Below are 57,671 nucleotides of genomic sequence, written 5' to 3' on the forward strand. Positions count from 1 at the left end.
GGTGAAGTAGGTCATTCAAGCTCTCCTTCGTAGTGGATTTACGAGTCTAGGAAGAGAACTCCGCAGGTCAATCAACCCGCCCGATCACCGATGCTGTTGGCCGGACTCGGAAGTCTAGCCTTGAGCAGCGACAGTCCGCTTCCGCCCTGCAAAGCGGATGCTCGCATTGTCTGTAGACGATCAGCATGGAGCGCATGGCTGATACCGAGGCCTATCCACAAGCAGCCTCAACCAAACCGAATTCCCTCCATCACGAAGGCTTCAGCCGTCGTACCCCAAAGAACCCGTTCGCCAGGCGGGCCGCGAAACACGCAGCCCGCAGACCAGCCGCTAACCGCCGGTCTCAGGCGCCCCACGTCGCGCCTTCTCGCTCAGCTGAAACAGCTCCCCCGCCTTGCGAGCAAGTTCGGCCGCAAGCCAAAGCAGGTTGTCCAGTCGTCGAAGCCCATCCCCGCTGCACCAGTCGATGTCTTCCCCGTGGCAAACCCACAGGAGAGCTTCAAGCTGAGAGAGGGTGTTTTCGAGAAGATCCGCCGGGTCTTGGGCGTTGTCTTCGGAAGCTACCGGCGTGCGGGGCCGGGCTATAGTCTTGGTAGCCATTTTTGTGCGTTCCTTCCAAGGTGTTGCACGAACTTGGTTAGACGGCTGGGGTGCTCGTAACACCTCGGCCGTCGCCTTTTGATACCTCGCATCTGCATCGCTGCTTTCGCACCGATAACCTGCCGCGAGGCAAGCAGCCTTCAAACATCTCGGTGGCTGTGTGTGTTGCGCCTTTCTTCTTCCCTTGGTGGGGTATCGAGTGACAGGGGCATCCACTCTAGAGAAGAACCCTGCGAAATAGCCGTTCCATGCGGCACGAAGTCTCGGCGACCGCCAACAAATGCAGCTTCCGCAGCGGCTCTGAACGATCACGCCGATGGGGTGCCTTGCGCAGCGAAATAAAGGAGGAGGCCGCAGGCCGGGGGACATTCGCGGAGCAAGGTACCCCGTCGGCGTGAGCGTCGCCCCGAATGACCCCGAGCCCGAGCCCTACGGCATCCCGCGCGCCAACAGATGGTCGACCAACCGGCGCTGCGGAAAGCTCAACGCCTCCTGCCGCGTGCACAGATACATCCGTCGTGAAGCCCAAGCGTCGGTGAGGTTGATAAAGCGCAGCTTCATCTCCTTGCGATAGGTCACCGCAGCCCCCTCGGGCAGGATGCCCACGCCCATTCCCGCTTCGATCATCCGGCACACGGCCTCGAAGCTCTTCACCCGCACACGCAGCTTCAACACCTTGCGCGCACTCATGGCGGCGTCTTCCATCGTGCGGGAAATGGCCGAGTCGTCTTCCAGCCCCACGAAATCGAAGTCGAGCAGTTCCTCGAACGACACCTCGCGCCCGCGCCACGGATGCTTCTGCCGCACGATGGCCACCAGCCGGTCGGTGCGATAGGGAATGAAGTTGAGCGCGGGGTCTGCCGCCTCGCTGGTGATGACGCCCACATCGGCCTGCCGGTCTCGAATGGCCTGCACGATGTAGACGCTGCGGTGCTCTTCCACACTCACGCGGATCTCGGGGTAGCGCTGGCGAAAGCTCGCCACGTCGTCGGGCAAGAACTGGCCCATGGCCGAGGCATTGGCATGCAGCCGCACACGGCCGGTGGCGCCCTGTGCGTAGTCGGACAGGTCGGCGCGCATGCGGTCTACGTCGCGCAGGATCTGGCGTGCATGCATGGCGAGCGACTCGCCGGCGCCGGTGGGCGTCACGCCCTTCGAGGTGCGGTTCAGCAGCGCAACGCCCAGGTGGCCTTCGAGAATGGACAGGCGGCGGCTCGCGGCCGACAGCACCATGTGGCTCTCGGCGGCGGCCTTCGACAGGCTGCCGTGCTCAATGGCGCGCAGGAAAAGCGCCAGCGAATCGAGGTCGGGTCTCATCGGGTTCTCGTCGTGCTGCGGGGGCCGCCATTGTCGGGCCAGCGGGCCGGCTCAAGACGGCCGAAATCCTTTCGGTCGATCGCACTCGCAAAAGACAGATCTTCCGTAAAGCGCCGCGCTTTGCCAAAACGAAGAAGCACTTTCAGAAGACAAGGCGGAAGAATCGTTGCTGCCTCGCCGTCTACCCCGGCGAGGCATCTCGCGAGCCGGCCCTCTACCGGGGCCACGCCCGCATTTCAACGAGTCCTACCCGGAGTCTTTTTCAGTCATGGCATCCCACGAACTGGCCAGCGTTGCGCTGGACGACAAATACACGGCCACAGAAGGCCGGATCTACCTCAGCGGCATCCAGGCGCTGGTGCGCCTCATGCTCGTGCAGAAATGGCGCGACCAGAAGACGGGGCTGAACACCGCGGGCTTCGTTTCGGGCTACCGAGGCTCGCCGCTCGGCGGCCTGGACGAAGCGCTATGGAAGGCGCAGCCGCAGCTCGAAGCCAACGCAGTCAAGTTCTTGCCCGGCGTAAACGAGGAGCTGGCCGCCACCGCCGTCTGGGGCACGCAGCAGGTGCACCTCACCGGCGAGAGCGCGGTCGATGGCGTCTTTGCCATGTGGTATGGCAAGGCACCCGGCGTGGACCGCTGCGGCGACGTGTTCAAGCACATGAGCCATGCGGGCACCTCACCCAACGGCGGTGTCCTGCTGGTGGCGGGCGACGACCACGGCGCGTCTTCTTCCACGCTGCCCAACCAGAGCGACCACCTGTTCGCCGCCTCGATGATCCCGATGCTCTATCCGCAGAGCGTGGAGGAATACATCGAGCTGGGCCTGCACGGCTTCGCGATGTCGCGCTTCGCAGGGCTGCCGGTGGGTTTCAAGGCGCTGGCCGACACGGTCGAATCTTCCGGCTCCATACCGGCCGGCGCGCTCGACGTGCACACGCGACTGCCTTCGGACTTCGTGTTCCCGCCCGGCGGCGTGCACGCGCGCCTGTCGACCGACACGCTCGGCGTGCAGGCGCGCAAGCAGGAAGCGCTGATGCAGGACTACAAGATCTACGCCGCCATCGCCTATGCGCGCGCCAACCGGCTGAACCGCGTGACCATCGACTCGCCCAAGGCACGGCTGGGCATCGTGGCCTCGGGCAAGTCGTACCGCGATGTGCTCGAAGCGCTGGAAGAACTCGGCATCGATGCAGACGAGGCCGCGCGCATCGGCATTCGCCTCTTCAAGGTATCGATGCCGTGGCCGCTGGAGCCCGACTCGATCCGCGAGTTTGCCGACGGGCTCGAAGAAATCCTGGTGGTGGAAGAAAAGCGCCAGATCGTCGAGTACCAGCTCAAGGAGCATCTCTACAACTGGCGCGAAGACGTGCGCCCGCGCGTGATCGGCAAGTTCGACGAACAAGGCGAGTGGGTGCATCCGCGTGGCCGCTGGCTGTTGCCGGCAACGGCCGACTTCTCGGTGGCGCAGATCGCGCGCGTGATCGCAGGGCGCGTGGCGCGCTTTCACACCAGCGACCGCATCCGCATGCGGCTCGCCATTCTTGACGCGAAGGACGTGGTGCTGGGCAAGGCCGTGGCCACGCCCTCGCGGCCAGCCTGGTACTGCTCGGGCTGCCCGCACAACACCTCGACCAAGGTGCCCGAAGGCAGCCTCGCGCTCGCGGGCATCGGCTGCCACGTGATGGCAACGGCCATCTACCCCGAGCACAACAAGACGACGACGCACATGGGCGGCGAAGGTGCGCCATGGCTGGGGCAGGCGTGGTTCTCCAAGCGCAAGCACGTGTTCGCGAACCTCGGCGACGGCACGTACTACCACTCGGGCTCGCTCGCCATCCGCGCGGCGGTGGCTGCTGGCGTGAGCATCACCTACAAGATCCTCTACAACGACGCGGTCGCGATGACGGGCGGGCAGCCGGTCGACGGGCCCATCACTGTGCCGCGCATCGCGCACCAGATGGCGGCCGAGGGCGTGAAGCGCCTCGCGCTGGTGGCCGAAGACCCGACGCGCTGGGCCGACCGCAGCGTGCTACTGCCGGAGCGTGACGGCTTCATGCTCACCGTGCACCACCGCGACGACATGGACGCGGTGCAGCGCGAGCTGCGCGAGTTCGAGGGCGTGTCGGTGCTCATCTACGACCAGGTGTGCGCAGCCGAGAAGCGCCGCCGCCGCAAGAAGGGCGAATTTCCACAGGCCGCGCGGCGCGTGTTCATCAACGATGCTGTGTGCGAAGGCTGCGGCGATTGTGGCGAGCAGTCGAACTGCACCGCGCTGCTGCCCAAGCAGACCGACCTGGGCCTGAAGCGCAGCGTGGACCAGAGCGCGTGCAATGCGGACGAGTCGTGCATCAAGGGTTTCTGCCCGAGCTTCGTGACGGTGGAAGGCGTGAAGCCGCGCAAGCAGGCGCCGGTGGCGGCAAAGGCTCCGGCGGAAGAAGCCGCCCTGCCCGATCCGGCACCGCTCGCGCTCGAAGGCATGCACAACATCCTGATCACCGGCATCGGCGGTACGGGCGTCATCACCATCGGCGCGCTGATCGGCATGGCGGCGCACCTCGAGGGCAAGGGCGTGAGCGTGCTCGACATGACGGGCATGTCGCAGAAGAACGGCTCGGTAACGTCGCACGTGCGCATCGCGCGCGACGCGGCGCAGCTGAAGGCGCAGCGCATTCCTACCGGCGAGGCCGATCTGATCCTGGGCTGCGACATGCTCACGGCCGGCGCGCCCGATGCCATCGCGCGCATGCGGCCGGGGCGCACCTATGCGCTGGTCAACACCTTCGAGCAGCCGACGGGGCATTTCGCGCAGCAACCCGACTGGGAGTTTCCGGCCGCGCAGGTGCGCGCTCTGATCGAGGAATCGGTCGAAGGCCGCGCGGACTTCATCGATGCGACGCAGCTTGCAACGCGGCTCATGGGCGATGCGATTGCGGCGAACCTGTTCCTGCTGGGCTTTGCGTTCCAGAAGGGCTTTGTGCCGCTGTCCGCCGAGGCATTGAACAAGGCCATCGAGATCAACGGCGTAGCCGTGAAGGCGAACCAGGCTGCGTTCCGCTGGGGCCGCAAGGCGGCGCTGGATCTTGCCGCAGTAACGCGTGAAGCCGCGCCTTCGAAGGTGGTGGCGCTGCAGCGGCCGCAGAGCTTCGAGGCGCTGGTGGCGGACCGCACCGCATTCCTCACGGCGTACCAGAACGCGGCGTATGCGCAGCGCTATGCCGAACTGGTGGAGCGCGTGCGCGCGGTCGAACAGCGCGAGCGCGGCAGCACGCAGCTGGCGAAGGCCGTCGCATCGGGTCTCTTCAAGCTGATGGCCTACAAGGACGAATACGAGGTTGCGCGGCTCTACACCGACAAGCGCTTCATGGAAAAGCTGGGCGAGCAGTTCGAAGGCAAGCCGGTGCTGCGCTTTCACCTGGCGCCGCCGGTGCTCGGCCGCCGCGATGCCGAGGGCCGCGCAGTGAAGACGAGCTTCGGGCCGTGGATGATGGGCGCGTTCCGCCTGCTCGCGAAGTTGCGCGGCCTGCGCGGCACGGCGCTCGACCCGTTTGGCCGTACCGCCGAACGGCGCATGGAGCGGCAGCTGATCGAGGACTACCGCGCGATGGTCGAAGACCTGCTTGCGCGTTTCGATTGCATCGACTTCGACACCGCGCTGTCGCTGGCACGGCTACCCGAGCAGATCCGCGGCTTCGGGCATGTGAAGGAAGAGAGCGTGGTGTCGGCGCGTGTGCGGTGGGGTGTGCTGGTGAAGCAACTGGACACGGCGCCTGCTTCCCGTGCACGCGCCCCGCAGCAGGCGCAGCCCGTGGCGGCCTGAGCCCCGAGCCAGCGGCATTCGAGGGGGCCTGCCGGCGATCAGGGCAAAATTCTGATCGCCGCGCCGGTCGGCCCCTGTCTCCCATGCCGCCAATCACGCCCGCTCCTCTGCCACCCCCAACCCGCCCGCGCCGCCGCTACCGCGCGGCAGCCGCATGGGCGGCCGCACTCGCGCTGGCGCTGCTGCTGATCGGCCTCGCAGCCCAATGGGCCGCGAGCCGCGAAGCTAACTTCCAGGCCGACTCGATCCGCCGCGCCATGGAAGTCCACGTACTGGGCCTGCGCGATGCCGCCGGCAAGTACAGCTACCTCCCGTTCACGGCAAGCCTGCATCCGGACGTGCTGGCCGCGCTGGCCCATCCGCAAGACGCGGCGGTGAAGCAGCGCGCCAACCGCTACATTGAGGAAGTGAACCGCCAGGCGGGCTCTGATGCGCTCTACCTGATCGACCTGCAGGGCATGACGCTGGCGGCCAGCAACTGGGCAACGCCGCAGACCTTCGTCGGCGAGTCGTATGCCAACCGGCCCTACTTCATCGACGCCCGCGCGGGACGCAACGGCTTGTTCTACGGTGTGGGCCAGACGACCGGCGAGCCGGGGCTCTTCATTTCGGCACCGGTGCGGCCGGACGGCGGCGCGGTGCTGGGCGTGGTGACGGTCAAGGTCAGCCTGCGCCAGTTGCAGGATGCCTGGACCTTCGCGCGCGACCCCATCTTGCTGACCGACGCGCGCGGCATCGTGTTCCTGAGTTCGGTGCAGTCATGGATGTACCAGGCCACGCGAGCCCTGGGCGCCGCCGAGATCGAAGGCATGCGGCGCGACCAGCAGTACGGCGCGCGCACGAACTTTCCGGCGCTGCCGTGGAAGGTCGATCGCGACGAAGGCGGGCCCGGCTACCTCGTGCGCACCGACCTCGGCGGCCAGCCGCGCCGCTTCCTGGCGGTGGACGAGCCGCTGCCCGATCTCGGCTGGACGCTGACGGTGATGGCCGACCATGCCGAAGTCACTCGCGCGCGCGAACGCGCCTGGATGCTGGGCCTGCTGTGTGCCAGCCTGCTGCTGCTGGGCGGCCTGTACTGGCAGCTGCGCGAACGCCGCTTCGCCGAGCAGCGCGATGCGCGGCGCGACCTGGAGCTGCGCGTGCGCGAGCGCACCCACGAACTCGACGAGGCCCACGCCTTCCGCAAGGCGATGGAAGACTCGCTGCTGGTGGGCATGCGCGCACGCGACCTGAACGGCCGCATCATCTACGTCAACCTGGCCTTCTGCGAAATGACCGGCTACGGTGCCGACGAACTGCTCGGCCGGCTGCCGCCCTACCCCTACTGGCACCCTGACGACGTGACGCTGCACTGGCGCCACTACGACGCCATGATGAGCGGCGAGCCCGCGCACGCGGGCTTCGAGTCGCGCCTGCGGCACCGCGACGGGCACGAGGTGATCACCATGGTCTACACCGCTGCGCTGATCGACGCCGACGGCAAGCACAGCGGCTGGATGAGCTCGGTGGTGGACATCACCGAGCAGAAGCGCGCCGAACTGCGCCAGCGCCAGAACGACGAACAGCTGCAGCACGCCCAGCGCCTGGCCAGCCTCGGCGAGATGGCCTCCACGCTGGCCCACGAGCTGAACCAGCCGCTGATGGCGCTGAGCAACTTCGCGAGCGCCGCCAAGGCTTTTGCAGAGCAGGGCAACCAGTCGCTGCTGGTCAGCAGCCTCGACGAGACCATGGCCCAGGCCCAGCGCAGCGCCGAGATCGTGCGGCGCATCCGCGGCTTCGTGCGCCAGCGCACCGCAGGCACCGAAGACTGCGCGGTGGCGGCGCTGGTCAGCAACGCGCTGGCGCTGCTGCAGGGCGAGATGCGCATGCGCCAGGCGCGCGCCGAGGTTCGCATACCGGCAGGGCTGCCCGAGGTGCGCGGCGACCGCGTGCTGCTCGAGCAGGTGCTGCTCAACCTGCTGTCCAACAGCCTGCACGCCATGCAGGCCACCCCGCCGGAACAGCGGCTCGTGGAGATCGAGGCCGAGGTGCAGGAAGGGCGCATGCACATCCGCGTGGCCGACCGCGGGCCGGGCATCGACGCCGCGCTGGCCGAGCAGGTGTTCGCGCCCTTCTTCACCACCAAGACCGGCGGCCTGGGGCTGGGGCTGAACATCTGCCGCACCATCGTCGAGGCCCATCGCGGCCGGCTGTCCTTTGCCAACCGGGCCGGCGGTGGCACAGTTTTCACCCTCGAACTGGAAATCACACCCCCATGAACGCCATGAGCGCTCTTGCCAACAACCTGTGCGTGGTGGACGACGACGAGGCCGTGCGCCGTTCGCTGGGCCTGCTGCTACTGTCGCGCGGCTACGCGGTGCAGACCTTTGCCTCGGGCGAGGCCTTCTTGGCCGGCGCCGATTTGCAGCGCGCGGGCTGCGTGATCCTGGACCTGCGCATGGACGGCGTGAGTGGCCTGCAGGTGTTCGATGCGCTGCGCGCACAAGACAGCCCGCTGGTGGTGATCTTCCTGTCCGGCCACGGAGACATACCTATGGCCGTCGAGGCCGTGCAGAACGGCGCCTTCGGCTGGTTGGAAAAACCGTGCAACGACGAACGCCTGCTGGACAGCATCGCCAAAGCATTGCAGCAGGCTGGCGAGATCGCCGCGCGCCGGCAGGCCCGCCAGGCCGCGCAGGCACTGTGGGACAAGCTGACACCGCGCGAGATGCAGGTGGCCCGGCTGGTGGCCGAGGGCAAGCCCAACAAGCAGATCGCGCAGGAGCTCGCGCCGCTGGAGCAGCGCACCGTGGAAACCCACCGCGCGCATGTGTTCGCCAAGCTGGGGCTGGCGAACAGCCATCAGTTGGACCGGTTCCTGCGGGAACACGCACTGTAGCGACCCGACTGGAAGCAAGGGGGCCCAATGCGCGAGCCCATGGCAGGACCGGAAGTGGCTCGGCGAGCTTCTTGCTTGACCTCATCGCCGCAGCCAGTCGCGTTGCGCAGGAGGACTCCGATGCCGAACTTTTACTTGCCGCTCTCTGGCAATGTGCGCCAGGAAATCAATCCCTGGACTTGGTTTACCAAGATCGCCAATGGGCAGCTTGGGTTCATCAACATCAATATGGGCAAGTCGTCAGACCCTGCTCTGGAGCAGCAGATTCTGGATGACGTCGGAAGCTACGGACGGCAGATTGGACAACTCGGTGATGCGCTGGAGGCGGTTCTCGCGCACATGAAGACCGACACCTGGGAGCCCAAGGCCAAGGAAGCGGTCGATGCCTTCAGGTTTCAGCTCGCCGAGATTCGCCGGCTGAAGCTGAGCCGGACTGACAACAAGACCTGACATTTCTCGGCTGCATATCGAACTGACCTGGGGCGGGCTTTGCGACGTCTTCTGGTCCGGGGACTTCACCAAGGCCGTGCCGTTTCAGTGTCGCTACATCGCAGCGCTGCTCTCGAGTTGATGGCAAATTTCGGCCAGGACCAGACGTTCGCAGCGCCTATGCTAGGCGGTCAAGAACAAGTCCCCTCCCCGGCCACTGCCGCGAGACAACCCGACCATGCACTCGACCGGAACCCTGCGCGGCATCGCCGCGATGCTGTTGGCTTGCGCCTTCTTTGCCTGCATGGACGCGCTGCTCAAGAACCTGGCCGGGCACTACCCGCCGGTGCAGGTGATGGCACTGCGCGGTCTCACGGCTCTGCCCCTGGTGTGCCTGTACATCGCCTGGCGGCGCGAGGCAGCCGGCGTTTTCAGCCGCCGGCTGCGTTGGCGCCTGCACCTGCTGCGCACTGCGCTGAACATGACGATGCTCGTGCTCTTCGTCCATGGCCTGAAGACCCTGGGCCTGGCAGAGGCCTACACACTCACTTTCATCGCTCCGATGCTGATGGTGCTCATCGCCGTGCCGATGCTGGGCGAGTCGGTCCAGCCGCGGCACTGGATCGCGATCGGGCTGGGCTTCGTCGGTGTCGTGATCGCACTTCGGCCTGAGCAGGGTGCCTTCCTCTCGGTGGGTGCTCTGGCGATTCTGGTGGCCGCAGTCTGCTATGCGCTGTCGAACATGCTGGGCCGGCTCATCAGCCGCACCGAATCGAGCGCCGCGCTGGTCTTCTGGACTACGGCCGGCATGGCAGTGGGCGGCGGTCTGCTATCGGCGCCGCAATGGGTGCCAATCCAGGCTGAACACACGTGGGTGCTTGCGGGTTTGTCCATCAGCGGCTTTCTGGGCCAGATGGCTATCGCCGAGGCCTTCCGTCACGGTCAGGCCGCCGCCATCGCCCCCTTCGAATACAGCGCCCTGGCCTGGGCGCTTGTGCTGGACTGGGTGTTCTGGCAGGCCGCGCCCGACGCATGGACGCTGGGCGGCGGGGCATTGATCGTTGCGAGCGGACTGTGGCTGGCGCGAAGCGAGGCGCCAAAATCTGCTCGGCCAAAGAGGCAGGCCACCTGATCCGCGGCGAAGCGGGCGTGCGAAGCCGCATCGGGCAGACAAGATCAACGGCTCAGGGCGCCAGCGTGAGCTTGAAGATCTGGTTGCCGTTGGATGCGCCCACGTAGATGGTCCCGTCGCTGGCGACCGCCACACCAATCGGAAAATTGAAGATGATCGCCGCGCCGGTGCTGTCCCGCAGTGTGCTGATCTCGCCCGCAGGCGTGACCACTCGCGCCACGCCATCCCAGGCATGCGTCAGGAACACGTTGTCATGTGCATCCACCGTTACGCCGTAGGAATAGCCGAGCTTGGCCGGCGTGGCGGCCGTTCCGTCGACCACATTGGAAACAGCGTTGCCGTTGCAATCGCCCAGCAGCGTACTCACTGTGGCGCTGGCCACATCGATCTTGCGCAAGCATGTGCCGTCGGTGTCCGTGTCGTACAGCGTGCTGCCATCGCGGCTGATCGCCAGGCCCTGCGGGCGCGCCATCTGGGCGGCCGTGCCGACTCCGTCGAGGTAGGCCTGCGTGCCGTCTCCGGCGAGCGTGCTCGTGGTGCCATCGGCCGCGACCTTGCGCACGCGCTTGTTTTCCAGGTCTGCCACGAACAGGTTGCCTGCGCCATCCAGCGCAATGCCGGCGGGGTCGTTGAACATTGCAGCGGCCGGGCTGTCGGCGTACCCGCTGGTGCCACTGCCCACCCAGGTGCTGTAGGTTGTGGCGTTGGGGGCGATCTTGTTGATGCGATGCTGGTCGCTCACGTACAGGGTACCGTCGGCGGCCAGTGCCAGGCCATACGGCGTGTTCATGGTCGTCCCCGGCGTTACTTCCGCGCCGCTGCCGCTGGCCGTGTCGATCCTGTAGACCGAACCATTGCCTCCCATGGCCACGTAGAGGTTCGCGCCGCTGGCATCCAGAACGAGTTGATAGGGACGGTTGTATGTCACCCCGGTGGTCGCCAGCACGTTGGCGACCCAGGGTTTGACCGTCAGCGTGGCGGCATGGCTGGTCACACTGCCATTGGGGCCCGTCACTTGCACGCGCAGCTGCTGGCCGCTGTCGGCCAGTTGATTGGCAGCTGTGGTGAAGCTGTCGCTGGTGGCGCCGGAAACATCGGTCCAGTTGGCACCGCCATCAACGCTGCGCTGCCACTGGTAGGTCGTGGCACGCACAGCCTGTACCTTCAACATGGCGGTCACGCCCTGGCCAATGGTGGTATCCGATGGCTGTGTCGTGATGGAGGGCGCGGTGTCTTCCTGCGTCGGTGCCGGCGTCTGCGTTCCCTGAGGAGCAGGTGCAGGAGCGACAGCGAAGCCGGGGAAGCCGCCGCCTCCGCCCCCACCGCCGCCGCAGGCGGCCAGCACGAGGTTCATCATCAGCAGCGCGGCAGGTGCACGCCATGCGCGGGAAACGGTACGAGTGGTATTCATGATGGGCCTTCCTTTTTTCAAGTGGAGTGAACGAGAAGGCCTCCACGGTAGGGTCGGCAACGCCTGCGATCTAGTGTCGAAGGTCATCGCCGAGCAGCAAAAAAAGATGCTCAGGAGCGCATGCAAGCGTGCGTCGTATCGTGCCGCGTCAGCGATGCAAGGGCCTGCAGCAGCCTGTCGGCGGCCACCGGCTTGAGTAGCACCTGCAACCCGGAGTCGAGCATCTGCCGCTGTCGTTGCGGCGCGGTTTCCCCGGTGATCAACAGTACCTGCAAGCCGGGGCTGAAGCACGCGCTCAGTCGCTGCGCCGCGGCAAGTCCGTCGGCACCGTCGGCCAGCCGCACGTCGCACAACAGAACTTCGACAGGGGTACTTCCATGTGCGGCTTGCACCAGCACGGCCTCGGCTTCGGCCTCGCTGGCCACTGCATCGATGGTTACGCCGTGGGCCTGCAGCAGCCCGGTAACGGCTTGGCGGATCGCGGCTTCATCATCGATGAGCAGCACGCGCTGCGGCAATGGCAAGGCAGCGCCTGGGCATGCAGCGAGTGGCACGACACCCGAGGCGGTCACCGCCGGAAGCACCAGGCGAAAGCGACTGCCGTGATGCAGGCGCGAGCGCACCTGCAGCGGGTGCGCCAGCAAGCGTGAGAGCCGCTGCACGATGGACAGGCCGATGCCCAGTCCCTGTGCTCGATCGCGCCCCGGATTACCGATCTGGTAGAACTCGTCGAAGATGCGGCCGAGGTGCTCGTCCGCGATGCCGATGCCGGTATCGCATACGTCGATCCACACCAGCGGCCCGCGTGCGCGGGCAGCCACCACCACGCCGCCGCGCGTCGTGTACTTGAGCGCGTTGTCCACGAGATTGGACAGCAGCCGCTGCAACAGCTGCGGATCACTCAGCACCCAGCAAGGCGTGGCACGCAGCCGCAGTTGCAGATCCCGGTCGGCCGCCTGCGCCACGAACACATTGTTGAGCGCGAGGAACAGCGGATTGAGCTCCACGGGTCGAATCTGCGGCGCCACCTCGCCGGCATCAAGTCGCGAGATGTCCAGCAGGATGTCGAGCGAATCGCCGAGCGTTCCAACCGCATCCATCAACCGCACCGCGTGATTCCATTCCTCCGTGCCCTTGAGCTTCTTTTCAATGACGGCTCCGAACAATGCGATGGCGTGCAGAGGCTGGCGCAGATCGTGGCTCGCCGCGGCAAGAAAGCGCGTCTTCTCCTCGCTGACACGCTGGGTCGCGGCAATCTGATGGCTCAGCTGCTCGGCCAGCGCCTCCTTTTCGAAACGCATGGTCAGCGCAGCTGTCAGCAGCCGATGATGCTGCAGCGCGAACATGATCATGACGCACATGTACAGCAGGCAGCCGGTGGCCAGGAACAGGTGCGTGCTGTCGCCGCGCCAGGCCAGCGCCAAGGTCAGGCTCGCCATGCTGGGCACGATGAAGCGTGGAATGTTGCGCTTGAGAACCGCCAGCGACAGTGCTCCGCCGGCGCAGCCGCCCATCATCATCACGATGACCATGACCCAGAGCCCCAGGTTGCGCCCCGGCGGAACGCACAGCCACGGCGCCAGGCCCCAGACACAGGAGCGCAGCAGCACGTTGCGCGCATTGAAGCGTGCCCAGTACTCGGGATGGGCGGCAGCATCAGGACTGCGCTGGTAGCGCCGATAGGCTCGTCGCAGCGTTAACGCCAGGTGCAGTGCCATCCACAGCAGGACTTGCCAGCGCCACGTGGCCACGAACAGGCCGATGCCCAGCGACTGTGCCGTGAGGAAGTCCGCGAGATAGGCTGCCGGCGCGTTGGCATGGACCGCGGCCACCTGTTCGCGCAGCACCCGCTCGGCCAACTCGGGCGGATGCAAGTCATTCATTGCAGGCATGCGGGGCATCGCCACGTCGAAGGCCGCATGGCGCGGTGGGCTCACTTCAGACTGCTGATGAGCTGGGCTCGCGAGCGCACGCCGAACAGCAACAACAGGGTAGACACATGGTTCTTGACCGTGCCCTCGGTCAGGTGCGATAGCTGTGCGATCTCTTTGTTCGACTTGCCGGCCAGCAGCCAGTCGAGGATTTCGACCTGGCGCACGTTGAGCTGCGGCTGCAACTCAGTCGTCGCCGTCGCCGGCGTCGTGCGGACAGCGACAGGGGCCATGGACGGCGAGGCTGGCAGAGCGACCAGATCGTTGTCCCTCACGTAGCGCAACACCTCGCCCAGGTGACCTGTCTTGGGCAGGAAGGCCTGCGCCCCGAGCGCCATCACCCCTTGCATCAACGCATGGCTGTCCTTGCCCGATAGCACGACCACGCGCGATGCAGGAAAGGCGCGCCTGAAACGCACCAGGGTATCCAGCCCCTGGGAGTCGGGCAGATCGAGATCGAGCAGCACCAGAAGATGCGACGTGAGATGGAACTCGTACAGGCGCAATGCGTCGGCCAGGGAGCGTGCCTCGTACACCGGCACGCTGCCGGTCTCCGCAAGCAGCAGCGCCCTCAGGCCCAGGCGCACCAACTCGTGGTCGTCGACCACCAGGATGCCCCGCGCCGGTATGGCAACGCTGGCCTCGCTACGCAACGGCGCGGCATGCAGCGGCAGGGGGGTGGCAGTAGCCATGGTCCGGGCATCTTAGTGCGGATGGCTGCGAACCTGAAATGACCAAAGTCATGAGATCCGCGGCTCTGCCATGAGCAACATCTGCCATCGGTAGGATGGTTCGGGCTTCACAACATCGCGCGACGTTTCCCCATATCGACACCATCCTGCATCTTTGGATGGAACGCCTTAAGCAGCAGGGCGGCATTGGAATCACGCATGTCTCCACCGGAGAGCCACACAGGTCCAGATCGAACTGATGAGCGATCAAGCCGCTCTCTCGTTGCTCACTACCGGTTCGGTTCGGCGCTGACGCTCGTGACGCAGAGGTTCAATTGCCGCGCAAATAGAAAGGCATAGGCGAAAGGGCATATGCCTTCGGGACATCTCGTTGCAGGGCGTATTAAGCAATCGGCCCGCAGACCGGCATCTCTCTCGTTGCCGTCGGGGTACTCAATACGCCAGCGGTTTGGACGGCATTTCCACCGAAGCTAAAGGTGAGCTGCTCGTACTCGCTACTTGGATCACGCGGCTTGTCTGCTTGGAGCGTGTCGACAGCTCGAACCGCGGCTTGCCAAGCACTTGAGTCGCCACCCGCGATGCGAACCGCCGTATCAAGAAACGCACGCCGAAGCACGACGGCTTGTTGAACAGCCCGGGCACAACCGTGCGCTTTCCGCGCAACATCGCGCGGCAGCTAAATCATCTGCACCACGACCTTGCCCTTGGCGCGCCCACTGTCGACGTAAGCCAGAGCTTTGTGGGTGTCCTGAAACGGGAATACTTTGTCGACGACCGGGCGGATTGCGCCTGATTCGACGAGGGCGGTGATCTCGCGCAACTGCGCCCCATCAGCCCGCATGAAGACGAAGGTGTATTCACCCCCGATCTTTTTTGCCTTCTTCCTGATGCCGAAACTCAGCAGGCGCAGCACCTGCTGGAGCGGCCAGGCCAGTCCTCGCGCGACGGCGAACGTCGGGGTGGGTGGCCCGGAGATGGAGATGAGATGCCCGCCCGGCTTGAGAACCTGGAGGGATTTGTTCAGCTCGTTGGTGCCGAGGCTGTTCAGCACCACGTCGTAGCCGCGAAGCACCGTGGCGAAGTCCTGCTGCTTGTAGTCGATGACGACGTCCGCGCCCAAGGCCTTCACCCAGCCGATGTTGGCCGTACTGGTGGTCGTGGCCACGAACGCGCCGAGGTGCTTGGCAAGCTGGATGGCGATGGTGCCGACGCCGCCGGAGCCGGCATGGATCAGCACCTTCTGCCCCTTCTTCAGCTTGGCAGTTTCGACCAGCACCTGCCAGGCCGTCAGGGCCGCCAGAGGAACGGAGGCGGCCTCGACCATGCTGAGATTCGCGGGCTTCAGCGCCAGCGACGACTCCTTGACGGCAATGAACTCGGCGAAGGTGCCGATGCGATCGTCGTCAGGGCGTGCATAGACCTCATCACCGGGCTTGAAGTTGCGAACGCGAGCGCCGACCCGCACGACCGTTCCGGCCATGTCGTTGCCCAGGATCAGGGGGAGGCGGTAGGGAAGAATCAGCTTGAATTCACCGCTCCTGGTCTTCGTGTCCAGGGGATTGATGCTCGCCGCGTGGATCCGGATCAGGACGTCATCGTCCCGGACCTCGGGGTCGGGCATTTCGCCGATGCGGCCAACTTCTTTCTTTCCGTAGCGATCGATGATGAAAGCTTTCATGGGGTACTTTTTTCAGTCATTGAGGAAGGCCAGCGCCTTGGGCACGAACTCGCCGTGGTACTGGAAGATCCCGCCATGTCCGGCGTCCTTGTAGATGACCAGTTGTGAGCCAGGAATGCGACGCGCCATGTCATGACTGTTCACGGTGGGCACCATGATGTCGTTGTCGCCATTGGCGATCAGCACAGGGATGCGGATGCCGCCCAGATCCTGCGGCGCCTGCTGGCCCCAGGCCTTGATTGCCTTCAACTGTCGCAGGAAGGCACTGGGCGTCGGCCCGTTGTCCCGATCCGTCTTGCGTTCCCTCAGTCGCTCCAGGAAGGCTTTGGCGGCTTGACGACCATTGGCCGTGGAGGTGAAGAACAGGTAGGTCTTCGGATCGCGCAGCGTCAACAAGCCTTTGACCATCAGCGGCCAGGAGACCGCCCCTACCTGGTCGATGCCTTTGCCGCCCGCCGGCCCCGTACCGGTCAGGATGAGCCGGCGCACCAGGCCGGGGGCTTTCAGCACAATGTCCTGCGCCACGAATCCTCCGAGGGAGAAGCCAAGCAGATCGACCTTCTCGAAACCCAGCGCGTGGATCAGTGCGATCGCATCCCGTGCCATCGCGTCGATGGTCACAGGTGCCGTTCCGCCCGAAGCGCCGACCCCCCGGTAGTCGATGGCGATGATGCGATGCCGGCGGGAAAGCCCATCGACGATACGCGGGTCGAAATTGTCGAGGACCGCGCCCCAATGGTTGAGCAGGACCAGCGGCACGCCACTGCGCGGCCCCAGGTCGCGGTACGCGAACGCAGTCCCGTCGACATCGATCGATCGGGTGGCGGTGTCGATGTAGGGCACGCTCGATCCTGGGTGCCGGTCGGTAGGGGTCAACGTCATCGTCATCGTATTGGCGGTCAGGCGTTCACATCGACGATGGTGCGCCCCTGAACCATCCCTGCGAGGACTTGACTGGCGACATCAGACACCTCTGCCAGGCCAATCACCTTGGTGGTCCGTGCAAGCTTGCCCAGATCCAGGTCGCTGGCCAGGCGCGACCACGCCTGCAGCCGCACAGGCTGCGGCGCATTGACCGAGTCGATACCTGCGAGGGTGACGTTGCGCAGGATGAACGGCAGCACGGATGCCGGCAGATCCGCGCCCTGTGCGAGGCCGAAGGCCGCGACCACGCCGCGATACCGGGTCTGCGCCAGGACGTTCGCCAACGTATGGCTGCCGACCGAATCGATGGCGCCGGCCCACCGCTCCTTGGCGATCGGTGCGCCCGCTTCGGACAGGGTGTGGCGGTCGATGACGTCCGCCGCGCCCAGCGCACGCAGGTAGGCGGCTTCGTCGAGTCGGCCGGTCGATGCGATCACGCGATAGCCCAGGCCCGACAGCAATGCGATGGCCACAGAGCCGGAGCCGCCATTGGCGCCGGTCACCAGGATGTCTCCACGCTCGGGCGTCAGACCGCCATGCTCCAGTGCGAGCACGGCCAACATGGCGGTGAACCCGGCGGTGCCGATGGCCATGGCATCCCGGGTCGAAAAGACCTCCGGGATCTTGACCAGCCAATCACCGCTCACTCGCGCCTTCTGTGCGAAGCCGCCGTGGTGCGTCTGGCTCAGTCCCCAGCCGGTCGCCAGCACACGGTCGCCGGCGACGAGGCCGGGGTAGGTCGACGACTCGACGACACCGGCAAAGTCGATGCCCGGAATCAGCGGAAACTGGCGAATGACTGGTGACCGGCCACTGAGCGCCATCGCGTCCTTGTAGTTCACCGTCGAGTACTCGATCGCGACGGTGACGTCACCCGGCATCAGATTTTCGTCCTTGAAGTCGACCAGGCTGCTTGAAATGGTGTCGCCAGTCTTGCTGGCGAGCAGTGCCTTGAATGTCATGTGCCGTCCCTTCCGCTCTGGGGCTTTTTGCGGTTTCAGGCGGCGGCTCGATAGCGCTCTGCCACATGCGCCTGCCGGATGTCCCCGATCAAGGTCTGCCGTGCCGCGTTCAGCACCTCCCAGCGCGCGCCATCATGCAGCGGCGGGATGGTCACGAGTTCGCGGCGGTCGAATCCGACCAGTGCGGCATCTACCAGTTCTTCCACTCCCATCAGATCAGGCATCGCGCTGCTGTCGATGCCCGCACGCTCCCAGATCTCGGTACGGGTTCCGGCTGGCAACACCGCCTGCACGTAGACACCCTTGGGCGTGAGCTCCAGGCTCAGCCCCTGGGACAGGAACAGCACGAAGGCCTTGGTCGCGCCGTAGACCGACATGCCGAACTCGGGCGCCAGGCCGACCACCGAGCCGATGTTGACGATCGCGCCTTTGCCAGCCTGCGCCAGGCGCGGGGCGACGGCGCTCGCCAGCCTGACGAGTGCGGTGGTGTTAAGACTGACCAGTCGGGCGACATCGTCTGTCGATTGGTCGATGAAGTGACCGGATAGTGCAGCCCCGGCGTTGTTGATCAGGGTTTCGATCCTGGTGTCCTCGCGCAGGCGCGTCTCGACTGCGGCCAGATCGCCGGGCTGGGTCAGGTCGGCCGGAAGGATATCGACGGCAGCGCCGGTTTCCTCGCGCAGGCGCGCAGCGAGCGTTTCCAGGCGCGCCTTGTCGCGCGCCACCAGCACAAGGTCGTGGCCGCGGCGTGCGAAGCGGTCGGCATAGATGGCGCCAATGCCGGTCGAGGCGCCCGTGATGAGAACAGTGGAATGGGATGTCATGTGTTTTCTCTTGATCGAAAAGGTCGTTGGTCAGGCAGAAAAAGGGGATGCGGGCGGCATCACTCCTTCAGAAACTGGATCGCGTGTTGCCCCAGAGGCGATAGGCGAATTTGTCGCCATCCACCTCGAAGAAAGGGGGGGCGGTCAGGTGGGTATCGCTCATTTCCAGAAGCCTTCCGAGGTGAGTCAGCCTAATGATGTCGATTGTCATCTTTGTTGTCAAGGGGTTTGATGATGATTAACATCAATGTATATTCATGACTTCACTGATGGCACATCTAGAGAGATCCTTGACATGAAGGTCACCAAAGCGCAGGCCCAGGCGAACCGGGCACACATCGTCGAGACGGCCTCCACGCTGTTTCGCGAGCGAGGCTATGACGGGGTGGGGATTGCGGACTTGATGGCGGGCGCAGGGTTCACCCATGGTGGCTTCTACAAGCACTTCGGGTCCAAGGCCGACCTGATGGCAGAAGCGGCAACATGCGGTTTTGCGCAGACGGCGGCCAAGGCCGAAGGCGTCGATGCGATGGAGTTCGTCAAGCACTACTTGTCCCGTGAGCACCGCGATGCTCCTGGTGACGGTTGCACGATGGCCGCACTATGCGGAGATGCCGCGCGTCAGACGGAGTCGATCAAGACGGCTTTTGCGGCCGGCGTTGAAAGCTTGCTGGCGAACCTGGCAAACCAGTGCGGCGCGACAGAGGAAGGCGATGAGTGCGGCGACGCGCGTGCCAAGCGGATCGACGTCATTGCACAGGTAATCGGCGCAATAGTGCTGTCACGGGCGTGTCCTGACGACTCACCACTCGCCGATGAAATTCTGGATGTATGCCGCACTGCAGTCCTGTCGAGGCTTTCCTCGCCGACCCTTGGCTCCTCCCTTGCCTAGATCAGCCAGTCCAGTTTCTTGCACACGCTGAAAGATGACCGCTTTGCGGATTTCGACGTTTCCGCTGACCGTTAACCCGCCAAGACCATCCCCATCGGAACTCACTCGCAGAGCTTGATCCAGCGTTCAAGTCGCCCCACCACACGCGGAGTATTGAGCCGGGCAATCGACCCTTCCATGTCCTCGGCGCCTTCGCTCTGGCACAGCAGTACAACCTCTTCACGCACCGCGCCAGTACCAAAGAACCCTTCGCGATCAAGTTGTTCCATCGCAGCGACGCAGGCTTCGAAGAGGCCCGCGTGCAAGACGTCGAACTCAACACTGCAAGGCAAGTCATTGCGGTGGCAGGGCAGAATCATGCGGTAGGCGATGTCGAGGAACTCGTCGCCCTCCGAATGGGGCCACTCGGCGGAGCACCAGATCTCGCTTTCGTCGTCCATGTCGCCGGGCTCGCCCAGCGCAAGAATGCCAGCGGCGTGGACGATGGTCATCGCGCTGTCGTCACTGCCGAGCGCGAAGAGGCGGATGGTTTCGTCGGGGTGGGCCGCGCGAATGGCCTGGAAGGCGCGGCGAGCACCATCGCGAATCTCGGCGGTGAGCAGGGGGAAGTCGATGCGAGCCGGGTCGTGTGTGCCCTGGCGCACCCGCTTGTAGCCCCGGGCCTCGATCTCGCTGCTGCGCTGCACGAGGGCGTCCTTCGCGGCCTGCGGACTGGCAAACTCGGCGACGCTGGAGCGCCCCATGGTTTTCACCTTGCCATTCGCGGCCCACAGTGAGCTGCCGAACTGGCGCAATTCGTGGAAGTCGGTGGGCACCTCGTTGTCGAAGCGGTAGAACAGTGACCATGTCATGGCGGCGAGAACTCCTTCTGGCGGGGCGCGGTGTCTCCTGAATTTGAACATTCAGCTTGTGCGCAATCACGCTGCCCGTTCGACCCACTGGGCGCGCCAAGCGGGGGCGTCGAAGGGATCGGCAAAGTATTGAGTCTCGCGCGATACCTTTCCACCCCGGAACTCCATGATGCTCACGGTGAAGGCGCTCTTGCCCCCGTAGTCGATCGCATACTCGGTTATCCAGAGACTGCCCTCCCCCACGATCCGCCGGACCACAAACCCAGATGGCTTGCCGGGGTGATGGCTGCGAAGTGCCTGCAGGTTGTGCCGGCCGTGGATGACCTCGCCTGACTGCGGGTAGGTGCACACGGCATCGTCGTGATAGATCTCATGCTCGACGACCTGGTCGCCTGCGGCGGACGCAGCCCAATGTCTGTCGATAGCCGTCCGGATGATCTGCTCTTCCATCATCGACCTCCATTGCGAGCCCGCTTGCTTGCGGCACCCCATTCTAGGTATTTACCCTTGCGTACCGATACGTAGCCGCCCGGCGGCAGGCTACGGACGACAGCCCGGCGGCGGCCGGACAGACTCGGCGGGACGGCTTCGCGCGGCTTTGCGGCGGGCCGCAGCAAGAGACAAGCAAGGACCCCTTTTCATGACCGCCATCGCAAGCAGTGCGACCGCCGGCGCCTCCAGCCCCGACGCGACCACCGCCAACAACACCCCGTACACCTTCGAAGAAAAGCGCAAGCGCATCTTCGCCATCTTTGCCGCCTCGTCCGGCAACCTGGTGGAGTGGTTCGACTTCTACGTCTACGCCTTCTGCGCCATCTACTTCGCGCCGGCGTTCTTCCCCAAGTCCGACCCCACCGTGCAGTTGCTGAACACCGCTGGCGTGTTCGCTGCCGGCTTCCTCATGCGCCCGATCGGCGGCTGGCTGTTCGGCCGCCTGGCCGACCGCAAGGGTCGCAAGACTTCGATGGTGACTTCGGTCGTCATGATGTGCGTGGGCTCGCTGGTCATCGCCTGCCTGCCAACCTATGCACAGATCGGCGCCGCTGCGCCCGCGCTGCTGCTGGCCGCACGGCTGCTGCAGGGCCTGTCGGTCGGTGGCGAATACGGCACCACCGCCACCTACATGAGCGAAGTGGCGATGCGCGGACAGCGCGGCTTCTTCTCGTCGTTCCAGTACGTCACGCTGATCGGCGGCCAATTGCTGGCGGTGGTTGTCGTGGTGGTGCTGCAGCAGGTGCTCGACGAGGCCGAGCTCAAGAGCTGGGGCTGGCGCATTCCGTTCGTCATCGGCGCTATCGCCGCGGTGGTCGCACTCATGCTGCGCCGCACGCTGACCGAAACCGCGAGCACCAAGACCCGCGCCGCCAAGGGCGCCGGCTCGATGCGCGAACTGTTCACGAACCACAAGCGCGCCTTCTTCGTGGTGCTGGGCTACACGGCCGGCGGCTCGCTGATCTTCTACACATTCACCACCTACATGCAGAAGTACCTGGTGAACTCGGCCGGCATGTCGATCAAGACCGCAAGCAACGTGATGACGGCCTGCCTGTTCATCTACATGTGCATGCAGCCGCTGTTCGGCGCGCTGTCGGACCGCATCGGCCGCCGCACCAACATGCTGCTGTTCGGCGCACTGGGCGCGCTGATGACGGTGCCGGTGCTGAGCAACCTGCAGAACGTGAGCAGCCCGCTGGTGGCCGGCATGCTGATCACGCTCGCGCTGGCGGTAGTGAGCTTCTACACCTCGATCAGCGGCATCGTGAAGGCCGAGATGTTCCCGCCCGAGATTCGTGCACTGGGCGTAGGCCTGTCGTACGCGGTGGGCAATGCCATCTTCGGCGGCAGCGCGGAATACGTGGCGCTGGGGCTGAAGTCGATCGGGCACGAGTCGTACTTCTACTGGTACGTGACGGGAATGATGGGAGTGGCCTTCCTCGTCAGCCTGCTGCTGCCGAAGCAGGCGACGTACCTGCATCACGACAAGTAAGCAGGCGCCCCGACAGAGCACCCCTGCAAACCGGGCGACAGAGGGCCCGGAAATACCCTCTGATTTCCTCGCAAGCCCCCGGACCGGACCTGCCCGTCCGGGGCCGCGTCTTCGGCACGGCGCGGCACGGCGGCCATGCCGCCGCAACGTGCCGAGCAGGCGCCTCCCGCATTCGAGGGATGCTGCATCCGTCGAGAAAGCACAGACTCGGGACGGCCTCCATGGCCTGCTTTCACGACGAAGGAGCACAAGGCATGAACGAAATTCTCTCGGCGTGTGCCCAGCAGATGACGCAGCAGAATGGCGTTGCGTTTCGCGACTGGCTTTCGCTGCTGGCGCTGGTCGCAGGCATATGCACATTCATCTGGAAGCTCTACGCGGACACGAAGTCCGCCCGCTACCGGGAAACCGTCGGATTTCTCGAGAAGCGGACCGCCGGGCTGATGGCCGACTGGAAGCTCGTGCAAAAGGCTGTTGCAGAAGGCCAGGACTTTGACGATGCGGCAAAGAGCATGCTGGGCATGCTCGATACCGTGGCTCTCCTGGTCAAGAAGAAAGCCTTCGACAAAGAGCTGGTCTACAACTACTGGTGGGCGTACTTCATCGATGCGAAGAAGAACCCGGCGGTCGAGGCATGGATCAAGGCTCGCCACGATCTCGACAAGCACGTCCTGGAACACTTCCTGGAGCTCCACGCCGAGTTCAAGAAACGCTGCGAGGCGGAACAGGCTCAGGCGACGATTACCACCGCGCCCCCGCCTCCTTCCGCATAGACCCGACGAGGACCTCTCTCAGCCAGCGTGGCGCTTCGGTGCGACGTGTGCCCCGCTTGCATCCCACCGCTTTGTTCCCCCTTGGGCAGCTGCCCAAGGGGAACAAACCGATGGACCAGAAGACATGTAGGCCGTTGATCAGCTAGTACTGCAAAAAGGCAGGCAAAAAACAAAGTCGTGGACTGCCCCCTCTAGACCAAACTCCAAGTGACAGCTGTGCAAGTATCAATGTTCTGGACTAGCCGATCCACGGACCATAGGCGCATCAGGTAGCCCGCATGAACGGCGCGCACTTTGATACGCAAGACGCCATCTGACATGTCTGGAAACGGCGGGACAGATCGACTTCTGTGAAGTTTGGGACGCGAGAGGTCGAGAAAAGCGATTCTTTGAGATCATGTAGCGACGGCCTGCGAAGGTAAGTGCTCAGTGCGGATCGGAAGCCTCGTAGACCAGCACTGCAGCGGCCAAGTCCTCCAGCGCGGTACCCACGGCCTTGAAGACGGTCCGCCCGTCACTTTCGGCTCGTCCCTGAGTCCTGCCCGCGGCCAGATCGGCCAACTCTCCCGCTACATCTGCGGCGGCGAACACGCCGCGCGACATGGGCCCGAGCAGTTCGCCGCTCTTGTGCAACGCTTCTTGCGTATCGACAAACAGGCGTGCGCCAGCAAAGCAGGCATCGTCGGCTTCGCGCATCTGCGGCGTGAAGCTGCCGATCAGGTCGAGGTGGCTGCGCGGCCGCAGCCACGCGCCCTGCACCAGTGGCTGCGTGGCGAGCGTGGCACAGCTCACGACGTCGACATCGTTCACCGCCTTGGCGAGGTCCGGCGCGACGGCCGCCTCGATGTTCTGCGCGCACAGCCGCGCAGCGAGTGCCTTCGCCGCGGATTCGTCGCGGTCCCACACCGCTACTCGTTCGATGGGAAGCACGGCACGGTAGGCCTCGGGAACAAGACTGCCGACACGCCCGCAGCCGACGACCAGCAAACTGCGCGCACCCGCAGGCGCGAGATAGGACGCGGCCAGGGCCGATGCGGCAGCGGTGCGCCGCGAAGTGATCTCGTTGCCGTCGATCTGCGCCAGCGGCTCGCCGGTGCTTGCGTCGTACAGCACATAGGTCGAGAACAGTCCGGGCAGGCCGCGCTGCGCGTTGTCCGGGAAGATGGTCACGGTCTTGATGCCCAGGTAGCGGTCGCGCTGCCACGCCGGCATGACCAGCACGGTGCGGGGCGGGTCGTCCGCCCCGACCTCGAGCGAATGCGTGTGCCGTAACGGCACCTCGCAGCCAGCGACGAACATCTCCCGAAGCGCCGGGATCAGGCGTTCGAAGGGCAGCGCACGGCGGGTGCTTTCCGTATCGATGATTTTCATAGGGTTGCGGATGGAATCGAGTGGATGGAAGTGCCCGCAGTCATGCCTCGAGCACCACGTCTTCGAGAGGGACGGCTTGGCAGGCGAGGCACACGGAGGGGTCTTCCGGCTCACTGCCGTGCAGATGACGAACCTTGCCGGCCAGCAGGCGCACGGCGCAGCTCTCGCATTGGCCCACGCGGCAGCCGCTGGCCATCTGCAGGCCGAGCGATTCGCCAAAAGTCAGCAGCGTGCCCTGTCTGGGCGTCCACGTCGCGGGGGCGTGGCCCGAGCGCGCGAAGTTGACGGTGAAGTGCTGGTCGCCGTCGGTGGGCGGCGCAGTGGGCGAGCGGAACACTTCGCTGAAGATGTCGAAGCGCGGAACGCCCCGCGCCATCAGCCCGTCGGTCACGGCGTCCATCATGGCGGGTGGTCCGCACATGTAGAAACGGGCGCGTTGCGCGATCAGCGCATCGTCCACCACGCTTGCGTCGATGTAGCGGTTCGACTGGTAGTCGATGCCCAGGCGCTCCTGCGGCCGTGGTGCGTTGTAGTGGTCAACGACCCGCAACTGCGGCAGACGCGCGCGGTGCTGCGCGATACGCTCGCGAAAGGCGTGTGTCGTGCTGTTCTGGTTCGCGTAGTAGAGCCAGATGGCCGGCCCTTGCGTGCCGTCGGGAAGCGACTCGAGAAGGCTGATGAAGGGCGTGATGCCGATGCCGCCCGCGAAGAAGACCAGCGGTTGCGGCGAGTGGCGCGGCAGCACGAAGCCGCCTGACGGCGCACGTAGCATGAGGGTGTCGCCGACCTTCAGCGCGCAGTGCAGATGGCTCGACACGCGCCCCTCGTGCGGCGTGCCGTCGGCCGAGCGGCCGCGCTGGTGGCGCACGGCCACGCTGTAGCTGCGCCGGCCCGGCACCTCGGCCGCGCCTGTGAGCGAGTAGGCGCGCGTGACTTGCGTGCCATCGTCGAGATGCAACTGCATCTCGACGTGCTGCCCGGGGCGGTAGTCGGGCAGCTTGCCGTCGTCGACCGGCTCGAAGTGGATACCCAGCACGCCATCGGCCTCGGGCCGCAGCTCGCTGACGCGGAAGGGACGGTAGCCGGACCACTTGCGCTGCCGCGTCTCGGTAGCCGGGTCGCGTTCGATGTCGCAGAGAAAGGAGCGGTGCGGCACCGAGCCGCTCACCGGGTCGCAGCTGTCGGCGGATATCAGCGCGTTGAAGTTGCTGCCCAGTGCTCCTTCGATCGGCAGGCCGTCGCGGTCGAGCTCGGGGCAGCCCTGCCACCAGCCGAACTCGGCAACGATGACGTCGTCCGCCAGTTGAGGCGTGACGCGTGCGACGAAGCGGGCTTCGCCCACGCGCGTGCGGATGCGCATCCAGTCACCGTCCGCGATGCCCCTGGCGGCCGCCAGTACGGGGCTCAGCTCGGCCACCGGATCGGGCGCGCGCTTGCGCAGCGAAGGCAGGCTGCGGTGTTGGCTATGGCAATAGAAGCCGTTCTTGGCCGAACTCAGCACATAGGGGAAGCGGCCCTGGCGCGTGGCCTCCGCATCGCGCGGCGTGTCGGCCGGTTCGACGAAGGTGGCGACCGGCGGCTGGCCGTGGCGCAGCAGGGTTTCGGAATAGAGCTCGACGCGGCGCGTCGGGGTGTCGAAGCCGCGCACGCCGGTGGGCGTGGCGCGGGCGTATTTCTGCTCGCTTGCGTCGATGGCGCAGGCAATGCCTTCGGGCCGGGCGCGCAACTGGTCGACCGTGAGGCCGAGCGGCTCGAGCATGTGGTTCCAGCCGGCGTCCAGGCGGCCGCCGAAGAAGCCGTCACCCATGCCAAGGCGGGTGGCCAGTTCGAAGATCACATCGTTGTCTGAGCGCGATTCGCCGCGCGGCACAACCATGCGCTGGCGCAACTGCACCCAACCGGCCGCGCGGTCGTCGATCTCGAAGCCGATGCGCAGGCCTTCGCGTTCCCATGGCGTGTTGACCGGCAGCAGGATGTCGGCGTAACGGGCGGCGGGTGTTTCGAACAAGTCGCAGTGCACGTGGAATTCGAGCTGCGACAGCGCCTGGTGCGCGAGCGCGGTGTCGGCCTGCGACACGGGCAGGTTGGTGCCGAAGGCCATCATCGCGCGCACCTTGTAAGGTTCACCTTCGAGAATCGCGCGGTAGGTGTCGCGCGCCGTCACCCAGCCGTGCGCGGGGGGGCCGATCGGGCGCTCCGCAAGACCGAGCGCCTTGGCGCGCTGCGCGTCGGGCAGCAGCGAGAGCGAGTTGACGGCGTTGACGCTCGGACCGACGCGAACGCGGTTCGCGCCGATGCGGTCGAAGCTGCCGCACAACGCATACAGCGTGGCGACCGCGCGTTCGGCCTGTGTGGCGTTGGTGTGCTGGCCGATGCCAGTCCAGGCGTGATAGGCCACGCGGCGGCAAGTGCCGAAGAGGTCAGCGACCGCGCGCAACGAGGCTTCGGCAACGCCGGTGATGCGTTCGACATCCGGCGGCGTATAGGCGGCGCAGCCCTGGGCCAGCAGCTCGAAAGCCGGAGCGCACGACAGGCGATGTGCGCCCACATCGATCTCGACCGCGCCGCGCAGGCGGAAGTTGGCTGCGTCCTGGGCTTGCGCCGCCTGCGCCGTGTCATAAGGCACCGCACAAGCGAGCGCCTCGTTCCACGCCACGAAGCGGTTGCCCTCGGCATCGGGCCACAGGTCCTGCTCACGCAGGAAGTGTCCGTTGTCGCCGCGCACCAGCAACGGGGCATTGGTCCAAGCGCGCACGAAGTCTTCGTCGAAGCGCGCGTCCGCGATCAGCAGGTGGATCAGCCCCAGCGCCAGCGCCGCATCTGTGCCGGGTCGCACGGGCAGCCAGGTGTCGGCCTGCCGCGCGAGCGCGGTGGGGCGCGGATCGATCACCACCATCTTCGCCCCCTTCGCACGACCCCGGCCGATGGCATTGGCCTGTGCCAGCCAGGTGTTCGCGGGGTTGTGACCCCACAGCACAATCAGTTCGGCCTGCGCGTAGTCGGCCGCGGGCATGCCGCAGCCGAAGGTGAAGGCGTGCGCGAAGTCCTTGTGCCAGTTGCACACCTCGGTCGCGTAGCAGATGTTGGGGCTGCCGAAGAGGCGCACGAAGCGCTCGATCCAATCGATGCTGTCCGTCAGTGGTGTGCCGCTGGGCGTGGTCACGGCGAACACCACCGACTCGGCGCCGCTCTCGGCCTTGATGGCGCCCAGCCGCTGCGCGGTCTCGGCCAGCGCCTCGTCCCAGCCGATGCGCACCCAGCCCGGATCCGCTTCGGTCTTGGGCCTGGTGCGGCGCATCGGGTAGCGCAGGCGGTGCGGGCTGTGCACAAGCTCGGGCGCGGCCTTGCCCTTCATGCACATCGCCTCGCCGGTAGGGTGCGAGGCATCGGGCCGTACCGACACCAGCATGTCGTCGCGCACCTCGTTGAGCGTTCCGCAGCGCGAACGGCAGAGCGTGCAGTAGCCCTGCTTGGTTTGCGTTGCCGCCGTCGTCGTCACTTGCATCCGGAACCTGCGTGACTCAAGGCATTCAAGGAATCACCGGCGCGACATAGCTCAGCGTGCGGCCGAAGAACCAGAGCATGAAGAGCACCAGCGGCGCATGCACCAGCAGTTGCAGGAAGGTAAAGCCCACGATGTCGCGTGCCTTGAGCGAGAGCACGCCCAGCAGCGGCAGCATCCAGAACGGGTTGATCAGGTTGGGCAGCGCCTCGGCCGCGTTGTAGACCTGCACGGCCCAGCCCAGGTGTACCTTCAGGTCGTTGGCCGCCTGCATGACGTAGGGCGCCTCGATGATCCACTTGCCGCCCCCCGAGGGAATGAAGAAGCCCAGCACGGCGGAATACGCCCCCATCACCACGGCGAAACTGTCGACGTTGGAGATGCTCACGAACAGGTGCGCGATGCGGTCCGACAGCGTGATGCCTCCGTCGCCCTTGGCGGCGGTCAGCATGGCCGCGATGGCACCGTACAGCGGGAACTGGATGATCACGCCCGCCGTCGACGGCACCGAACGCGACACCGCGTCGAGAAAGCTGCGCGGGCGCCAGTGCAGCAGCAGCCCGATCATGAGGAACAACAGGTTGTAGGTGTTGAGGCCCGAGATCGCGATCAACGGGCTCTTGGCCATGAACTCCTGCGCCAACCAGCCGAAGCCCAGCGCGCACAGGAGCAGCGTGAGCAGCGGGCTGCGTTCGAACCACTCGCCGGGGCGGCGCCCGGCGGACTCGGGGGAGGCCGGCTTCGCTTCCGTGAGGTCCACGCCCAGATCCTGCGCCGTGACTGCGTGCTTCGCGTCGGGCGCCGACCACAGCGCGATGGCCACCGACACGACGATCAACACCAGCGCCATGACGACCGACTGCCACAGGAAGATGGTCTGGCTGAACGGGATCACGCCGGTGATGTCAAGAATGCTCTTGGGCAGACTGCTGGCGTTGGCCTGCAACTGCGCCGCCGACGAGCTGAGCCCCAACGCCCAGGTCGCGCCCATGCCGAGGTAGGCGGCCGCGCCGCCGGCACGGTAGTCCATGCGCAGGTCGAGACGGCCGGCCAGCGCGCGTACGTAGAGCGCGCTGAAGATCAGCGAAATGCCCCAGTTGAAGAGCGACAGGATCATGCTGATCGCTGCCACGTACGCGATGGCCTGCCGCCCCGACACGGGCAGTGCGGCCAGCTTGCGGATGAGCCGCGCGGCCGGCGGCGAGGTCGCCACCACGTAGCCGCCGATGGCCACCAGCGCCATCTGCATCGTGAAAACAATCAGGCTCCAGAAGCCGTCGCCGAAGGACTTGGCCACCGCCTGCGGGCTCGATCCGTTGAGCAGCGCGGCGCCCGCGACCACCACCACGGCGATGGCCGCGAACACGAAGGCGTCGGGAAACCAGCGCTCGGCCCAGGCTGTGAAGCGCAGGCCCAGGCGGCTCAGCAGCCCGGCATCGGCCTGGGCGTCTTGGAGTACAGGAGGGTGGATGCCGGGGCCGGCGGAAGTCTGTGATGTCGATGGCATGGGTTTCTCCTGCTACTGCTGCTGGAACTGTGGGCGTCCTCGTCACACGCCTGACATGGCGTGCTGCGCGGATGTTAGGAACTACCATCGACAATTCATAATCTCTATTTTCAATAGAGCGATATAGGGCACATCTATGTCGATAACGATCAAGCAGCTGCAACACTTCGTGGCTGCCGCGCACACGGGGCAGGTGTCCCGCGCGGCCCAGCGCTGCTACGTGAGTCAGCCGTCGCTGACCACTTCGCTCAAGAACCTGGAGTCCACGCTGAAGGTGCAGCTCTTTACGCGGCACTCCGACGGGCTGCGGCTCACGGTGCAGGGCGAGGGCTTTCTCCGGCACGCGGAGCACATGCTGCACACGCTCGAGGCAGCGGTGGAGGAAACCCGCAACTCGGTGTCCTCGGTCGAGGGGCGGGTGCAGATCGCCATCACCGACACCGTGTCCGAATACATGCTGCCGAAGATCATCGGCGCGATGCGCAGGCAACTGCCGCTGGTCGAGTTCGAGCCCGTGGAGCGCAACCGGCTCGAGATCGAGGATGGCCTGCGCAGCGGCGAGTTCGACCTGGCCGTGGTACTGGTGTCGAACCTCTCTCGCGCGCCGGACATCCGGCGCGAGAACCTGCTGAAGTCGCAGCGCCGCCTGTGGACGTCGTTCGACCATCCGCTGGTGGCGCAGAAGTCAGTGTCGCTGCGTGAGATCGCGCAGTTGCCCTTCGTGCTGCTGGACATGGACGAGCACGTGGACACCGTTGGCCGCTACTGGGGCGCAATGAAGCTCAAGCCCAAGGTCGTGTTCCGCACCAAATCGATCGAGGCCGTGCGCAGCCTCGTTGCACAGAACGTGGGTGTGACCATCTTGTCGGATCTGGTGTTTCGCCCCTGGTCTCACGACGGCGGGCGAATTCGCAGGACGGTGGTGTCGAGCGCGGTGCCCTCGATGGACCTGGGGCTGGCCTACCGGCGCGGAGCCGTTCTTTCCGAGGCCACTGCAGCCTCCGCGAGTACCTTGCGATTGCTGGCCAAGACGCTGACGAGAGAGTCACAACCGCGTATGGACGACGAGCCGCAGTAGTTCACTCCAATCAACAAATGGCGGGCCCGGGAATACCCTCTGACCTTCCCAAAGTCTTCTTGCCTACATTTCTTGTATGCAAGACAAGGCGTTGCTTGCATGCAAAACCTAGACAAGACAGACAGGAGACTCCATGCCTCGCTTCGCCAAATCGCTTTTCGGTCAGGTGGTCATCGCGCTGGTGCTCGGCGTGCTCGCGGGGCTCTTCGCGCCCGAGTACGCCGTCAAGCTCAAGCCGCTGGGTGACGGGTTTATCAAGCTGATCAAGATGATCATCCCGGTGCTGGTGTTCTGCGTGGTGGTGCATGGCATTGCCGGCGCGGGAGACCTGAAGCGCGTGGGCCGGGTGGGCGTGAAGTCGCTCATCTACTTCGAGGTGCTGACCACCATCGCGCTGGCGATGGGCCTGGTGCTGGCCTTCGTGTTCCAGCCCGGCGCGGGCATGAACGTCGACCCGTCGAAGCTCGACCCGGCAGCGATGAGCGCCTATGCCTCGAACGCCGACAAGCTCACAAGCGGCGGTACTGTCGAGTTCCTGATGAAGCTCATTCCGACCACGGTGGTCAACGCCTTCGCCACCGGCGACGTGCTGCAGGTGCTGCTGTTCGCGGTGCTCTTCGGCTGCGCGCTCACGCTGCTGGGCGAGCGTGGCAAGCCTGTGGCCGTGGTGGTCGATGCGCTCTCGCTGGTGCTGTTCAAGATCATGGGAATCATCATCAAGCTGGCGCCGCTGGGCGTGCTGGGTGCCATCGCGTTCACGGTCGGGCAGTACGGCATCGGCTCGCTCAAGCAGCTGGGCATGCTGGTTGCGCTCTTCTACGGCGCGGTGCTGATCTTCGTGTTCGTGGTGCTGGGGCTGGTGATGCGCATGTCGGGCTTCAGCCTGATCAAGCTGCTGCGCTACCTGCGCGAAGAGCTCACCATCGTCTTCGCCACCACCTCGTCGGACAGCGTGCTGCCGCAGATCATGGCCAAGCTGCGCCGCATGGGTATCCGCGATTCGACGGTCGGCCTGGTCATTCCCACGGGCTACTCGTTCAACCTCGACGCGTTCTCCATCTACATCACGCTGGCGGCCGTGTTCATCGCGCAGGCCACCAACACGCCAATCTCGATGACCGACCTGATGACGATCCTGGCGATCGCACTGGTCACGTCGAAGGGTGCGCACGGCGTGCCGGGCTCGGCCATCGTGGTGCTGGCCGCCACGCTGCACGCCATTCCGGCGATTCCCGCCATCGGGCTGGTGCTGGTGCTGTCGGTCGACTGGTTCATGGGCATCGCCCGCGCACTGGGCAACCTGATCGGCAACTGTGTGGCGACCGTTGCCATCGCCGCCTGGGAAGGCGACATCGACCGCGAACGCGCACACGCGGTGCTCGACGGCCGCTACTTGCCCGACGACGAGCCGCTGACCGAGCCCGTGGTGAACACCGCAGGCACCTCCACCGCCTCGAGCGCCCACTGAAGAAGAAAAAGAAAAGAAACATGCCCGCCGACGTCAGCCCCACCGTCATTGCCGAACGCGTCGTCGAGGCCATCCTCGCGCAGAAGCTCGCGCCGGGCGAGCGGCTCGGCGAGCAGGCGCTGGCCGAGAACTTCTCGGTGAGCCGCACGATGGTGCGCGAGGCGCTGATGCAGTTGCAGGCGCGCGGTTTTGTCGAAGTGCAGTCGCGCCGCGGCTGGTACGTGGTAGAGCCCTCGGCCGAAGAAGCGCGCGATGCTTTCTCCGCACGGCGCATCGTCGAGGCCGGCATCCTCGAAGCGAGCGAGGGGCGGCCGCTGTCGAAGGTGATCCGCAAGCTGCGTGACCACATCGCCGACGAGCAGCGCGCCATCGAAGGCGCCGATGCCGCCACGCGCGCCTTCCTGCTGGCCGACTTCCACGTGTGCCTGGCCGAGCAGATGGGACACCAGCTGCTGGTCGACGTGCTGCGCGACCTCACGGCGCGCACCACGCTGGCGGCCACGCTCTACCAGTCGAAGCACGAGGCGGGGCAGTCTTGCTCTGAGCACGGCGCCATCGTCGCGGCCCTTGAGGCCGGCGACACCGCCGGGGCGCGGCGGCTGATGCTCGATCACATCGGCAATGTCGAGCGCTCGCTCGAGGTCGATGCCGCCGCCGAGCCGGACGCGCCGAGCCGGCTGCGCGCCACGCTGGCGCCTGTAGCGTTGCCGCGCGCCAAGCGCTGAAGCCGTGCATTAATACCGGTGGTAGCTATCTGTTCGATAGCAGGCATAGCCCGCCGGGCCATCGCTTCCGGCGGATTTCCTCCCCAGTCCTGTTGCGCCGCACAAGGGCGCGCCCGCTGACACGGCCGTGGGTTCCGGCTCGGCTACAGTCCGAGACAACTATGAACTCACCCCAACTCCAGCGCGGCGTGTTCCTCGCCCTTCTCGCCGCCGTGACCGCCGCCTTCCTCTGGGTGCTGATGCCGTTCTTCGGCGCAGTGCTGTGGGGGGTGGCGCTGGCGATCCTGTTCACGCCGCTCTACAAGTGGCTGCTGAAGAAGATGCGCGGCAAGCCCAATGCCGCTGCGCTGTCGACGCTGGCCATCTGCCTGTTCATCGTGATCCTGCCGCTGGCGATGGTGGGCGTGTCGCTGGTGCAAGAGATCGCGCTGGTCACGCAGAACATCCGCTCGGGGCAAATCAACTTCGCGGCCTACTTCCAGCAGATCCTCGATGCCTCGCCGCAATGGCTGCTGAACCTGGTGGAGCGCTTCAACCTCGGCGACATGGCAGCCTGGCAGGCGCGCGTGTCGGCCATCGCCGGGCAGGCCAGCCAGATCATCGCGAGCCAGGCGCTCACCATCGGGCAGAACACCTTCGACTTTGTCGTCAGCTTCTTCGTGATGCTGTACCTGCTGTACTTCCTGGTGCGCGACGGCGCGACGCTGTCGAAGACGATGCGCGATGCCGTGCCGCTCGCCAAGCCGCACACGCACTACCTGCTCAACAAGTTCACCACCGTGATCCGCGCCACCGTGAAGGGCAACGTGGCTGTGGCCATTGCGCAGGGCACCATCGGCGGGCTGGCCTTCTGGTTCCTCGGCGTGCAGGGCGCGCTGCTGTGGGCGGTGCTGATGGCATTCCTCTCGCTGCTGCCCGCCGTGGGTGCCGCGCTGATCTGGGGGCCGGTGGCCATCTACTTCCTGGCCACGGGGCATTTCTGGCAGGGCGGCGTGCTGATCTTCGTTGGCGTGTTCGTGATCGGCCTGGTCGACAACATCCTGCGCCCCGTGCTGGTGGGCAAGGACACGCAGATGCCCGACTACATCGTGCTGATGTCGACCATCGGCGGCATGGCGATCTTCGGCATCAACGGCTTCGTGATCGGGCCGGTGATCGCGGCGCTGTTCATGGCCGCGTGGAGCCTGTTCGCGGATTCGGGGCACGTGGGCAACGGCCACGAGGCGGCTGAGGGCGCGGAAAGCGCCGGAGACAAGAAAAAGGGCTGAGGCAGGCACGGGCGCCGGCCCGTTCTGTCCCCGCCCGCGCGCATTTCACGCGCGCAAACCTGCGTTTCGTCACATGGCGCTGGGCACCGCGCCCAGCCTGCGAGATCGTCGGGCCTCCAACTTCCAACGAGGCCTGCCATGCAACTTCCCGCCCTCCTGTCCCGCCCGGTCGTGCGCGCCCTGTGCACCGCCGTGGCCCTCGCGCCTTTCGGCGCCCTTGCCGCCGACCTGAGCCTGAGCGTCGCCGACGGCCCCACCGCCGAAGCCACGCTCTACGTCGCGCTGTACAACGACGCCGCCGGCTACGCCGACAGCAAGGCCGTGGCCTCGCAGACCGCGCCGATGCGCGAAGGCAAGGCCCGGCTCGTGTTCGCGGGGCTGGCGCCAGGGCGCTACGCGCTGCGGGTGTTTGCCGACGAGAACGGCAACGGCAAGCTCGACACCAACCTCATGGGCATGCCGACCGAGCGCTACGGCTTCTCGAACGACGCCAAGGGCAACCGCGCCCCGCCGTCCTTCGAAGCCGCGGCGATCAGCGTCGACGCCGACCTGCAGACCGTCATTCACCTGCACTGAGGAGTAGACCGCCATGGAACGACGCGAACTCCTGCGCCTGCTGGTTTCGGCCGGCGCCCTGCCCCTGCTGGCACCGCTGGCGCGCGCCGCCGGCACCGACGACTGGCAAGCCCAGTTCGAAGCCGCCAGCGCGCCCTGGAAGACCGGCTTCACCACGCCCGCAGGCGACCTGCCGCCGACCCGCGCCACGGTGCGCGGGCGCTTTCCCGATGCCGTCGCCGGCACGCTGTTTCGCATCGGCCCGGCCGGCCACGACCTGGGCGGCGAGCGCTACCACCACTGGTTCGACGGTGACGGCATGGTGCACAGCTTCGTGATCGACGGCGCCGACGTGCGCCACCAGGGCCGCTACGTCGCCACGCCCAAGCGCGTGGCCGAGGCGAAGGCCGGCCGCCGCTTGTTCGAGGCCTTCGGCACCATGCCGCCGGGCGTGGAACCGCCAACCTCGGCCGACAGCATCAACGTCGCCAACACCAGCGTGCTGCCGATGCGCGGCGAGGTGCTGGCGCTGTGGGAAGGCGGCTCGGCCACGCGCATCGATGCGCGCACGCTGGACACGCTGGGCGTGAAGACCTGGCGCGCCGACCTCGCGGGCATGCCGTTCTCGGCCCACCCGAAGGTCGATCCGAACGGCACTATCTGGAACTTCGGCGTGAGCTCCGGCCAGGGCCTGCTGGCGCTGTACGAGATTGCGCCCGAAGGCACGCTGCGGCGCGCCGCCGTGGTGCCGGTGGCTGACATGCCGATGGTCCACGACTTCGCCGTGACCGAGCGGCACCTGGTGTTCCTGATGCCGCCGCTGGTCTACGACGGCAAGCGCAAGGAGGCCGGTGCGAGCTTCCTAGACGCACACGTCTGGCGGCCCGAGCTCGGCATGCGCGCGCTGGTGGTCGACAAGCAGAACTGGGAAAAGCGCCAGATGCTCACGCTGCCGGCCGGCTTCCTCTTTCACGTCGGCAATGCCTGGGAAGAAGACACGCCGCGCGGCACGCAGATCCACATCGACTACGTGCGTTCGGACAACGCCGACTCGGTGTTCACGACCAACCGCGAAGTGATGCGCGCGCGCATTGTGAGAAGCACCCATCCACACCTGACCGTCGCGACGCTGAATCTCGGCACTGGGGAGGCCACGCAGAAGGCCCTGCCGCTGGAGGCCGAGTTTCCGCGCATCGACCCGCGCCGCGTGGGCATGCGCCACCGCAACGTGGTTCATGCCACGCAGATCCACCCTGATATTCCGGGCTTCGGCTCCATCGCGCGCACCGACGTCGAAACCGGCCGCAGCCAGCGCTTCAACTATGGCGCGCAGGCCATGGTGGAAGAGCATGTCTTCGTGCCAGACGGCTCGAAGCCGGGCTGGGTGCTGGGCACGGTGCTCGACTTCGGCCGGCAGAAGACGGTGCTGTCGTGCTTCGCGGCCGACCACCTGGCGGCGGGGCCGGTGGCGCAGGCCACGCTGCCTTATGCGTTGCCGCTGGGCCTGCACGGCGCATTCGTTGCGGCCTGAAGAAGCTCAGGCCGCCCACCAGCCTTCGTCGAAGCGCCCCTGCAGGAAGGCCACGAAGCCCGACACCTTGCCCGGCACCAGCTTGGGCGAGGGAAAGACGGCGTGGATCTCCTGCTCGGGCAGCGCGTGGTCGCCGAGCACTTCGCGCACCTTGCCCGTGGCCAGCGAGTCGCTGGCCACGTAGCGCGGCATCAGCGCAATGCCCAGCCCGTCGCGCGCCGCGGCCAGCACGGCGGAAAGATTGTTGGAGCGGAAGCGGCCGGACATCGGCACGGTCACCGGCTCGCCCTTGGGCGTGTGCATGCGCCAGAACTCGTCGCCCACCACGCTGCTGTAGATGAGCGCCACGTGCGCGCTCAGGTCCTGCGCACGCTTCGGCGTGCCGTGTTTCTTAAGGTAGGCCGGTGACGCGACCATCGCCCACGGGTTGACGCCCAGGTAGCGCGCACCCAGCGAAGAATCGGCCAGCTTGCCCATGCGGATCGCCACGTCGATGCCCTGCGCGATCAGGTCCACGTAGCGGTCCTCGAAGCTCAGGTCGAGCTGCACCTGCGGATGCCGGCGCATGTATTCGAGCGCCAGCGGCACCACCACGCGCCGCCCGAATGCCACCGACGTGCCCACGCGCAGCAGCCCCTGAGCCTGGTTCTGCCGCAGCTGCACGATGCTGTCGGCCTCCTCGGCCTCGCGCACGATGGTCTTGCACTTCTCGTAGTACAGCGCGCCCGGCTCGGTGAGGCTCACGCCGCGCGTGTTGCGGTTGAGCAGGCGCACCTTCAGCCGCTCTTCGGTGGCCGCTATCTGCTTGGTCACGGTGGGCTGTGTGGTGTTGAACTCGCGCGCCGCCTTCGAGAAGCTGCCGGTCTCGACCACGCGCACGAACATTTCCATTGCCAACAATCTGTCCATGGGCCGGATGGTAGTCACTTATTCCGCCATGGAATAGGTTTTATGGTCCCCAGCCGTCTTCTTCGAATGCCCCCCGCTTCCTACAGTGGGACCACCTCAAGGAGACTCAAATGGCAAAGATGACAGCGGTGCAAGCCGCGGTTCTGGTGATGGAAAAAGAAGGCGTGACGCAGGCCTTCGGCGTTCCGGGCGCGGCAATCAACCCGATGTATTCGGCGCTGCGCCAGCGCGGCAGCATCTCGCACATCCTCGCGCGCCACGTCGAGGGCGCTTCGCACATGGCCGAGGGCTACACCCGTGCCATCGCCGGCAACATCGGCGTTTGCATCGGCACCTCGGGGCCGGCGGGCACCGACATGATCACGGGCCTGTACTCGGCCTGGGCCGATTCGATCCCCATTCTCTGTATCACCGGCCAGGCGCCGCGCGCGCGGCTCTACAAGGAAGACTTCCAGGCGGTCGACATCGAGTCGATCTCCAAGCCCGTCACCAAGTGGTCGGTCACGGTGCGCGAGCCGGGCCAGGTGCCGCAGGTGTTCCAGCAGGCCTTTCACCTGATGCGCTCGGGCCGCCCGGGCCCGGTGCTGATCGACCTGCCCTTCGACGTGCAGATGGCGCAGATCGAATTCGACATCGACAGCTACGAGCCGCTCAAGCCCTACAAGCCGACCGCCACGCGCGCCCAGATCGAAAAAGCCATCGGCATGCTGAATGCGACCGAGCGCCCGCTGATCGTGGCCGGCGGCGGCGTCATCAACGCAGATGCGGCCGACCTGCTGGTGCGCTTTGCCGAAGCCACCGGCGTGCCGGTGATTCCCACGCTGATGGGCTGGGGCGCGATCCCTGACGACCATCCGCTGATGGCCGGCATGTGCGGACTGCAGACCAGCCACCGCTACGGCAACGCGACGATGCTGGCGAGCGACTTCGTGCTTGGCATCGGCAACCGCTGGGCCAACCGCCACACGGGCTCGGTCGATGTGTACACCAAGGGCCGAACCTTCGTGCACGTCGACATCGAACCCACGCAGATCGGCCGCGTGTTCACGCCTGACTTCGGCATCGTCTCGGACGCCAAGGCCGCGCTCGAACTCTTCGTTGAAGTGGCCGAAGAAATGAAGGCTTCAGGCCGCCTGCCCGACCGCCGCGGCTGGGCCAAGCAATGCATCGAGCGCAAGAAGACCATGCTGCGCAAGACCAATTTCGACGACGTGCCGATGAAGCCGCAGCGCGTGTACCAGTGCATGAACAACAACTTCAGCAACGACACCTGCTACGTGAGCACCATCGGTCTCTCGCAGATCGCCGCCGCGCAGTTCCTGCACGTGTACAACCCGCGCCACTGGATCAACTGCGGCCAGGCCGGCCCGCTGGGCTGGACCATTCCCGCCGCGCTGGGCGTGCGCGCCGCCGACCCGACGCGCAAGATCGTCGCGCTCTCGGGCGACTACGACTTCCAGTTCATGATCGAAGAGCTGGCCGTGGGCGCGCAGTTCAAGCTGCCGTACATCCACATCGTGGTGAACAACTCCTACCTCGGCCTGATCCGCCAGGCGCAGCGCGGCTTCGAGATGGACTACTGCGTGCAGCTCGCCTTCGACAACATCAACGCGGGCCCCGATGCAGGCATCGAAAGCAGCTACGGCGTGGACCACCTGAAAGTGGTCGAGGGCCTGGGCTGCAAGGCGATCCGTGTGAACAAGCAGGAAGAGATCGCGCCGGCCATCCGCCGCGCCGAGGCGCTGATGTCCGAGTTCAGCGTGCCGGTGGTGATCGAAGTGATGCTCGAGCGCGTGACCAACATCGCGATGGGCACCGAGATCGACAACATCACCGAATTCGAACCGCTGGCCGAGACCATCGCCGATGCGCCGACCGCCGTCGCGGCCATGCTGGATTGAGACTGCAAGAAAGAAAAACGACATGCCAAAGTTCGCAGCCAATCTCACGATGCTCTTCACCGAGCTGCCGTTCATGCAGCGCTTCGAGGCTGCCGCCAAGGCGGGCTTCGAAGGGGTGGAGTACCTCTTCCCCTACCCCTTCGAGAAGAAGGAGCTCGCCGCCGCCCTGCGCGACAACGGCCTGCAGCAGGTGCTGCACAACCTGCCGGCCGGCGACTGGGACAAGGGCGAGCGCGGCATCGCCTGCCACCCCGACCGCACGGGCGAGTTCGCCGAAGGCATCGGCGTGGCGATCGACTACGCGACGGCGCTCGGCTGCCCGCAGGTCAACTGCCTCGTGGGCAAGGTGCCGGCCGGCGTGAGCAGGGAGCTTGCTCACAAGACGGTGGTCGACAACCTCCGCCTTGCCGCGCGCGAACTCGAAGCGGCAGGTTTGCGCCTGCTGATCGAGCCCATCAACACCTTCGACATTCCGGGCTTCTTTCTCACGCGCACCGACCAGGCGCTGGTGCTGATCGAAGAAGTCGGCTCGGCCAACCTGCGCGTGCAGTACGACATCTACCACGCGCAGCGCATGGAAGGCGAGCTGGGCAACACGCTCACGAAGCACCTCGCGCAGATCGGCCACATCCAGCTGGCCGACAACCCGGGCCGCGGCGAGCCGGGCACGGGCGAGATCAACTATCCATGGCTGTTCGAGCACATCGATTCGCTCGGCTACGACGGCTGGATCGGCTGCGAATACAAGCCCCGCGCGACCACGGTGGAAGGCCTCGGCTGGCGCCAGGCGCTCACGCAGAAGCAATGAACATCGCGAACCTCGAGAACATCGGATAAGGAAACCAGAGACATGACAACCCAACAAAAAATCGGATTCATCGGCCTCGGCATCATGGGCGCGCCCATGGCGGGCCACCTGCTCGACGCAGGCCACCAGCTGTTCGTGAACACGCAGGGCAACACGCCCGAGCCTTTCATCTCGAAGGCCACGATCTGCGCCTCGGCCGCCGAGGTGGCGCGCCAGGCCGACATCATCTTCATCATGGTGCCGGACACGCCCGACGTCGAGAAGGTGCTGTTCGGCGAGCCGGGCACGCAAGGCGTGGCCGAGGGCCTGAAGGATTCGCGCGGCAAGATCGTGGTGGACTGCAGCTCCATCGACCCGATTGCCACCAAGGGCTTCGCCAAGCGCATCATCGCGCTCGGCGCCGGCTACATCGACGCGCCGGTCTCCGGCGGCGAAGTGGGCGCCAAGGCCGCCAGCCTCACGATCATGTGCGGCGGCGACGAAGGCACCTTCGAGCGCGTGAAGCCGCTGCTCGACAAGATGGGCAAGAACGTGACGCTGGTGGGCGGCGCTGGCGACGGCCAGGTCTGCAAGGTGGCCAACCAGATCATCGTGGCGCTGAACATCGCGGCCGTGGGCGAGGCGCTGGTGTTCGCCTCCAAGGCCGGCGCCGATCCGGCCAAGGTGCGCCAGGCGCTGATGGGCGGCTTCGCCAGCTCGCGCATTCTCGAAGTGCATGGCGAACGGATGATCAAGCGCACCTTTGCGCCGGGCTTCCGCATCGCGCTGCACCAGAAGGACCTGAACCTCGCCATGCAGAGCGCGCGCTCGCTGGGCGTGGCGCTGCCGCAGACAGCGGGAGCCGCGCAGCTGATGAATGCGTGTGCGGCGCTGGGCTACGGCCAGCTCGACCACTCGGCGCTGGTGCGGGCTTTGGAAGCGCTCGCCCAGCACACCGTCACTCCTGACTGAGCCTCAGGGTTTCGCAGCAGCCTCCAGAGACTCTTTGAGGTTGCGCCGGCGCCATGCCCAGGTCTTGATGGCCTGGGGCAGGATGCCCAGGCACGACGCGTAGTACGTCACCTTGAAGCCCCAGAAGCGCGGGCCGATGGGAGTGTTGCGGAACAGGTCGCCGGCCAGGATGGACAGCAGCGCCTCCTGCATCCGCCAGACATTGCGCGGGTTCATGAACAGACGGCGAATGGCCGGCGAGGTGATGCGGTAGATGAACCACGAGAACATCTGCGGCCCGCGCTTCATCACCTTCTCGTAATGGCGGAAGGCTTTTTCGGCCTCCTTCGCCTCGCCCTTGAGCCAGTGGTCGGCCGCGGTGGCGGCCTCGAAGCCGCTGTTCATCGCCAGGTACACGCCCGAGGAAAACATCGGGTCGACGAAGGCATAGGCGTCGCCCACCATCATGAAGCGGTCGCCGCGGCAGAACGCGGAGTCGTAGGCGTAGTTGCCGGTGGAGGTGGCGCCTTCCATCAGCGTGGCGTTCTTCAGGCGCTCGGCCAGCTTGGGCGCGAGCGCGATGGTTTCCATCAGGAATTCTTCGAGCGTGCCCTTGCGGTTCTTGAAGTACGCGGGCGAAGCCACCGCGCCGACGCTCACGGTGCCGTCCTTCAGCGGGATGTACCAGAACCAGCCGTGGTCGAACCAGAACAGCGTGATGTTGCCCTCGAAGCGGCCCGGCCGGCGCTCGGCGTTGGCGAAGTGGCCGAACAGCGCGGCGCTGGCGTGCTTGCGGTTGCGGCGCTTGGCGTCGAACTGGTTCGACAGCAGGGTGTCGCGTCCGCTCGCGTCGATCACGAAGCGCGGGCGCCAGGCAGTCTCGGTGCCGTCGTCGGCCTTGACCTTGACCAGCGGGCGGTTGTCTGGCGTGCCCTTGCCGGCCTCCATGTCCACGCCTGTGACGCGCTGGCCCTCGAAGGTGCGCGCGCCGCGATTGCCGGCATGGCGGAACAGCAGTTCGTCGAACTCCGAGCGGCGCACGTGCACCGCGTACGGAAAGCTCTTGTCCATCGCCTCGGCAAAGTGAAAGTGGCTGGTGTGGTCATGCCAGGGCGAGACGAACTCGGCGCCGTGCTTGCGGATGCCGATGGCCTCGACCTCGGTGCGCACGCCCAGCCGGTCGAACAGCGGCATGTTCATCGGCAGCAGCGATTCGCCGATGTGAAAGCGCGGATGCTGCGCCTTCTCGATCAGCACCACGTCGTGCCCCTTGTCCGCGAGCAGCGCGGCCACCGTGGAGCCCGAAGGGCCGCCGCCGATGACCACGACATCGGGGTCGTTGCTGGTGAAAGGTCCGGATGTCATGCGCTGTTGCCCCTCATTGGTTTTGTCGTTGTTCGAGATTCCCCGGCCAATACCCTGTTAACCGTAGGTAACGATCTGCAGTTTAGCGAACCGGCCAGCCCTCCTTATCAAGCTAAAGATATAGATCCAGGCGTTTTCGGCATTCACCCTGTAAGAAGAGGCCACGCTTTTGCGGTAGCCTCATTGCCCGTCAGAAACAAGGAGACTTTCATGGCTGCACCCCTTTCCCCTGCAGAAGAAGCACTTCGCGAGGCAGCGCGCGAATACCACCGCTCGCCCGTCAAGGGCAAGATCTCGATCACCCCGACCAAGCCCCTGCTGAACCAGCGCGACCTGTCGCTGGCCTATTCGCCGGGCGTGGCGTACCCCTGTCTCGACATCGCCGCGGATCCGGCCACGGCCTCCGAATACACCGCGCGCGGCAATCTCGTGGGCGTCATCACCAACGGCACGGCCGTGCTCGGCCTGGGCAACATCGGCCCGCTGGCCGCCAAGCCGGTGATGGAAGGCAAGGGCTGCCTGTTCAAGAAATTCGCCGGCATCGACGTGTTCGACATCGAGCTGGCCGAGAACGACCCCGACAAGCTGGTCGACATCATCGCGGCGCTGGAGCCCACGCTGGGCGGCATCAACCTCGAAGACATCAAGGCGCCCGAGTGCTTCTACATCGAGAAGAAGCTGCGCGAGCGCATGAACATTCCGGTGTTCCACGACGACCAGCACGGCACGGCCATCATCTCGGCCGCCGCGCTGCTCAACGGCCTGGAGCTGGTCGGCAAGAAGATCGAGGACGTGAAGATCGCCGTCTCGGGCGCCGGCGCTGCCGCCATCGCCTGCCTCGACGTGATGGTGGGCCTGGGCGCCAAGCCCGCCAACATCTACGCCTGCGACTCCAAGGGCCTGATCTACATGGGCCGTGCGGGCGGCTTCGACGAATCCAAGGCACGCTACGCCCAGAAAGACACCGGCGCCCGCACCCTGGCCGACGTGGTGAAGGACGCCGATGTGTTCCTGGGCTGCTCGGCCCCGGGCGTGATGACGGCCGACATGGTCAAGACCATGGGCACGCAGCCCATCATCCTGGCGCTGGCCAACCCCGAGCCTGAAATCCGCCCCGAGCTGGCCAAGGCCGTGCGGCCGGACTGCATCATTGCCACGGGCCGTTCGGACTACCCGAACCAGGTCAACAACGTGCTGTGCTTCCCGTACATCTTCCGCGGCGCGCTCGACTGCGGCGCCAGCAAGATCACGGAAGAAATGAAGCTGGCCTGCGTGCGCGAGATCGCCGACCTGACCAAGGCCGACATCAGCGAAGAGGTGGCCACCGCCTACGCCGGCCAGGAGCTGGCCTTCGGCCCCGACTACATCATTCCGAAGCCCTTCGACTCGCGCCTGATCCTGCGCATCGCCCCGGCCGTGGCCAAGGCCGCCGCCGCCTCGGGCGTGGCCTCGCGCCCGATCGAAGACATGGACGCCTACCGCCAGCACCTGACGCGCTTCGTCTACCAGACCGGCATGTTCATGCGCCCGGTGTTCAGCGCCGCCAAGATCGCCACCGCCAAGCGCGTGGCCTACGCCGAAGGCGAAGACGAGCGCGTGCTGCGCGCCGCCCAGTGGGCCGTGGACGAAGGCCTGGCCAAGCCCATCCTGGTGGGCCGCCCCGCAGTGATCGAGGCGCGCATCAAGAAGGCCGGCCTGCACATCCGCACGGGCATCGACTTCGAGATCGTCGACCCCGAGGACGATCCGCGCTTCCGCATCTACTGGGAAAGCTTCCACAAGCTCATGGGCCGCCGCGGCGTGACGCCGGAGGCCGCCAAGACGATGGTGCGCCGCTCGAACACCACCATCGCCGCGCTGATGATGCACCTGGGCGACGCCGACGCCATGATCTGCGGCCTGGTCGGGCGCTTCGACGTGCACCTGGAGCACATCCGCAACCTGATCGGCCTGAAGCGCGGCGCGCCCGGCTTCGCAACGCTGAACGCGCTCACGCTCGACAAGCGCACGGTGTTCATCACCGACACCAACGTGAACGAAGACCCGAGCGCCGAGCTGCTGGCAAGCATCGCGCTGATGGCCGCCGAGGAAGTGCGCCGCTTCGGCTTGCCGCCGAAGGTGGCCTTCCTGTCGCACTCGAACTACGGCACCTCCAGCCGCGGCTCGGCCCGCAAGATGCGGCTGGCGCGCGACCTGTTCGCGCAGATGGCGCCCGACATCGAATGCGACGGCGAAATGCATGGCGACGCGGCGCTATCGGAAGAAATCCGCCGCACCGCCCTGCCCGAGACCACGCTGAGCGGCGAAGCCAACCTGCTGGTGTGCCCGAACCTCGATTCGGCGCACATCCTCTACAACGTGCTGAAGATGACGGGTGCCAACGGCATCACCGTCGGCCCGGTGCTGCTGGGCGCCGCGAGCTCGGCGCACGTGCTGACGCCGTCGTCGACGGTGCGCCGCATCATCAACATGACGGCGCTGGCGGTGGCGAAGGTCACGGTCGACAAGTAAGAGCCTTCAGTCGGTGGGTGTTTTTGCCCGCCTTCGGTGCCAAAAACGCGGCCTCGCCGCGTTTTTGCATTTGAGGGGTGCAAAGGCGCACCGTCTCGATCCACTGGAAGGGTTCGCACCAATCGCGTGCGGGCACCGTTTTTGCTTGAATGCCGAAGCATTCACCTTCCCCTAACGGATCGATCTCCGCATGAACAAGCGCCAACTGCTCCAGTCCTTCCTCGCCGCCTCGGCCATCTGCTTCGGCCTCACACCGGCCCTTGCACAGAGCCCGACGCCGATCAAGTTCCAGCTCGACTGGCGCTTCGAAGGGCCGGCCGCGCTGTTCCTGCACCCCGCGGCCAAGGGCTACTTCAAGGCGGCCGGGCTCGACGTGACCATCGACGCGGGCAACGGCTCGGGCGGCACCGTCACGCGCGTGGCCTCGGGCGCCTACGACATGGGCTTTGCCGACCTCGCGGCGCTGATGGAGTTCCACGCCAACAACCCCGACAGCCCCAACAAGCCGGTCGCGGTGATGATGGTCTACAACAACACGCCGGCCTCGGTCATGGCGCTCAAGAAGAGCGGCATCACCAAGCCGGCCGACCTTGCCGGCAAGAAGCTGGGCGCGCCGGTGTTCGACGCGGGCCGCCGCGCGTTCCCGATCTTCGCCAAGGCCAACAACATCGGCGCCGTCAACTGGACCGCCATGGACCCGACGCTGCGCGAAACCATGCTGATGCGCGGCGACATCGACGCCATCACCGGCTTCACCTTCACCTCGCTGCTCAACCTCGAGGCGCGCGGCGCCAAGACGGCCGACGTGGTGGTGCTGCCTTACCCCGACTACGGCGTGAAGCTGTATGGCAACGTCATCATCGCCTCGCCCAAGCTCATCAAGGAGAACCCGGCGGCGGTGAAGAAATTCCTCTCGGCCTTTGCCAAGGGCGCGAAGGAAGTCATTGCCAACCCGGCCGTGGCCATCGAATCGGTGAAGGCGCGGGACGGCATCATCGACAGCAAGCTCGAAACCCGCCGCCTGCAACTGGCCATCGACACCGTCATCAACAGCCCTGACGCACGCGCCGAAGGCTTCGGCGCGGTCAACGCAGGCCGCATGTCGCTGATGGCCTCGCAGGTGTCGGACGCCTTCAACACCAAGACGCGCGTGAGCCCCGACGCGGTGTGGACCGCTTCGCTGCTGCCGCCCGCCGCCGAACTGAACATCCTGCGCAAGTGATGGCGGACGCATCGCAAGACGCGGCCGCAGCCCCCTTCGTCGACTTCCAGGACGTCTGGCTCGCCTACAACGAAGAGCTGCTGCGCGCCAACCACTTCGCGGTCGAGGCCATCGACCTGAAGGTCAAGCGCGGCGAATTCATCGCCATCGTCGGCCCCTCGGGCTGCGGCAAGTCGACCTTCATGAAGCTCACCACGGGGCTGAAGATGCCCTCGATGGGCAAGATTCGCATCGACGGCCAGCCGGTGACCGGGCCGCTCAAGATATCGGGCATGGCCTTTCAGGCGCCTTCGCTGCTGCCGTGGCGCACCACGGTCGACAACGTGCTGCTGCCGCTGGAAATCGTCGAGCCCTACCGCTCGAACTTCAAGGCCAAGCGCAAGGAATACGTCGAGCGCGCACGCAAGCTGCTGCAGAAGGTGGGCCTTGCGGGCTATGAAGACAAGTTTCCGTGGCAGCTCTCGGGCGGCATGCAGCAGCGCGCGAGCATCTGCCGCGCGCTCATCCACGAGCCCAAGATGCTGCTGCTCGACGAGCCCTTCGGCGCGCTCGACGCGTTCACGCGCGAAGAGCTGTGGTGCATCCTGCGCGACCTCTGGACCGAGCAGCAGTTCAACGTGATCCTGGTGACGCACGACCTGCGCGAATCGGTGTTCCTCGCCGACACGGTGTACGTGATGAGCAAGAGCCCGGGGCGCTTCGTGGTCAAGCGCGAGATCGACCTGCCGCGTCCGCGCGAACTCGAGCTCACCTACACGAAGGAGTTCACCGACATCGTGCTGGAGCTGCGCGGGCACATCGGAGCCATCCGCAATACCGGCATCAGCGCAGCGCAGACGGCCGCGGCCGTGTCTCACTGAGCGGGCGCACCATGAAGAACACCAAGCAAATCGAACGCTGGTCGCCATGGCTGCTGCTGGTCGCGGTGCTCATCCTGTGGCAGGTCATCTGCGCTGGCTTCGAGGTTTCGGACTTCATCTTCCCGAGCCCCTGGCGCATCTGGACGCAGTTCTGGGAATACAAGGAAATCATCGCGGGCCACGCGTGGCGCACCTTCTGGGTCACGATGGCCGGCTTTGGCCTGGCGATCGTGGTGGGCGTTCTGCTGGGCTTCGTGATCGGCAGCTCGCGCATCGCGTACGCGGCGATCTACCCGCTGATGACCGCCTTCAACGCACTGCCCAAGGCGGCCTTCGTGCCTATCCTCGTGGTGTGGTTCGGCATCGGCGTGGGGCCGGCGATTCTCACGGCCTTTCTGATCAGCTTCTTCCCGATCATGGTCAACATTGCGACCGGCTTGGCCACGCTGGAGCCGGAACTCGAAGACGTGCTGCGCGTGCTCGGCGCCAAGCGCTGGGACGTGCTCATGAAGATCGGCCTGCCGCGTTCCATGCCCTACTTCTTCGGCTCGCTGAAGGTGGCGATCACGCTGGCTTTTGTCGGCACCACGGTGAGCGAGATGACCGCTGCCAACGAAGGCATCGGCTACCTGCTGATCTCCGCCGGCTCGGCCATGCAGATGGGCCTGGCCTTCGCGGGTCTGATGGTGGTGGGCGCAATGGCCATGCTGATGTACGAGCTCTTCAGCGTGATCGAGAAGCACACCACGGGTTGGGCGCACCGGGGTTCGCAGAATCAGTAAGTAGGCCGCGCCGGATTCAACATCGGTGCCTGCCACGGATCAAGTGCGGATCAGGTGAGATGCCAGCGCCGGCTGTGCTGCCCCTGCTTCGCGAACACGTGGGCGAGGTGCTTCTTGACTGTGTTGACACTGATGCCGAGTCGCTCGGCGATCTGCTTGTTGGTCATGTCCCGGTACATCAGCGAAAGCACCTCGTCCTCGCGTGCGGTCAGTTTGATTGCAGGTGATATCGCGCAGGACGCCGGCCGCCCGCCGCCTGCCTTCAATCGCAGCACAGACAGATAGAGTGCCTGCAACACCGGGCCCGGGAAGCCCAAGGTGCCTGCCAGCACGGCATCCAGCGATTGCGCGAACTGCTCTGCGCTCGCTGTCCACTCGACGCAGCCGCGCGCCTGACTCCGGATCGCTGCATCCAGCCCCAGCATGGAGGGCTCCTCCCAGCCGAGGAGCCAGTCGGTGGCTGGAAAGCGGCGGCGCAGATCGTCCAGTTTGTTGACTCTCTCCGGTGAAATCAACGCGATGTCCACCAACAGCAAACGAGGCGCCTGCTGCCGGCAGCAGGCTTCCAGGTCAGAGATGCTTTTCATTTCCGCGTACTCGACCTGATACATCTGCTCAGCCCAGTGCCTCGAGGCCAACAGGTCCAGCCCGGACAGCGGCGATGCGCGACCTGGACAGGTTGCGACGAGAACCGGAACACGGACTTCGACTGCAGGGCACGGGGCAGGAGATGGAATCTCCAGGCAAGCCGGCTGAAAACAGCTCGATGTCCACAGCGTGGGTGGCGCAAATGGCGACGGGGGGCGGAAGTCTTGCGTGAACGGCCGCGGATCTGCGTTCCACGCAGGTTCCAGCCCAGCAGACGACAGTGGGATTTCTTCCATGGCTTCCCCCGGGGCACTTGTTTTGGAGGTATCCGGAGGTTAATGATAAAGACCGCACCATCGTGCAGATAGGTCCGCGGACCTCCCAAGGTATCAAAAGGTTAAGGGCATGAGAGCGCACGCCCGGCACGACGCGTCATCCTTTGGGTGACAACTTTTATCCCATGGACAAGGCGCCGTCTGACGGCACAGCATGCCTCCTCTGCTGATACGTGAGCCTGGTTGATTGGCGGCGAACGCGCCTCAATCGGGTGCACTGATTCCGATCGGCGGGTTTTTTCTCAACCAAGGAGTGTTTATGCCCGCGCTAAATTTGACGGCTGGCTCGACCGTCACCCTGGACGAATCCGCCAATCTGCAGAACCTTGCCGCTACTCCCGCCGTTGCCGGCGACAGTAACGACAATGACATCTCCGCAAGCTCGCTGCCGACTGCCTTCAGCAGCCGCCTGGCGGCCCAGAGTGTCGGGACCGCCATCAACGCCGCGTTGAGTGGCTACAACGGGTCCAATACCGGCACCAACGCATTCACATTCAGCATCTCCGGCACGGTCACCGATGTGTCCTTCACGGACACGAACGGCGCTCCGCTCAATGGCTTCGACAGCGGCCTCAATACAGCCGACGGCGAAGACATCTTCCTTTACACCGACACGACCAACAACAACGTCGTCTACGGGAAGACCGCCCTCAATGTCGTCGTGTTCGCCGCCTACCTGGAGGAAACGGGAACCCCGGTGACCGGCGCCAAGATCTGGATGGTCCAGTACGAAGCGATATCGGACCCGGATGCCACCAACCCCGACGATGCAGTCAACCTGCTCGACAAGGTCTTCGTCAGTGTCAGCCAGGATACGGAGTTCAACCTCGCAGGCGCGCCATCCGGCCAGAACCTGTTCCTGATGTTCACGAAGGACAATCCGACGATCGTCAACGGCCGGATTTCCGACGTGTCGATCATCGCGACGGGGAAGGACCCGGCAAATCAGTCCGGGGCCAACCCCAACAGCACCGCCGACGATATCAACATCACGACCGGCGACACGATCAACACCAGCAAGGCCGGCGGGCCGACCACGTTTGGCACCAACAGCCAGATGATCACCGAGCAGGAAGGCATCCGCTTCACGTTCGTGACCGGCGCCAGGGCGGACGTCACCATTCCGACCCTGGACCAGAACGAGGCCGATCTGGAATCGAACATCGACTTCACCGGCATGTTCGGAGCAAGGACTGCCGATTTCGACGTTGTGCAGTTGCAAAGCGGAAAGACCGCCCAGATCAAGATCACCGCATACAGCACGGCGCTCGAGGCCGGCAACAGTTTCATCGAGGGCTATTCGGGCGACCAGGTGATTTCGATCACGAGCGTGCGCGTGCTCGACTCCGTCACCGGGGCGGCCCTGGAAACCTTCTCGAACGGCGCCGAGGGCGGACAGAGTTCGGCCATCGTCATCAGCGTCACCGGCGGCATCGCAACAATCACCGGCGTCAAGTCCGGCTACTCGATCGAATACACGACGTCAGCGGACCACAACCGCGTACTCATCGAAAACGGGGCCGACCTCAATGCCTCGGGCAACACCCACGCGGACTTCGACATCGGAGGTTTTCGGCTGCTGCGGGTTTCCAACGCAACGGCAGAGGTCGGCTCCATGATGGTCTTCGAGGACGACGGCCCGTCCATCGTGCTGGCAACGCCCACCGATACGGCGCTGCTCAACACCCAGGACGCACAGACCGTCGGAGCAGCCACCGACTCCGCCACCCAGGACTTCGCGACGGCCTTCGGCACAACTTCGAGCAGCTTCGGCACCGACGGGGCAGGCACCACCGACTCGACCTTCGCGCTCGGCGTGAAGACGCAGGGCGAAGACTCCGGGCTCAAGAGCGATGGCGCCACCATCTACCTGTACCTGCTGAACGGCAAGGTCATCGGCTCGACCTCCGCCACCGAGGCCAGCGTCTCGGCAGCCAACACCGTCTTCGACCTGGCCGTGAACGCAACCGGCTCGGTAACGCTGCAGCAGTTTGCAGAAATCGACCACGCGCTGCCGGGTGCTTCGTCGAACTACGCGGCCCAGCAGGCCACGATGGCCGACGATCTGATCACCCTGACCAATGCCGTGACGCTCACCGATCGCGATGGCGACACCGCCGCCGATTCCGAGCTGCTCAACATCGGCGCGAACATCAAGTTCGACGACGACGGCCCGTCCATCGTGCTGGCAGCGCCCACCGACACGACGCTGCTCAATATCCAGGACGCACAGACCATCGGGGCAGCCACCGACTCCGCCACCCAGGACTTCGCGACGGCCTTCGGCGTGACTTCGAGTGGCTATGGCGCCGACGGGGCGGGCAGCACCGCATCGACCTTCGCGCTCGGCGTGGCAACGCAGGGCGGCGCATCCGGGCTCACGAGTGACGGTGCGGTCATCAGGCTGTACCTGGTTGCCGGAACGGTCATAGGTTCGACCTCCGCCACCGAGGCCGGTATTTCGGCGGCCAACATCATCTTCGATGTCGCCGTGAGTGGCGCCGGTTCGGTAACGCTGCAGCAGTTTGCCGAAATCGACCACGCGCTGCCGGGTGCTTCGTCGAACTACGCGGCCCAGCAGGCCACGCTGGCCGACACCTTGATCACCCTGACCAATGCCGTGACGCTCACCGATGGCGATGGCGACACCGCGACCGATTCCAAGGTGCTCAACATCGGCGCCAACATCAAGTTCGACGACGACGGCCCGACGGTGACCGCCATCTCCGACCTCACCGGAGCGAACGACGCGCAGCCCATTGCGGGAACCTACAACTTCTCCATTGGCGCCGACGACGTGGACAACTCGTCGACCGACGGCATCGTGCTGAACAGCCTGACCGGAACGACCGGCGGCGGGCGGCCCATCACCGATACAGCCGTCTCTCACTTTGCCGAAGACGCCACGACCGTCACCTACAACTTCAGCTTCAACTACTACCCCGGGCCAACGTCGACGACAACGCAGGCGGCAACAGGCACGGTCGTCTTCAACAAGACAGACGGTACTTACGCCTTCGATCTGGATCAGGTCTTCGGAGGACAAACGACGTTCTCCACGAGTGCGCCGCTGGCATCCTTCAACTACGACACGGAAGGCAACAACTCGCCGGAGATCGTGGTCCAGAAATACAGCAACGACTTTTTCGGCGTGCTGTCAGCCAGGGCCTCCTCGCCTCCGAGTGATTCCAGCGATCTGTTGGCGGGCGGCAATCACGCGTTCCTGACGGGCGAAACCTTCACCAGCCAGACCGCGGGTTTTGTCAACGTCGCAACCAACACCCTCGGGGTGAACTCCGATACCGTCCAAGCCGGCGAGTTGCTGAACTTCGACTTCTACAAATCGAATCCGGTGAGCAACCCCAATCTGACGAGCCCGCCGCAGCGACCCGGGGCAACCATCGTCGGTACGGACACGGCCTACGCTGACGCGATCAACATCACGATCGATCAGATCACGGACGGCGAAGATGTGGCTGTTCTGCTGAAGCTGTTCAATGCGTCGACCAACACCACCACGACCAGGCTTCTGATCGCCAACTCCGCGGCGGACTATCAATCGGCCGGAGGAGGCCTGAAGGTCGTCAGCATCGGCGAGGACGACTACGACAGCGCCAATTTCCAGATCACGGGCGTGCAGGTCCTGAGCAGCACCGAAGAAATCACTGGCACGGGTATCAGCCTGAGCGGCCATAACGCGGTGAATCTGACCGCGACCGGTTCGAACTATGCCGATACGGCGGACAACGATGTGTTCAAGATCATCAAGATCGATGTGATCACGTCGGCGACGATCAATTCGGACGTGGACCTGAACTTTGTGGGTCAGGTGATCGACGGCGATGCCGACTTCGCAGGCTTCAACTTCGATGTCCACCTGGAGATCGATGGCGTGGCCAACCTGATAGGCACAACCCAGAAAACGGAGGCGATCGCGTAACGAGCTCTGGAGCAAGGGGGCAGCAGAAATGCTGCCCCCTTCTCACTTGGCCTGTATTCAGGCGTACTGATGTCGAACCTGCGGGGTGGTATGAAGCCTCAGGAAAAGTCTGGCGAATTGCGGCAGGCGGTGACAACGCTCCACTCCTACTTCGTACGGGCGGCCTGGTTCAGTGTTTGCTCCGGCCTTTTGCTGCTGGCTCCGAGCGGGTACATGCTGGAGGTGTACGGGCGCGTCGTGAACAGTCGCAGCACGCTCACGCTGGCCATGCTGACATTGCTGGTTCTGGCCGCCTACTGCCTGATGGAAGTACTTGATTGGGCTCGCTCGGAAGTGATGTACCGGGCCGGGCAGAAACTGGATCAGAAGATGCGCAACCGCGTGTTCGTCGCCGTCTTCGAAGCGGGGCTCAAGCGGTTGCCGGGCGGAACCGTGCAACCGCTCAACGACCTGCGGACCTTGCGGGAATTCCTGTATTCGCCGCCATTGCTGGCGCTGATGGAAGCGCCGGTTTCGCTGGTCTTCACGGGGCTGCTGTTCGCCATCAGCCCGGTGCTGGGCTGGTCGGCTGTCGTGGGCTCGCTGCTGCAGGTGTTTGTCGGTTGGATCAACGACCGGAACACGCGGCCGCCGCTGGTGTCGGCCAATCGATGCGCGATCGAAGCACAGCAGTATGCGGACGCTGCGCTGAGAAACTCGCAGGTCATCGAGTCGATGGGCATGCTGCAGGACGTCCATCGCCGCTGGATGGGCAAGCGGCGCGATTTCCTGCAGCGCGAGGCCCTGGCTTCGGACCGTGCTGGGGCCTGCCAGGCCGTCAGCAAGTTCCTGCAGGTCACCATGGGTTCCCTGTTGCTCGGCCTGGGCGCCTGGCTGCTGCTGAAGAACCCGCTCAATGGCAATGCCGCAATGATGGTTGTCGGCTCGATCCTGGGCGGCCGTGCCTTGGCGCCGCTGGTGCAGCTCGTGACGCAATGGCGCGCGGTGGTCAATGTCTGCGATGCATGGCAACGCCTGGACAGCCTGTTGAGCGCCATTGCCCCGAGACCGGAAACGATGTCCTTGCCACCACCCAAAGGCGCGCTGCAAGTCGAAAGCCTCGTGGCAGGCGCGCCAGGCAATGGTCCGGCCATCCTGAAGAACGTGGCCTTCGCCCTGGCGCCCGGCGAGGTGCTTGCCGTCGTGGGTCCCTCTGCCGCGGGAAAGACGACCCTGGCACGCCTGATCGTCGGCCTTTGGCCTGCAGCGAGCGGCAAGGTGCGGCTGGACGGCGCAGACGTGTTCGCGTGGGACAAGAGCGAACTCGGCCCGCACATCGGCTATCTGCCGCAGGATGTGGAATTGCTCGACGGCACATTGGCCGAGAACATCGCGCGCTTCGGGGAGGTGCGACCTTCGAAGGTCAAAGCGGCAGCATTGGCCGTCGACCTGCACGCGTACATCACGAGCCTTCCGTTGGGCTACGACAGCCCGATCGGACCCGAAGGGGCCGTGCTGTCGGGCGGGCAGAGGCAGCGGGTCGCGTTGGCGCGCGCGATTTATGACGAGCCAGCACTGGTGGTGCTCGATGAACCGAATTCGAGCCTCGACGACGCCGGCGACGCAGCACTGGCAAGCGCCATCCTGAATCTCAAGGCGCGCGGCACGACGTTCGTCGTCATGACGCACCGCACCAGTGTGCTGGCCGTGGCGGACAAGATGCTGGTGCTGTGCGACGGCACGATGCAGGCGTTCGGCGCACGCGACGAGGTCCTGGCTGCGCTGCGGCAAGCCACCGAGCAGGCGGCGGATCGGATGCGCAAGGCAGAAAGCAGCCTTGCATCGAAGCGGCGCGATGCCGGAAACGCTGCAAGCATCGCGCTTCAGGCGCACCCACTGCCATGAAGAAACCTGCGTTCTTCAACCGCAGCGAACTGGGGCGCGCTCTCTGGGAGTTCCGAAGAGAGTTCTTGCTGGTTGGATCGTTGAGCTTCCTGACCAATCTGCTCATGCTCGCGCCGACCATCTACATGCTGCAGATATTCGACCGCGTGCTTGCCAGTCAGAGTGAACTGACCTTGCTCGCGGTTTCCTTGATCACGCTGCTTCTTTTCGGGGCGCTGGCCTTGTCGGAATGGCTGCGCTCGCGTCTGCTGGTGCGGGCCAGCCTGCGCTTCGACCGGCAATTGAGCACCCGGGTGTTCAACGGGAGCTTTCAGGCCTACCTCGGCCAGTCGGTATCCACCGTGTCAAGGCCGTTCGCAGACCTGAACCAGATCCGCCAGTTTCTGACCGGCATGGGCGTCTTTGCGCTCTTCGATGCACCCTGGACGCCGATCTACATCGCGGTGATCTTCTTTCTTCATCCCTGGCTCGGCGTCCTGGCGCTCGGGTTCGCCCTGGTCCAGGTCGCACTGGCCTGGTTCGGACAGAGGAAGACCGTCGCGCCATCGGAAGCGGCCCTGAAAGCCGCGAGCGAGACGATGAGCGACCTGCAGGGCAAGCTTCGCAACATCGAGGTGCTCGAATCGATGGGCATGGTCGCCAATCTGCAAAAGCGCTGGAACCGCCAGCATGCGGCCTGCATGGACAAGAGCACTTCCGCTCATGGCTTTGTCAATCGCGTCGCCGGCTGGAGCAAATTCATACGCTACAGCCAACAGTCGCTCGCGCTGGGGGCGGGCGCGCTGCTGGTGATCGATGGCCAGTTGTCGCCGGGCGCCATGATTGCGGCGAATGTGCTGATGGGCCGCGCCCTCGCGCCCATCGACCAGTTGCTCGGCACGTGGCGGGGTTTTGTCTCGTGCAGCGCTGCACTCGAGCGTCTCGAAAAGCTGTTGGCCGACTTCCCCGGGCAGGCCCCTGTCCCTCCCCGGGCCGGACCTACCGGCGAGATCAGCCTGCAAGGCATCTTTGCGGGGGCTGCGGGGCGCGCGGCGCCCATCCTGAAGAACATTTCTTTTGCGGTCCCCGCAGGAACAGTGGTCGCGCTCTTGGGACCTTCCGGTTCGGGCAAGTCCACGCTGGTGAAAGTCATGGTCGGAATCTGGACCGCATCCCGCGGCGCGGTGCTGCTCGATGGCGTGCCGATCCGAGGCTGGAACCGTCTGGAGCTGGGTCCGCATCTTGGCTATCTGCCCCAGGACGTCGAGTTGTTCGCAGGCTCCATTGCCGAGAACATTGCGCGGCTCGGCGAGGTCGACTCGCGCAAGGTCATAGAGGCCGCATGCAGCGCCGGCCTGCACGAGACGATCCTGCGCTTTTCCAAAGGCTACGACACCCTCATCGGGGACGCGGGCCACCTGCTTTCCGGAGGGCAGAGGCAACGAATCGGACTGGCCCGGGCGCTCTATGGCGACCCGTCGCTCATTGTTCTGGATGAGCCGAATGCCAACCTGGACGATGACGGGGAAGCAGCGCTGCTGCGAGCCATACGGGAATTGAAGGCCAAGGGGAAAACGGTGTTCCTGGTAACCCACCGCCAGGGCGCGGTTGCCGTGGCCGACCGCCTCATGGTTCTGGGCGATGGCGAATTGACAGCAGACGGACCACGAGATGCCGTGCTCGCGTCTTTTCGTCGCCCTCAGCCTGACGTGCGACCGGCGGCCCTGGTGCAGTCGGCCTGATCCGGCGCCGTCCTGTACTCGACTCATCTCGCAGGGAGTTCCAAATGGCCAAACCGAATCTTCTCAGAGACGTGACTTCCATCCCCTCGCCTGCCAAGGACGATCGGTCGCAGGATGCCGATGGACTCGGGAACGAGTTCGGACGCGCAGGGCGAATCGGCGTGTGGGCCTTGGTCGCCGGATTCGGCGGGTTTCTGCTGTGGGCCGCGTTTGCTCCGCTGGACGAAGGCGTGCCCAGCCAGGGGCAGGTCGCCATCGACACGAAGCGTAAGGTTGTCCAGCACCAGATCGGAGGCATCCTCAAGGAGGTGCGGGTCGGCGAAGGCGATCAAGTCCAGGAAGGCCAGCTGCTGTTCAAGCTCGACGACGCCGCAGCCAGAGCGAGTTTCGAAACCGTGCGGCAGCGCTACCTGGGGTTTCGCGCCATACAAGGCCGCCTGCTGGCCGAACAGGGGGGACAGGACGCCATCGACTTCCATCCGGACTTGCAGGCGGCAGCCACGGACCCGCTGATCCGGCAGCAGATGTTCAACCAGGAGCAACTGCTCAAGTCGCGCCGCGCCGCCTTGCGCGCCGACCTGCAATCGATCGAAGAGAACATCCAGGGCCAGCAAGCGTTGTCCCAGGCTTACGCAAGCATGTTGAGCAGCCGCCGGACCCAGCTTTCGCTTCTCGACGAGGAATTGACCCAGACACGCAAGATGGTCGCCGAAGGGTATGCCCCGCGCAATCGCCAGCTGGAGATGGAGCGTCAAATCGCGGAGTCGAGCACATTCATTGCCGAACTCATCGGCAACACGGGCCGGGCCCGGCGGTCGGTCGCGGAGCTTCGCCAGCGTGCCATTGCCAGGCAGCAGGAATACCATAAGGAAGTGGAAACGCAGCAGGCGGAAGTCAGCCGCGAGGTGCTTGGGGACTTCGAGAAGTTCCTCGCCTTGCGGGACGAACTGGGCCGCACCGAGATCCGCTCGCCCGCTTCGGGCCAGGTGGTGGCACTGGTGGCGCAGACCGTGGGCGGCGTGATCGCACCGGGGCAAAAACTGATGGATGTGGTGCCTGCCAACGAGCCCTTGCTGCTTGAAACGAGAGTGCCGCCTCATCTGATCGACCGCGTCCACGCCGGCATACCGGTGGACGTGCGTTTCTCTACGTTCGCCCATTCTCCGCAGCTCGTGGTGCAGGGCAAGCTGGTTTCGGTCTCCGGCGATTTGTTGACGGACCCCCAGACCAACACGAGTTATTTCCTCGCGCGAGTGGCGGTGACGCAAGAGGGCCTGAGAAAGCTGGGCAAACGTTCGCTGCAGCCTGGCATGCCGGTCGAGGTGGTTTTCAAGACGGGGGAACGCTCGCTGCTCATTTACCTCCTGCATCCGCTCACCAAGCGCATCGCAGCCTCCATGACGGAAGAGTGAGCAGTGAAAAAAACCGCGCTGGCATTCGCTGCTGCCGGCCTTCTCTGGGGGCCGGCCTGGTCGCTCGACTTGTCTCAGGCCTACGGGGAAGCACTGGAACAGGACTCGACGATCCGGTCGGTGCGGGCAGCCACGGATGCCCGGCGCGAACGCCTGCCGCAGGCCCGCGCGCAACTGCTTCCCAACTTGTCGGCAAGCGTCTCGCGCTATCGGAACTGGCTGGAGAGAACTTCGCCGGACGCCTCCGGGCACCTCGTCACGTCCAACCTGCGCTACACCAGCAGCAGCGAAGTGCTGAGCTTGAGGCAACCCATCTTCCGCATGTACCAGATGGCCGACTACCGGCAGGCTCGGGCGCAGGTCGACGATGCCGAGGCGATTCTCGAACGCGAATTGC

44 protein-coding genes (1 of these 44 running past the window's edge) are annotated in these 57,671 nt (G+C 65.3%); 26 read left to right on the forward strand and 18 right to left on the reverse strand.

The window, feature by feature from the left end:
• Positions 1–330: 330 nt before the first annotated feature.
• On the reverse strand, positions 331–600 hold the full coding sequence (locus BMW87_RS27880) for a hypothetical protein (RefSeq protein WP_093080472.1): 270 nt from the start codon (positions 598–600) through the stop codon (positions 331–333).
• Positions 601–1,029: 429 nt separating this feature from the next.
• Positions 1,030–1,917: a LysR family transcriptional regulator gene (locus BMW87_RS27885; protein ID WP_093058171.1), complete on the reverse strand. Its 888-nt coding sequence runs from the start codon at positions 1,915–1,917 to the stop codon at positions 1,030–1,032.
• Between the two features lie 268 nt (positions 1,918–2,185).
• Here BMW87_RS27885 and BMW87_RS27890 point away from each other — a divergent pair, with 268 nt between their 5' ends.
• From BMW87_RS27890 to BMW87_RS27910, 5 genes are all read left to right on the forward strand, one after another.
• The gene (locus BMW87_RS27890; RefSeq protein WP_093080475.1) at positions 2,186–5,737 is read left to right on the forward strand and encodes an indolepyruvate ferredoxin oxidoreductase family protein; all 3,552 of its coding nucleotides are present in this window, start codon (positions 2,186–2,188) and stop codon (positions 5,735–5,737) included.
• An 83-nt stretch (positions 5,738–5,820) separates the two neighbouring features.
• Positions 5,821–7,995, forward strand: a complete 2,175-nt coding sequence (locus BMW87_RS27895; RefSeq protein WP_177192856.1) for a sensor histidine kinase — start codon at positions 5,821–5,823, stop codon at positions 7,993–7,995.
• A gap of 5 nt (positions 7,996–8,000) precedes the next feature.
• Positions 8,001–8,615 carry a response regulator transcription factor gene (locus BMW87_RS27900; protein ID WP_093080676.1) on the forward strand — a complete coding sequence of 205 codons (615 nt, stop codon included), beginning with the start codon at positions 8,001–8,003 and terminating at the stop codon, positions 8,613–8,615.
• A gap of 120 nt (positions 8,616–8,735) precedes the next feature.
• A complete protein-coding gene (locus BMW87_RS27905; RefSeq protein ID WP_093080477.1) occupies positions 8,736–9,065 on the forward strand; it encodes a hypothetical protein in 330 nt (109 codons plus the stop codon).
• Between the two features lie 217 nt (positions 9,066–9,282).
• Positions 9,283–10,176 (forward strand): DMT family transporter, encoded by an 894-nt coding sequence (locus BMW87_RS27910; RefSeq protein ID WP_093080480.1) that lies wholly within the window; start codon positions 9,283–9,285, stop codon positions 10,174–10,176.
• Positions 10,177–10,228: 52 nt separating this feature from the next.
• Here BMW87_RS27910 and BMW87_RS27915 read toward each other — a convergent pair whose 3' ends face one another.
• The 8 genes from BMW87_RS27915 to BMW87_RS35380 all read right to left on the reverse strand — a co-directional run bounded on the left by BMW87_RS27915 (position 10,229) and on the right by BMW87_RS35380 (position 18,809).
• The gene (locus BMW87_RS27915; RefSeq protein ID WP_093080483.1) at positions 10,229–11,587 is read right to left on the reverse strand and encodes an NHL repeat-containing protein; all 1,359 of its coding nucleotides are present in this window, start codon (positions 11,585–11,587) and stop codon (positions 10,229–10,231) included.
• A gap of 110 nt (positions 11,588–11,697) precedes the next feature.
• On the reverse strand, positions 11,698–13,524 hold the full coding sequence (locus tag BMW87_RS27920; protein WP_371258865.1) for an ATP-binding response regulator: 1,827 nt from the start codon (positions 13,522–13,524) through the stop codon (positions 11,698–11,700).
• The gene (locus tag BMW87_RS27925) at positions 13,521–14,210 is read right to left on the reverse strand and encodes a response regulator transcription factor (protein ID WP_093080485.1); all 690 of its coding nucleotides are present in this window, start codon (positions 14,208–14,210) and stop codon (positions 13,521–13,523) included. The genes BMW87_RS27920 and BMW87_RS27925 overlap by 4 nt, the downstream gene beginning before the upstream one ends.
• A 676-nt stretch (positions 14,211–14,886) precedes the next feature.
• The gene (locus BMW87_RS27935; protein WP_093080488.1) at positions 14,887–15,888 is read right to left on the reverse strand and encodes an NADP-dependent oxidoreductase; all 1,002 of its coding nucleotides are present in this window, start codon (positions 15,886–15,888) and stop codon (positions 14,887–14,889) included.
• Between the two features lie 12 nt (positions 15,889–15,900).
• On the reverse strand, positions 15,901–16,731 hold the full coding sequence (locus tag BMW87_RS27940; RefSeq protein ID WP_256216942.1) for an alpha/beta fold hydrolase: 831 nt from the start codon (positions 16,729–16,731) through the stop codon (positions 15,901–15,903).
• 56 nt (positions 16,732–16,787) lie between these two features.
• On the reverse strand, positions 16,788–17,774 hold the full coding sequence (locus tag BMW87_RS27945) for an acrylyl-CoA reductase (NADPH) (protein WP_093080493.1): 987 nt from the start codon (positions 17,772–17,774) through the stop codon (positions 16,788–16,790).
• 35 nt (positions 17,775–17,809) lie between these two features.
• Positions 17,810–18,598 (reverse strand): SDR family NAD(P)-dependent oxidoreductase, encoded by a 789-nt coding sequence (locus BMW87_RS27950; RefSeq protein WP_093080495.1) that lies wholly within the window; start codon positions 18,596–18,598, stop codon positions 17,810–17,812.
• A 67-nt stretch (positions 18,599–18,665) separates the two neighbouring features.
• Positions 18,666–18,809, reverse strand: a complete 144-nt coding sequence (locus BMW87_RS35380) for a hypothetical protein (RefSeq protein ID WP_218149785.1) — start codon at positions 18,807–18,809, stop codon at positions 18,666–18,668.
• Positions 18,810–18,893: 84 nt separating this feature from the next.
• Here BMW87_RS35380 and BMW87_RS27955 point away from each other — a divergent pair, with 84 nt between their 5' ends.
• A complete protein-coding gene (locus tag BMW87_RS27955; protein WP_177192859.1) occupies positions 18,894–19,490 on the forward strand; it encodes a TetR/AcrR family transcriptional regulator in 597 nt (198 codons plus the stop codon).
• Between the two features lie 101 nt (positions 19,491–19,591).
• Here BMW87_RS27955 and BMW87_RS27960 read toward each other — a convergent pair whose 3' ends face one another.
• Both BMW87_RS27960 and BMW87_RS27965 read right to left on the reverse strand, forming a co-directional pair.
• Positions 19,592–20,392 carry a DUF4303 domain-containing protein gene (locus tag BMW87_RS27960; RefSeq protein ID WP_256216943.1) on the reverse strand — a complete coding sequence of 267 codons (801 nt, stop codon included), beginning with the start codon at positions 20,390–20,392 and terminating at the stop codon, positions 19,592–19,594.
• Positions 20,393–20,407: 15 nt separating this feature from the next.
• A complete protein-coding gene (locus tag BMW87_RS27965) occupies positions 20,408–20,791 on the reverse strand; it encodes a nuclear transport factor 2 family protein (protein WP_093058192.1) in 384 nt (127 codons plus the stop codon).
• 190 nt (positions 20,792–20,981) lie between these two features.
• On the opposite strand from BMW87_RS27965, the gene BMW87_RS27970 reads away from it, so the two are divergent.
• Complete coding sequence (locus tag BMW87_RS27970) at positions 20,982–22,328, forward strand: MFS family transporter (RefSeq protein WP_093080502.1); 1,347 nt, start codon at positions 20,982–20,984, stop codon at positions 22,326–22,328.
• 254 nt (positions 22,329–22,582) lie between these two features.
• Positions 22,583–23,101, forward strand: a complete 519-nt coding sequence (locus BMW87_RS27975; RefSeq protein ID WP_093080505.1) for a DUF4760 domain-containing protein — start codon at positions 22,583–22,585, stop codon at positions 23,099–23,101.
• Positions 23,102–23,527: 426 nt separating this feature from the next.
• Here BMW87_RS27975 and BMW87_RS27980 read toward each other — a convergent pair whose 3' ends face one another.
• Genes BMW87_RS27980 through BMW87_RS27990 form a run of 3 tightly spaced genes read right to left on the reverse strand, consistent with a single transcriptional unit; the run spans position 23,528 to position 29,481 of the window.
• Positions 23,528–24,472, reverse strand: a complete 945-nt coding sequence (locus tag BMW87_RS27980; RefSeq protein WP_093080507.1) for a bifunctional Delta(1)-pyrroline-2-carboxylate/Delta(1)-piperideine-2-carboxylate reductase — start codon at positions 24,470–24,472, stop codon at positions 23,528–23,530.
• Positions 24,473–24,512: 40 nt separating this feature from the next.
• Complete coding sequence (locus BMW87_RS27985; RefSeq protein WP_093080510.1) at positions 24,513–27,977, reverse strand: molybdopterin-dependent oxidoreductase; 3,465 nt, start codon at positions 27,975–27,977, stop codon at positions 24,513–24,515.
• Positions 27,978–28,002: 25 nt separating this feature from the next.
• Positions 28,003–29,481, reverse strand: a complete 1,479-nt coding sequence (locus BMW87_RS27990) for a short-chain fatty acid transporter (protein ID WP_256216944.1) — start codon at positions 29,479–29,481, stop codon at positions 28,003–28,005.
• Positions 29,482–29,617: 136 nt separating this feature from the next.
• Here BMW87_RS27990 and BMW87_RS27995 point away from each other — a divergent pair, with 136 nt between their 5' ends.
• From BMW87_RS27995 to BMW87_RS28020, 6 genes are all read left to right on the forward strand, one after another.
• Positions 29,618–30,559, forward strand: coding sequence for a LysR family transcriptional regulator (locus BMW87_RS27995; RefSeq protein ID WP_093058154.1), 942 nt, complete (start codon positions 29,618–29,620; stop codon positions 30,557–30,559).
• Between the two features lie 133 nt (positions 30,560–30,692).
• Positions 30,693–32,027 (forward strand): C4-dicarboxylate transporter DctA, encoded by a 1,335-nt coding sequence (locus tag BMW87_RS28000; RefSeq protein ID WP_093080512.1) that lies wholly within the window; start codon positions 30,693–30,695, stop codon positions 32,025–32,027.
• A gap of 20 nt (positions 32,028–32,047) precedes the next feature.
• On the forward strand, positions 32,048–32,752 hold the full coding sequence (locus tag BMW87_RS28005) for a GntR family transcriptional regulator (protein ID WP_093080515.1): 705 nt from the start codon (positions 32,048–32,050) through the stop codon (positions 32,750–32,752).
• 161 nt (positions 32,753–32,913) lie between these two features.
• Positions 32,914–34,020 (forward strand): AI-2E family transporter, encoded by a 1,107-nt coding sequence (locus BMW87_RS28010; RefSeq protein ID WP_093080517.1) that lies wholly within the window; start codon positions 32,914–32,916, stop codon positions 34,018–34,020.
• A 138-nt stretch (positions 34,021–34,158) separates the two neighbouring features.
• Complete coding sequence (locus BMW87_RS28015; RefSeq protein ID WP_093058150.1) at positions 34,159–34,596, forward strand: DUF2141 domain-containing protein; 438 nt, start codon at positions 34,159–34,161, stop codon at positions 34,594–34,596.
• A gap of 13 nt (positions 34,597–34,609) precedes the next feature.
• The gene (locus tag BMW87_RS28020) at positions 34,610–36,106 is read left to right on the forward strand and encodes a carotenoid oxygenase family protein (RefSeq protein WP_093080520.1); all 1,497 of its coding nucleotides are present in this window, start codon (positions 34,610–34,612) and stop codon (positions 36,104–36,106) included.
• Between the two features lie 6 nt (positions 36,107–36,112).
• Here BMW87_RS28020 and BMW87_RS28025 read toward each other — a convergent pair whose 3' ends face one another.
• Positions 36,113–37,015 carry a LysR family transcriptional regulator gene (locus tag BMW87_RS28025; protein ID WP_093080523.1) on the reverse strand — a complete coding sequence of 301 codons (903 nt, stop codon included), beginning with the start codon at positions 37,013–37,015 and terminating at the stop codon, positions 36,113–36,115.
• Positions 37,016–37,125: 110 nt separating this feature from the next.
• On the opposite strand from BMW87_RS28025, the gene gcl reads away from it, so the two are divergent.
• The 3 genes from gcl to BMW87_RS28040 are packed head-to-tail and all read left to right on the forward strand — an operon-like array spanning position 37,126 to position 40,675.
• The gene (gene gcl, locus BMW87_RS28030) at positions 37,126–38,916 is read left to right on the forward strand and encodes a glyoxylate carboligase (RefSeq protein ID WP_093080525.1); all 1,791 of its coding nucleotides are present in this window, start codon (positions 37,126–37,128) and stop codon (positions 38,914–38,916) included.
• 22 nt (positions 38,917–38,938) lie between these two features.
• Positions 38,939–39,724, forward strand: coding sequence for a hydroxypyruvate isomerase (gene hyi, locus BMW87_RS28035; RefSeq protein WP_093080528.1), 786 nt, complete (start codon positions 38,939–38,941; stop codon positions 39,722–39,724).
• Between the two features lie 42 nt (positions 39,725–39,766).
• On the forward strand, positions 39,767–40,675 hold the full coding sequence (locus BMW87_RS28040; RefSeq protein WP_093058145.1) for a 2-hydroxy-3-oxopropionate reductase: 909 nt from the start codon (positions 39,767–39,769) through the stop codon (positions 40,673–40,675).
• Between the two features lie 3 nt (positions 40,676–40,678).
• Here BMW87_RS28040 and BMW87_RS28045 read toward each other — a convergent pair whose 3' ends face one another.
• Complete coding sequence (locus BMW87_RS28045; protein ID WP_093080531.1) at positions 40,679–42,019, reverse strand: NAD(P)/FAD-dependent oxidoreductase; 1,341 nt, start codon at positions 42,017–42,019, stop codon at positions 40,679–40,681.
• A gap of 210 nt (positions 42,020–42,229) precedes the next feature.
• Here BMW87_RS28045 and BMW87_RS28050 point away from each other — a divergent pair, with 210 nt between their 5' ends.
• The 4 genes from BMW87_RS28050 to BMW87_RS28065 all read left to right on the forward strand — a co-directional run bounded on the left by BMW87_RS28050 (position 42,230) and on the right by BMW87_RS28065 (position 47,394).
• The gene (locus BMW87_RS28050) at positions 42,230–44,530 is read left to right on the forward strand and encodes an NADP-dependent malic enzyme (RefSeq protein ID WP_093080533.1); all 2,301 of its coding nucleotides are present in this window, start codon (positions 42,230–42,232) and stop codon (positions 44,528–44,530) included.
• A 190-nt stretch (positions 44,531–44,720) separates the two neighbouring features.
• Positions 44,721–45,752, forward strand: coding sequence for an ABC transporter substrate-binding protein (locus BMW87_RS28055; protein ID WP_093058142.1), 1,032 nt, complete (start codon positions 44,721–44,723; stop codon positions 45,750–45,752).
• Positions 45,752–46,612: an ABC transporter ATP-binding protein gene (locus tag BMW87_RS28060; protein ID WP_093080536.1), complete on the forward strand. Its 861-nt coding sequence runs from the start codon at positions 45,752–45,754 to the stop codon at positions 46,610–46,612. The genes BMW87_RS28055 and BMW87_RS28060 overlap by 1 nt, the downstream gene beginning before the upstream one ends.
• 11 nt (positions 46,613–46,623) lie before the next feature.
• Positions 46,624–47,394, forward strand: coding sequence for an ABC transporter permease (locus BMW87_RS28065; RefSeq protein ID WP_093058140.1), 771 nt, complete (start codon positions 46,624–46,626; stop codon positions 47,392–47,394).
• Between the two features lie 50 nt (positions 47,395–47,444).
• Here BMW87_RS28065 and BMW87_RS35210 read toward each other — a convergent pair whose 3' ends face one another.
• Positions 47,445–48,005: a response regulator transcription factor gene (locus BMW87_RS35210; protein ID WP_093058190.1), complete on the reverse strand. Its 561-nt coding sequence runs from the start codon at positions 48,003–48,005 to the stop codon at positions 47,445–47,447.
• A 499-nt stretch (positions 48,006–48,504) separates the two neighbouring features.
• On the opposite strand from BMW87_RS35210, the gene BMW87_RS28075 reads away from it, so the two are divergent.
• From BMW87_RS28075 to BMW87_RS28095, 5 genes are all read left to right on the forward strand, one after another.
• Positions 48,505–52,257: a DUF5801 repeats-in-toxin domain-containing protein gene (locus BMW87_RS28075; protein WP_256216945.1), complete on the forward strand. Its 3,753-nt coding sequence runs from the start codon at positions 48,505–48,507 to the stop codon at positions 52,255–52,257.
• Positions 52,258–52,347: 90 nt separating this feature from the next.
• A complete protein-coding gene (locus tag BMW87_RS28080) occupies positions 52,348–54,141 on the forward strand; it encodes a type I secretion system permease/ATPase (RefSeq protein ID WP_093080541.1) in 1,794 nt (597 codons plus the stop codon).
• On the forward strand, positions 54,138–55,862 hold the full coding sequence (locus tag BMW87_RS28085) for a type I secretion system permease/ATPase (RefSeq protein ID WP_093080543.1): 1,725 nt from the start codon (positions 54,138–54,140) through the stop codon (positions 55,860–55,862). The genes BMW87_RS28080 and BMW87_RS28085 overlap by 4 nt, the downstream gene beginning before the upstream one ends.
• 44 nt (positions 55,863–55,906) lie before the next feature.
• Positions 55,907–57,274, forward strand: a complete 1,368-nt coding sequence (locus BMW87_RS28090) for an HlyD family type I secretion periplasmic adaptor subunit (protein WP_093080546.1) — start codon at positions 55,907–55,909, stop codon at positions 57,272–57,274.
• A 3-nt stretch (positions 57,275–57,277) separates the two neighbouring features.
• Positions 57,278–57,671, forward strand: the beginning of a protein-coding gene (locus BMW87_RS28095; RefSeq protein WP_093058135.1) for a TolC family outer membrane protein. 935 nt of this gene lie beyond the right edge of the window; 394 of the gene's 1,329 nt are visible here — the first part of the coding sequence; it begins with the start codon at positions 57,278–57,280; the stop codon falls past the right edge of the window.

The organism is Variovorax sp. OV084 (assembly GCF_900111625.1).
Taxonomy (GTDB): domain Bacteria; phylum Pseudomonadota; class Gammaproteobacteria; order Burkholderiales; family Burkholderiaceae_C; genus Variovorax.

What these genes read in the sequence shown, in the direction of transcription:
- BMW87_RS28080 (WP_093080541.1), top strand. Translation starts at nt 52,348, where the DNA reads ATGAAGCCTCAGGAAAAGTCTGGCGAATTGCGGCAGGCGGTGACAACG.
- hyi (WP_093080528.1), top strand. Translation starts at nt 38,939, where the DNA reads ATGCCAAAGTTCGCAGCCAATCTCACGATGCTCTTCACCGAGCTGCCG.
- BMW87_RS27990 (WP_256216944.1), bottom strand. Translation starts at nt 29,481, where the DNA reads ATGCCATCGACATCACAGACTTCCGCCGGCCCCGGCATCCACCCTCCT.
- BMW87_RS27985 (WP_093080510.1), bottom strand. Translation starts at nt 27,977, where the DNA reads ATGCAAGTGACGACGACGGCGGCAACGCAAACCAAGCAGGGCTACTGC.
- BMW87_RS28015 (WP_093058150.1), top strand. Translation starts at nt 34,159, where the DNA reads ATGCAACTTCCCGCCCTCCTGTCCCGCCCGGTCGTGCGCGCCCTGTGC.
- BMW87_RS27975 (WP_093080505.1), top strand. Translation starts at nt 22,583, where the DNA reads ATGAACGAAATTCTCTCGGCGTGTGCCCAGCAGATGACGCAGCAGAAT.
- BMW87_RS27960 (WP_256216943.1), bottom strand. Translation starts at nt 20,392, where the DNA reads ATGTTCAAATTCAGGAGACACCGCGCCCCGCCAGAAGGAGTTCTCGCC.
- BMW87_RS27935 (WP_093080488.1), bottom strand. Translation starts at nt 15,888, where the DNA reads ATGAAAGCTTTCATCATCGATCGCTACGGAAAGAAAGAAGTTGGCCGC.
- BMW87_RS27915 (WP_093080483.1), bottom strand. Translation starts at nt 11,587, where the DNA reads ATGAATACCACTCGTACCGTTTCCCGCGCATGGCGTGCACCTGCCGCG.
- BMW87_RS35210 (WP_093058190.1), bottom strand. Translation starts at nt 48,005, where the DNA reads ATGTATCAGGTCGAGTACGCGGAAATGAAAAGCATCTCTGACCTGGAA.
- BMW87_RS27955 (WP_177192859.1), top strand. Translation starts at nt 18,894, where the DNA reads ATGAAGGTCACCAAAGCGCAGGCCCAGGCGAACCGGGCACACATCGTC.
- BMW87_RS28005 (WP_093080515.1), top strand. Translation starts at nt 32,048, where the DNA reads ATGCCCGCCGACGTCAGCCCCACCGTCATTGCCGAACGCGTCGTCGAG.
- BMW87_RS28055 (WP_093058142.1), top strand. Translation starts at nt 44,721, where the DNA reads ATGAACAAGCGCCAACTGCTCCAGTCCTTCCTCGCCGCCTCGGCCATC.
- BMW87_RS28050 (WP_093080533.1), top strand. Translation starts at nt 42,230, where the DNA reads ATGGCTGCACCCCTTTCCCCTGCAGAAGAAGCACTTCGCGAGGCAGCG.
- BMW87_RS28020 (WP_093080520.1), top strand. Translation starts at nt 34,610, where the DNA reads ATGGAACGACGCGAACTCCTGCGCCTGCTGGTTTCGGCCGGCGCCCTG.
- BMW87_RS28065 (WP_093058140.1), top strand. Translation starts at nt 46,624, where the DNA reads ATGAAGAACACCAAGCAAATCGAACGCTGGTCGCCATGGCTGCTGCTG.
- BMW87_RS28090 (WP_093080546.1), top strand. Translation starts at nt 55,907, where the DNA reads ATGGCCAAACCGAATCTTCTCAGAGACGTGACTTCCATCCCCTCGCCT.
- BMW87_RS27905 (WP_093080477.1), top strand. Translation starts at nt 8,736, where the DNA reads ATGCCGAACTTTTACTTGCCGCTCTCTGGCAATGTGCGCCAGGAAATC.
- BMW87_RS28060 (WP_093080536.1), top strand. Translation starts at nt 45,752, where the DNA reads ATGGCGGACGCATCGCAAGACGCGGCCGCAGCCCCCTTCGTCGACTTC.
- BMW87_RS27890 (WP_093080475.1), top strand. Translation starts at nt 2,186, where the DNA reads ATGGCATCCCACGAACTGGCCAGCGTTGCGCTGGACGACAAATACACG.
- BMW87_RS27925 (WP_093080485.1), bottom strand. Translation starts at nt 14,210, where the DNA reads ATGGCTACTGCCACCCCCCTGCCGCTGCATGCCGCGCCGTTGCGTAGC.
- BMW87_RS28010 (WP_093080517.1), top strand. Translation starts at nt 32,914, where the DNA reads ATGAACTCACCCCAACTCCAGCGCGGCGTGTTCCTCGCCCTTCTCGCC.
- BMW87_RS27895 (WP_177192856.1), top strand. Translation starts at nt 5,821, where the DNA reads ATGCCGCCAATCACGCCCGCTCCTCTGCCACCCCCAACCCGCCCGCGC.
- BMW87_RS27980 (WP_093080507.1), bottom strand. Translation starts at nt 24,472, where the DNA reads ATGAAAATCATCGATACGGAAAGCACCCGCCGTGCGCTGCCCTTCGAA.
- BMW87_RS28040 (WP_093058145.1), top strand. Translation starts at nt 39,767, where the DNA reads ATGACAACCCAACAAAAAATCGGATTCATCGGCCTCGGCATCATGGGC.
- BMW87_RS27880 (WP_093080472.1), bottom strand. Translation starts at nt 600, where the DNA reads ATGGCTACCAAGACTATAGCCCGGCCCCGCACGCCGGTAGCTTCCGAA.
- BMW87_RS28000 (WP_093080512.1), top strand. Translation starts at nt 30,693, where the DNA reads ATGCCTCGCTTCGCCAAATCGCTTTTCGGTCAGGTGGTCATCGCGCTG.
- BMW87_RS27950 (WP_093080495.1), bottom strand. Translation starts at nt 18,598, where the DNA reads ATGACATCCCATTCCACTGTTCTCATCACGGGCGCCTCGACCGGCATT.
- BMW87_RS27885 (WP_093058171.1), bottom strand. Translation starts at nt 1,917, where the DNA reads ATGAGACCCGACCTCGATTCGCTGGCGCTTTTCCTGCGCGCCATTGAG.
- BMW87_RS27910 (WP_093080480.1), top strand. Translation starts at nt 9,283, where the DNA reads ATGCACTCGACCGGAACCCTGCGCGGCATCGCCGCGATGCTGTTGGCT.
- BMW87_RS27995 (WP_093058154.1), top strand. Translation starts at nt 29,618, where the DNA reads ATGTCGATAACGATCAAGCAGCTGCAACACTTCGTGGCTGCCGCGCAC.
- BMW87_RS27970 (WP_093080502.1), top strand. Translation starts at nt 20,982, where the DNA reads ATGACCGCCATCGCAAGCAGTGCGACCGCCGGCGCCTCCAGCCCCGAC.
- gcl (WP_093080525.1), top strand. Translation starts at nt 37,126, where the DNA reads ATGGCAAAGATGACAGCGGTGCAAGCCGCGGTTCTGGTGATGGAAAAA.
- BMW87_RS35380 (WP_218149785.1), bottom strand. Translation starts at nt 18,809, where the DNA reads ATGACAATCGACATCATTAGGCTGACTCACCTCGGAAGGCTTCTGGAA.
- BMW87_RS28085 (WP_093080543.1), top strand. Translation starts at nt 54,138, where the DNA reads ATGAAGAAACCTGCGTTCTTCAACCGCAGCGAACTGGGGCGCGCTCTC.
- BMW87_RS27965 (WP_093058192.1), bottom strand. Translation starts at nt 20,791, where the DNA reads ATGGAAGAGCAGATCATCCGGACGGCTATCGACAGACATTGGGCTGCG.
- BMW87_RS27945 (WP_093080493.1), bottom strand. Translation starts at nt 17,774, where the DNA reads ATGACATTCAAGGCACTGCTCGCCAGCAAGACTGGCGACACCATTTCA.
- BMW87_RS28045 (WP_093080531.1), bottom strand. Translation starts at nt 42,019, where the DNA reads ATGACATCCGGACCTTTCACCAGCAACGACCCCGATGTCGTGGTCATC.
- BMW87_RS28025 (WP_093080523.1), bottom strand. Translation starts at nt 37,015, where the DNA reads ATGGACAGATTGTTGGCAATGGAAATGTTCGTGCGCGTGGTCGAGACC.
- BMW87_RS27900 (WP_093080676.1), top strand. Translation starts at nt 8,001, where the DNA reads ATGAGCGCTCTTGCCAACAACCTGTGCGTGGTGGACGACGACGAGGCC.